Raw genomic sequence first — 57,671 nt, forward strand, 5'->3', positions numbered from 1 at the left:
TCGCACAACGCCGCCGCGTAGCTCCCGGACAGTCGAGATCGGACTCATAGCGCCATGCCACACGTAGTCACGCAGTCCTGTTGCAGCGACGCCTCGTGCGTCTACGCCTGCCCGGTCAACTGCATCCATCCGACGCCGGACGAGCCGGACTTCCTCACCGCCGAGATGCTGCACATCGATCCGCAGGCCTGCGTCGACTGCGGGGCATGTGTCTCGGCCTGCCCGGTCGACGCCATCGTCCCCGAATCGAAGCTGACCGACCCGCAGCGAGTCTTCCTGTCCATCAACGCGGATTTCTACAAGGAAGAGCGGCCCCGGCCGCTTCTCGCCAAGGTCATCCCGGCAGCTCACGTCGACAAGGGCCGACCGCCGTTGCGCGTTGCGATCGTCGGTTCCGGCCCGTCCGCAATGTATGCAGCGGACGAGTTGCTGACGCAGCCCGACGTGCAGGTCAACGTCTTCGATCGCCTCCCTGTGCCTTACGGCTTGGTTCGCGCCGGCGTTGCTCCGGACCATCAGAAGACCAAGCAGGTCACCCGCTTGTTCGACAAGATCGCCGCGCAAAAGGGTTTCGAGTTCTATCTCAACGTCGAGATCGGCAAGCACATCTCGCACAGCGAACTGCTCGAAAATCACCATGCGGTGCTCTACGCAGTCGGCGCTTCGTCCGACCGTGGTCTCGGCATTCCCGGTGCTGATCTGCCCGGCACGGCCTCGGCCACCGACTTCGTGGCCTGGTACAACGGCCACCCCGATCACGCCGACGACGTCTTCGACCTCTCGCATCGCCGCGCGGTCATTATCGGAAACGGAAACGTCGCCCTCGACGTCGCTCGTATCCTGACGGCCGATCCCGAGAAGTTGGCGGGTACCGACATCTCCGCTCACGCACTCGCCGCTCTGCGGAAGAGTCGCGTCGAAGAAGTTGTCATCGTGGGTCGACGCGGAATCGCGCAGTCCGCGTTCACAGTCCCCGAGTTCACCGGCCTGATGGCACTGCCGGACATCGAACTGTCCGTCGGACCCGACGACATGGTTCTCGACTCGGCCACCGAAGAACTGGCAAAACGCGGCGAGCTTCCGCATGCCGTCGAGCAGAAATTGCGTCTCCTCGAAGCCCTGAAGAACCGCGATCACGTCGACGTCGGCAACAAGCGCATCACGTTGCGCTACCTGCTCACGCCGACGTCGATCACCGGCGACGATCATGTCAGTGGAATCGAGTTCGCTCGCAACGCCCTTGTCGACGCCAACGGAATCGTGCAGATCGAGGCGACCGGCGATACCGAGACCATCGATGCCGGGCTCGTTCTCACCTCGATCGGCTACCGCGGAGTGCCCATCACCGGGGTCCCGTTCGACGAGCGTGCTTCGGTCATTCCGAACGAGCACGGCCGCGTCCTCGAGGCTCCGAACGGTGATCCCGCCACCGGCGTCTACGCGACCGGTTGGATCAAGCGCGGACCGAGTGGGTTCATCGGCACCAACAAGTCCTGCGCGCAGGAAACGATCAGGATGCTCGTCGACGACTTCAACGACGGACGCCTGACCAATCCGGTCGCCGACGACTCCGCAGTCGATCGTCTGGTCCGGGCGCGACAGTCCGACGTAGTCGACCGCGAGGGCTGGCACGCCATCGACAAGGCGGAACTGGAACGCGGCGCTGCGCACGACCGTGTCCGCGAAAAGGTTCTGGATCAGGTCGAGATCACCTCCATTCTCGACGCTGCGGCCCGGGTGAAACCGACGCGTCGATTCGGTCGACCCGTTCGCGCTCGCTGATCCGCTACCGGTAAACAGCTGCTTTCACGCACACAGCCCCGCCTGCAGACTCGTCTGCCCGGCGGGGCTGTCTGCGTTCCGGCAGCGTCCCACTCAGCGAAAATATATGCCCGTCAGCGGCCAAAATCGTGTAATACTGCAACCTGTTCCAGTAAGCGGCACAGCGAGCTCACGATCCCCCCGGATCAGGCTCGCCAACCAGATGAGGATTGCATGAGCGAGACTGCAACGCCGGCGCCGAACGGGAGTGTGACACCTGCAGTAGAGGGTTGGTTCACGACCGGCGACGAACCTGCTCTGATCGGCACGAAGTGCCAATCCTGCGGCACCATTTCTTTCCCTCGTGAGGCGACGTTCTGCAAGAACCCGAGCTGCTTCAGCGAGGAGTTCGACGACGTGGAACTCTCCCGCCGCGGCACTGTCTGGTCGTACACCGACGCGCAGTACCAGCCCCCGCCGCCGTACATCCCGCGCTCGGATCCGTACGAGCCTTTTGCTCTCGCCGCAGTCGAACTGCCCGAGGGCATCGTCATCCTCGGCCAGGTGGCCGACGGATTCGGCGTCGACGATCTCAAGGTCGGCAATACCGTCGAATTGGTTGTCGAGCCGCTGTACACGGACGAAACCGGAGTACGTACGACGTGGCGCTGGAAGCCTGTCGCCGCCGATCAGGAGTCGCAGTCATGAGCAAAGACGTCGCAGTACTCGGTGTGGGCATGCATCCGTGGGGCAAGTGGGGACAGTCGTTCGTGAAGTACGGCGTTGCCGCCGCTCGCGCCGCGCTCGCCGATTCGGGCGTTGACTGGCAAGACGTCGACTTCATCGTCGGCGGTGAGACCGTCCGCAATGGTTACGGCGGATACGTCGCCGGAGCCACCTTCGCGCAGGGACTCGGCTGGAACGGCGCTCGCGTCGCCACGTCGTACGCCGCGTGTGCGACTGGAGCCCAGGCACTCGATACCGCACGCGCCCGAATCCTGTCCGGCCTCAGTGAGGTTGCGCTGGTTGTCGGTGCCGACACCACGCCCAAGGGCTTCCTCGCTCCCGTTGCCGGTGAGCGTTGGGACGACCCGGACTGGCTGCGCTTCCGCCTCATGGGTATGACCAACCCGGCATACTTCGCGCTCAACGCGCGACGTCGCATCGACCTCTACGGCGCCACCGCGGAGGACTTCGCCAACGTGAAGGTCAAGAACGCCAAGCACGGGCTCAATAATCCGAATGCGCGCTACCGCAAGGAAGTCACCGTCGAGAACGTGTTGGCCTCCCCCGTGGTGTCCAATCCTTTGCATTTGCTCGACATCTGCGCGACGTCCGACGGCGGCGCCGCAATCTTGCTGACGTCGATGGAATACGCCCGCAAGATGGGCATCGCGGAACCTGTTCGCATCAAGGCTATTTCGACGGTCACGCCGACGTTCCCGCAGACGATCATGGATATGCCGAACTTCTCCACCGATTCCAGCTCCGCCGTCCCGGCTCCGGAGCGCACGTTCAAGGAATCCATCGGCTACGCCGCGTACGAGGAAGCCGGGATCTCTCCCGAGGACGTCGACGTCGCCGAGGTCTACGACCTCGCTACCTCGGTGGAACTGGACTGGATCGAAGACCTTGCCCTGTGCAAGCGGGGAGAGGCCGAGCACCTTCTGCGTGCGGGTGACACCAGTATCGGTGGCCGCATCCCGGTCAATCCGTCCGGCGGTCTCGCGTGCTTCGGCGAAGCCGTTCCCGCACAGGCACTTGCGCAGGTGTGCGAGCTCACCTGGCAGCTTCGTGGACAGGCCGAAGGCCGCCAGGTCGAAGGTGCTCGCATCGGAATCACCGCCAACCAGGGCCTGTTCGGCCACGGCTCCTCGGTGATCGTTTCCGCCTGACCCTGTTCTTCTCTCGTGGCGGTCGCTCACTCAACCGTGAGCGGCCGCCACGATCACGTCTGCCACTGCCCCTGGCTGTGAAACCAGCGATGCATGTGACGTCGGTAGTTCGCTCGTGTTCGCTCCCATCCGGTTTGCCATGAACCGCTGCGCCGTCGCGGGGATCACTCGGTCCTCACCGGCGACCAGATACCAGCTCGGTGTGTTCGCCCACGACGGAGGCCCGCCGAGCTCGAGGTTCGCCCACAAAGCCGCAGACTTCTGATGCGCCAACATCGTTGCCGCTGTCTCGTCGGCAACGTCCGGAGCGAAGACGGAATGGAAATACTCGTCCGTGACTTAGCCGTCGACATTCTTACCGCCGATCGCGTGAGGATCGTCCACGATCTTCAATCCCAGAGCCGGCGGCAGCAATTGGCTGCCCGGGAATCGGATCGGATCGATCGTGATCTGTACCGGTTCTCCCTGAACCGGAGCAAACGCCGCGATGTACGAGTGGCCTACGAGCACGACGGGTCCGTCGATGTCCGCAACCGTCTTCTCGATCACGGACGCATCGTAAGCTGGCCCACGCAGAGGATTGTCCGGCACCACGACTCGATAGCCGCGCGAGCGTAAGTCGGCGGCGACGCCGTCCCCACTGGTCGCGTCGGCAAAGGCGCCGTGAACCAGAACGACAGTTGGCTTGCCACCGCGGCGCCAGAGCCGAAGATCAGTCCGGCCGCGACTGTCACGAGCATTGCCAGAACTGCTGTGAATACACGTGAGATCTTCATGCGTTTCCTTCCCTCTCGTCGAAAAGCGAGAAACTGCGGTAAGCCTGGACATGCCCGTTTCGATCCTGGAAACACCGGGTGCGACGGACATGAGTGTCCGCCACTTCAGCCGACGCTTTCGGCAGGCCTACGGAGTCAGCCCGACTCGTTGGCGTCAGCTCCGCGATTGAAGCAGCGCCACAACGTCTGCCTGACCACGACTTTCGGCATTGTCCAACGCGGTCTTTCCCGACGCATCCCGGATCGAGGGATCTGCCCCAGCGTCGAGGAGCTGGGTGATCACATCGACATAGCGCGCGGATCCGTCACCGTACACAACAGCTTCGAGTAGGGCAGTCCACCCTGGATCATTGACGTGATTGACCGGGACCCCGGCAGCGATCAGCATCCGGACCGTCTCGACATGCGCGTGTTCACTCGCGGGAATCAGAGCCGTACCGCCGTAACGGTTCACGCTGTCGACGTCCGCGCCGTGGGTGAGCGTGAGCGCCAGAATCTCGTTCAATCCCTCGGCTCCGGAATACAGGAAGGCCGAATCCTGCATGGAGTCCTTCGCATTCACGTCTGCCCCGGCAAGAATCAACGTCGCCGCCGCGGCGACGGTGTTGTTCTTGGTGGCCTCGACGAGCGGAGTGCGTTCGCCTCCGCCGCGAGCTTCGATGTTCGCGCCGGCATCCAGGGCAGCGGTGATCGCTGCCGGGTCATTGCGGTCCACAGCGTCGAAGAGGGCGCGTTCTGATTCCGGCGTCGATGGTGACAAGGCACTCGTAAGCGGTGCGGCTGCCGTGGTAGTCAGAGACGACGCGGTAGTCGGTGCCACCGAGGTGTCGGACGAACTGCAACCCGCCAACGCTCCGGCCACTGATACCGCGAAGATTGCGTAGGCGAGGACAGACCTACGCGGCCGCACCGTCACAGCGGATCACTTTCTTGGACAAGAGTTTCAAGCGTCATCCTGACGGCGTCCAGATGTTCGGCCATCACCCTGGAGGCGTGGTCGTAACTCCCGGATGCGATTCCTTCGACTATTCGTTCGTGTTCCTTGTTCGACTTTTCCTGGCGACCGGCAACAAGATTGAGTGTCTCGGATTGCCTTGTCAACGCTTCACGGATATCGACGATTACCGACTCGAAGACCCGATTTCTACTGGCTTTTGCAATCAGTCCGTGAAATTGCGCATCGAGTGCAACCCATACGAGCGGATCATCTTCCTCACGCATCTGCTGAACCAGTCCGCGGAGGGCCGCCAGTTCCTCCGCTGTGTGTCGTTGGGCAGCCCATCCTGCGGCCGGAATTTCGACATGAGGCCGCGCTTCGACCAATTCGTTGGCCGCATAACTGCCGAAGTCGAGGTCTCGCGCTATCGAGTCGCTGACGACGAAGGTGCCGAGCCCGGATTTTGTCTCAGTGAGCCCGAGAGCATGGCACGAGCGCAGGGCTTCACGGATTACCGATCGACTGACCCCGTGTCTTTCGGCCAGGGACGCCTCGGACGGGAGCCGCTCTCCGACTGCCAGTTCTCCGGAGGTTATTGCGGCACGGAGGTCTGCGAGAACTGCCTCGGCAGCACTCACCCGCGCGGCGACGGGTCGCCTGGTGGCCCAGCTGTCTGACAGGTTCATGCCGTCATTGTCGCGACTGCCGAAGTCCCGCGTCAAACATCGCACCTGGTGAAGGGTTGACGTGCCTGAGTGAGCGAGGTAACAATGACACCTGTCAGACAGCCTGATAGCCCGATAGCTGGGCGGGTCTACTACATGTCCGTCAGCGCTGCGATCCCGAAATACACCCACCGCGCAGAGTGATGCTTGCGCGAAGAGACACGAGGAATTGATCAAGTGCTCGAAACGCGAACAGAACACGATCTGCTCGGCGATCGCGAAGTTCCAGCCGATTCGTACTGGGGTATCCACACCTTGCGCGCAATGGAGAACTTCCCGATCACTGGTCGAACAATCGCCACGAACCCGCATCTGATCCGCGGCATCGCTTACGTCAAGTGGGCCGCAGCCAGCGCAAACGAGAAGCTGGGCATCCTCGACCGCCCGCGCGCCGAGGCCATCTCACAGGCATGCAAGGAAATCGTGGACGGTCGGTGGCACGAACAGTTCGTGGTGGACGTCATCCAAGGTGGCGCCGGAACGTCGACGAACATGAATGCCAACGAGGTCATCGCCAATCGCGCGTTGGAAATCCTCGGCCACCAGCGCGGCGACTACGAACGACTTCACCCCAATGAGCACGTGAACCTGAGCCAATCGACCAACGACGTCTACCCCACGGCCGTAAATATCTCCACGATCTTCGCGATCGAGGACCTGCTGGATGCACTTCATGTACTTCAGAATGCGTTCACGACCAAATCTCTCCAGTTCGCCGACACAGTGAAGATGGGACGCACCCAACTGCAGGACGCCGTGCCGATGACTCTGGGTCAGGAGTTCGGCACCTATGCGGTCATGATCGAGGAGGACCGGGCGCGTCTGGCTGAGGCCGCTCTACTCGTTCACGAGATCAACCTCGGCGCCACTGCTATCGGCACTGGCCTCAACGCACCTGCCGGCTACGCCGAGGTGGCTTGTTCCGACCTGGGCGCGTTGACCGGACTGCCGCTGGTGTTGGCAACTGATCTGGTCGAAGCGACCCAAGACGTGGGCCAGTTCGTCCACCTCTCCGGCGTACTCAAGCGGGTCGCTGTGAAGTTGTCCAAGGTGTGCAACGATCTTCGGCTCCTTTCCTCTGGTCCTCGAGCCGGATTGAACGAGATCAATCTTCCACCGGTGCAGGCAGGTTCGTCGATCATGCCGGGCAAGGTCAATCCGGTCATTCCCGAAGTCCTCAATCAGGTCGCGTACGAAGTCATCGGCAACGACGTGACGATCACGATGGCTGCGGAATCCGGGCAGCTCCAACTCAACGCCTTCGAGCCGATCATCGTGCACTCACTGTCCGAAGGAATGCGACACCTCGGCGCGGCTTGCCGCATTCTGGCGGACCGGTGCGTACTCGGCATCACGGCCAACACCGAACTGCTGCGCGCGCGAGTCGAAGACTCCATCGGCCTCGTCACCGCGCTCAACCCCTACATCGGATATACCGCGTCCACTCGGATCGCCCAGGAGGCGTTGATTTCCGGGCGTCGCGTCGCCGATCTCGTAATCGAAGCCGGCCTGCTCGACCGCGAGGAACTCGATCGGTTGCTCAGCCCCGAACATCTCGCCAATCTCCGCGTTTCGGGCGAGAAGTCTCATGCTACCGCCGTTGCGGAGGAGGTTTGATGACCGTCGAACGAGAAGAGGCACCTCACGCCGTAGTTGCCACTGAAGAGGATCTCGGATATCAGAAGGCGCTCGGCCCCAGACAGATTCAGATGATAGCGATCGGTGGTGCGATCGGAACCGGCCTTTTCATGGGTGCAGGAGGGCGACTACAACAGGCGGGCCCGGCCTTGGTTCTCGTGTACGCGCTGTGCGGGTTCTTCGCGTTCCTGATCCTGAGGGCACTCGGCGAACTGGTGATGCACCGACCGACTTCCGGATCCTTCGTTTCCTACGCACGTGAATTCTTCGGCGAAAAGATGGCTTTCGCTGCGGGTTGGCTGTACTGGATGAACTGGGCAATGACTGCCGTGGTCGATGTCACGGCTGTGGCGTTGTACATGAACTTCTTCAAAAAGTACTGGGCGCCACTGGGGCACATCGATCAGTGGATGTTCGCTCTGATCGCGGTGGTACTGGTTCTCGGACTGAATCTGGTGTCCGTGAAAGTCTTCGGAGAGCTGGAGTTCTGGTTCGCGTTGATCAAGGTCGTGGCGTTGACCGCGTTCCTCGGGTTCGGTGTCTATTTCGTACTCTTCGGCACGCCCATCGAAGGGCATTCCTCCGGATTCAGCCTGATCGCCGACAACGGTGGGCTGTTCCCCAACGGAATACTGCCGGCAGTCGTCGTGATTCAGGGCGTCGTGTTCGCTTACGCTTCAATTGAACTCGTGGGAACCACGGCAGGAGAGACCGAAAATCCCCGGAAGGTGATACCCAAGGCGATCAACACAGTGATCATTCGGATCCTCGTCTTCTACGTGGGATCGGTTCTACTGCTCTCGCTGTTGCTCCCGTACACGGAGTACCACGCCGGTGAAAGTCCATTCGTCACATTCTTCGGTTCGATCAACATCCAAGGCGCGGATGCGATCATGAATCTGGTCGTTCTCACGGCAGCCTTGTCTTCCCTCAACGCCGGATTGTATTCGACCGGACGAATACTCCATTCGATGGCAATGGCAGGCTCGGCGCCTGCCTTCGCTGCCAAAATGAACAAAGCCGGAGTGCCGTACGGGGGAATCGCACTCACCGGCGTGGTCATCCTGTTCGGCGTCGGGCTCAATGCTGTTGTCCCAGCGCAAGCCTTCGAAATAGTCCTCAATCTTGCGGCCCTCGGCATCATCAGTGCGTGGGCGGTAATAGTGTTGTGCCAGTTGAAGCTCTGGCAACTTGCGAAACAAGGCAAAGTCACGCGCCCTCCATTCCGCATATTCGGCGCACCGTACACAGGGATCGCGACACTGATCTTTCTTGCGGTCGTTATCGTGTTGATGGCATTCGACAACCCTGTTGGAACGTGGACCGTCGGATCCATCGCGATCATCGCACCGCTGTTGATGATTGGTTGGTACGGCGCCAGGAATCGTGTAAGCGCGTTGGCCATCGACCCCCGCAGCATGACGTGAAAGGACCACAGTGTCGAAAGTCGCAGTTGTGACTACCGGAGGCACCATCGCCAGCACCCGGGATGCGCAGGGAATCAGCCGGCCCGCAATCACCGGTGCAGATCTGCTCGGCAATGAGCAGACCGACATCGAGCTTCGGGTCGTGGACGTGATGTCGAAGGACAGCTCGAGCATGACCTTCGCGGATATGGATCGTGTTCGCGATGCCGTAGCCGATGAATTGAAGGATCCCGGACTCGACTCGGTGGTCGTGCTTCACGGCACCGACACGATGGAGGAAACTGCGTTCTTGTTGGACCTCCACCACGACGACCGACGTCCGGTGGTCTTCACCGGGGCCCAGCGCACTTTCGACCATCCCGAGTCCGACGCTCGTTCGAATCTGGCCGCGGCGATCTCAGCCGGGCTGGACATCTCGTCACACGGGCGTGGTGTCCTCATCGCATTCGGCGGTTCGGTCCATCCGGCCGCAGGTACGCGAAAGGCCGACACGACGGCACTCGATGCCTTCCGCTCCTTGCGGATCGATCCGGCCCTGCTGCGCACTCCCGAACCATTGCCGTGGCATCCGATTTCGGACACCCGCGTCGACATCATCGCCGTGTATCCCGGGGCAGACCGCGTACAGATCGACGCTTGCGTGAGCGCCGGAGCAAATGGACTTGTTCTCGACGGACTCGGTTCGGGAAATGCCAATCCGACGATCGTCGAGGCCGTTCGAGACTGCGTAGACGCTCACATTCCGGTAGCCGTGACAACTCGGGTGCCCTCGGGGCCAATCTCCCCGGTTTACGGCGGCGGCGGTGGCGGCCACGACTTGATCGCCGCAGGCGCTGTATTTTCCACCGATCTTCGGGCCGGGCAGGCACGTGTACTTCTGGCAGCCTTGTTGTCAGATCCGGATCTCGTGGGCCTGGAAAAGGTATTCGACCGATATTCGAGGTTTGCTCGCACCCCGCCGTCCGGGCGGTAGAACTGGCAACGCCGTTCGTAGTTCGAAACTCACTCCACTAAATCAGGGACTTTGGTCCGAATTTCTTACTTGGGCGCTTATTAGGTGTCTGAATTGGGTAGTTCTGCATCATCTAACTCGTTCAAAATTTCGATCCAGCGGTCGCGTCCAGTGGAGCCAGTCGAACAGGAGTCGGATGAGCAGCCCATTTCGTGATGCCGCTGCAGTGACACTCGACGCGTCTCAGCGCGGTGAGCGTGCGCGCGTGCCCGGCGCTCCGATCAACGGTCGCTTTCACCCGCCGTCGGCCGTCAAAGGACTGGTCCCGCGTCCGCGCCTGCACCGCAAACTCACCGCGTCCACCGCTGCCGATGGCGTCGGCCCTGGACCCGTGGGATTGCTGTCCGCCCCTGCCGGTGCCGGGAAGACCTTGCTGCTGGCCGATTGGGCGCGCGAGTATTCTCGAGCTTCCCCCGATGCGGACCTGGCGTGGTTGACTCTCGCCGAGCGCGACAACAACGTGTCGGTGCTGTGTGAATCCCTGGCCGAAGCAATCGCCACGCCTATCGATCCGACCGACCGGGGGCTTCCCGCGCAAACGGGATCCAGGCGACCGGTGGAGCAATGGCTCGCGCACTTCGCCGAAACTCTCGAAACACACGGTCGTCGAACGACGCTGATCCTCGACGACGTTCACACACTTCACGATCCGCTGTCGATCAGTCTTCTCGATCGGATACTCACACACACCCCAGGCAATCTGTCGATCATCGTCGCCGCACGATACGAACCACCCCTCACGTGGCATCGTTTGGCTCTGGACGGTCGACTCACTCGCTTCGCATCCACCGATCTCGCGTTCGACCGCTCCGAGATCACTACGATGTTCAGTGAATACGACATCATGTTGGGCGAAGACGAGATGGCAATCGTCGAAGACTTCACCAAGGGGTGGGGCGCTGTTGTTCGCCTCACCGCAGCGTTTCTGGCTGGCCGCAGTGACATCGCCGACGCGCTGGACGAATTCACGCACACACCACGGCCGATCGCCGATTTCCTGGTCGACGAGGTGCTGACGTCCTTACCCGAACCCATCACCTCGTTCATGCTGCGGACATCGATAGTCGATTCGTTCTCCGCCGAACTGGCTGAAACTCTGACCGACTCGAACGCACGATCCGAGATCGACTCTCTGATTCAGTTCAACTTCCCGGTGACCCGTACCGATTCGGCCGACCACACAACGTGGTTCAGCTATCACCCGCTGTTGCGCGAACATCTTCGGGCAGAGTTCCGTCGCGTCGATCACGACGAGAGAAATCGCGCACACGTGCGCGCAGCAACCTGGTACGAAAGCCATCATCTCGAACTCGAGGCGCTCGAACTCGAGGTATCGATCGGCGACCCGTGCCGTATTCTCGCGTTTCTCGAACGCTGCGGGCTGGGACTCGTACTCGACGGTCACAGCGGTGACGTCGTGCGAGTCCTCGAATCCGCGCCGACGCAGGTCTCGGAATCCCCGATCACTCGACTGATTCTGGCAGCGGCCGCCCTCCATTCCGGTGACGTGACCTCCGCGATGACATGTCTCGACCTTCTCGAGGCAACTCATCCCCCCATTGCAGACGATCCGTTGTTCCTGGCGATGAGCCTGGAAATCTCCTGCGTTTCGGCAACTTCCGATAACGAACCATTGGTGTCACGCCTGCAGCGACGCCCGAACAGCACCCACTCCGACGTCGAGGCCTATGTGCACCTCGAATTGGCGACGGCGCACTTGCTCCGGCGCGAGTTCGAAAGGGCGACTGTCGAGTGCACCCAGGCCGCCGCCCTCGGGGCACTACGAGTCCGGTCGCGATTCGTCCTGAAGTCACTGACCGGATTGGGGTATGTCGCTTCCCTCAGCGGCGACATCGTGGCGATGAGGGCGCATTCCACCTACGCTCTCGACTACGCGATCGAACACCGAATCACGACGACAGCGGAGTACGAGTTGTCAGCGTCGGTGGTCGCCTTCGCGGCGTACCTGTGCGCCACGGGTGATCTTCCGTACCGCATCCCCACCATCGGAAACTATCGGAGCACAGACGTTCTCGGCGCCAGCGCGCCAGTGTTCGGCTGGCATACCGTCGTGACCTTCGGGCTTCACAGCCTCGACGACGCGGCCGACCGACGGTCGACTGCCGCCGACATTCGCGACGCCATGCTCAGTGCGATCGGACTACGCACCTTCGCGTTGGCGACCCTCGCTCTCCTACCGCCCGTCGTCAACGCTTGTTTGTCGGTCGGCGAAGTGGAATGGGCCGGCCGACTCGTACGCGATGCGGCCGATCGGTTCGGCGAGACCTCCGAGATACACCTCGCACGAGGTGCCGTCGCGTTCTCTGCCAACAAGTTCGCAGAAGCCCTCGCCGAAGTCTCCGAAGCTCTCGCATCCTCCGCAGAGCCGCTGCTTGCGCATCACATCTACGCATGGACGCTCGAGGCCGGGATCCACGCCGCAACAGGTCACGAACGCAAGTCTTTTCGCTCTCTTCACAAAGCTCTCCACGCCGCAGAAACCGGTGGCCTCCTGCGCCCCTTCCTCGACCACGGCACAGCCCTGCGGCCGGTATTCGACGATTTCAGTGGACATTTCGGAGATCAGGAAGTTTTTGCCGAACAGGTACGCAATCGAATACGCCCACAAGAGCTGGTGAGTGCGCCGATCCTCACCCCGGGCGAGCACACCGTGCTACGCGAACTGGCTTCGGGAGACACCACGGAGTCCATCGCCGACACGCTGTTCCTCTCCGTCAACACGATCAAGACGCACCTTCGCGGGATCTATCGCAAGTTGGAGGTGAGCAACCGACGCGACGCGCTCAAGGCTGCGCGACGCGGCGGCCTCATCTGAGCAAGACTGCTTCCATGCTCCCGAAGCTGCACTCCGATTCGCGCGATCGCTTGATGGTGTGGGCCAGACGCACACCGAGCAGGCGCCTGGCGACCGATGCAACCGTCGACGTTTTCGAAGTCGGCCTCGTCGACAGCGCCATGACTCTGGCAGCCCAAGCCTTCACGTCCTTGCTCCCGGTCATGATCGCGGCGTCCACCCTGGAGAAACTGAAGCCATTGGCCGCCGCCGCCAAGGACGACCTAGGAGTCCAACTACCCGACGCCCAAATCACCAACACCTCCACTGCGGCCGCGTTCGGAATCGTCGGTTTGCTCATGCTGCTGATCAGTTCCACGTCCTACGCTCGCGCTCTCGGCCGGATGTACGGGCGCATCTGGAGTGTGCCGACTGCGACGCTTCGTCAGGCGTGGCGTTGGATAGCGGTCGTGTTCGTAGTAGCTACATCGGTGGTCGGGGCGGCCCTGTGCCGAGAACTGAATGGTGTGCCGGGGGTGGGCAGACTCCTGGAATTTGTTGCTGTCTACGTGGTGTGGGCGCTCGTCTGGACTGCCGTGCCGATGCTGTTGACGGCCAATCGCATGACCACTCGTATGTGTGTCGGGTCCGGGTTGCTCACCGCGACGGGTCTGAGCGGACTGCACGTGGCAGGCACCCTTTTCCTGCCCCGTATGACCAAGACCTCTCAGGACGAGTTCGGCCTCCTGGGCGTGATGTTCACCGTCATCGGCTGGCTGTTCGTCTTCTCGGCCATCGTGGTTGTCGCGTCGTCGATCGTCGGATCGGTGGCCAAAGATTCCGGCCCACTGGGAATCTGGCTGCGAACCTCACGCTGAGGCGCTGCCTCCACCTGCAAGCGCCTGCAACACGGTCGGATAGACGTCGATGCCCAGTAGCACGACGAGGAGCGAACCCGGTACGAGCGGAAGCCATCGCTTGACGCCCAGGACCATTGCCAGGCTGAGCAATCCGATGATCACCGTCGGTCCGTCGACCTCACCCAGTTCCTTCACCAATGATGATCGTGAGCGCCAGACCCACGATAAAGCCCTTCAGAACCGGCTCGAAGATGAAGGAGGCGATGAAGCCGAGGCGCATGAATCCCGCCAGCAGAGTCGCGCCGAGAACGAGATGGAGGATGGGCACCCACAGTGGAGGGTGTGCGCTGGTGAACCTGGAGTGCCGTCAAAATGGTGTATGCGCCGGCCAGCGCGACTATTCCGAGATACCACCCGACCGGGTACGCGATGCTGTTGATCCGCGCTCGTTCGGAAAGGAGCACGCAACAACGGCAACCACCGCCAGTGGGCTCATGATGATCCCGAGCGCCAGCGGGATCTGTTGCAGTAGCAACGATCCCATAACTACCTCCAGTTGTCAGAGACCGCCGATGCCCTTACCGATGAGAACAACACCGATAACCAGGATCAACACACTCATCACTGTGGCGTTGTTGTCCTGCAACCACACCTTCAGCTTGGCCAGCGGACCGCGCAGTCGCTCCGCGGCAACGAGGTAACCGATCACGGGGACGCACACTGTCGAGGCCGCGATGATCGTGAAAACCAGAATGGCGACAACAACTTCTCCGGATCCAAGCGAGGCGGATCCGATCGAGATTCCGGCCGCGATACACATCATCAGATTCTTCGGATTGATCGCAGCCAGAGCGAAGCCCAAGCCGAGGCCTTTGGGAGCGGTCATGTCGTCGATGGCTTGCATCCACTTCGGGGTTTCGTGCTCGCCTCCGCGTCCGCGCCATTGCTTCGCTCCGAACGCAAGAAGCAACACACCCAACGCCAGCTTGATCCACGAAACCGTCGCTGACGGATCACCTTCGGAGTCGCCGAGCTTGCTGGACAAGAGCACGAAGATCACAGTGGCGACAACGATTCCGAGTATCCAGCCCAGAGCGAACCCGACGCTCGTGCTGCCGGCTCGCTTGGACAACAACATCAAGATTGCGGCGATGATCGGGATCGGCGATACCGCGACGCCGACCGCGAGGGGTAACAGATCCCCGATGACAGATCCCATGCCGACCTCTTCTCTCTCCCGGTCGACACTAGGGGCGGGGGCCCTGCGCAGCCTCACACGAAAAGGATGAACAGAACCGTGGCGACATTCACCCGTAGGGGATGAAGCCCGAGGAGCGTGCGCGAGTAAGACTGGATCCCACGGATGCGGAGTCCTGGATCGAGCAGCGACGCCGATTGCACTTGACGACACCTGATTTCGAGACTCGGCGCGGGGCGGGTCCGAACCTCATGGCCCTACGAAATGGAGCGGACCCTGATGAATGCTCCCACTCGGTATCAATTCCTCATCGACGGCGAAGTGTCGGACCGCGTCAAGGCCGCGTTTCCCGAACTCAGTGTTGCGAGTGCGGCCGGCGGATTCACCAGTTTGTACGGACCCGTCGCGGACCACACGGCCATGCGAAGCATCATGGCCCGCCTCGATTCCCTGGGATTGACGGTCGCCGAACTGCGAAGGCTCCCGGACTGATCCGAGACGTCGGACTGCCCCGCGCACGAGCGATGGTCCCGACCGAGTCGATTCGGTCGGGACCAACAGCTCTCGCAGTTATTCGGTGCCTAGACTCTGTCCCTGTCCCAGGTCGCGACGGCCCAAATCACTACGACATCGAGCGCGATGACAAGGATCGACCACACTGGATAGTACGGCATCCACAAGAAGTTGGCGATGATCGAGAGCGACGCAATGACGATTGCCGCCGCCCTGGCCCACACTGCACCGGTGAAGAGGCCGAGGGCCACCAAAATTCCGATGATGCCCAAGATGATGTGGATCCAACCCCACGTCGAGATGTCGAACTTGTACGTGTAGTTGATACCCACGACAAACAGATTGTTGTCAGCGACGGCCGCGATGCCCTGAAGCAGAGCGACAATGCCTGCGGTGAGCAACAGAATTGCTGCTGCAAACGTCGTACCGACCGCGAAACCCTGCCGGACAGGGTGATTCGCGGGTTCCCGCGGTGGAGCAGTCATCAGCGTTCCTTTCGACAGAATGCACTTCCCTTACTCAGTCTCGAGGGGCTGGAAAGCGAAAACATCACCCGTCGCGGATGAACCGCAGGTCATCGACCCGTACCCGCTTGCCGGCGTCGCAAACCAACATTGGCAGACTGGCACCGTGCAGCACACCGTAGTCGTGATCACCGATATCTATGCTCCACCTGCGGTGATCTTCGATCTCGAACTCGACATGGACGAACACTCCGCGCTCGGCACTTCGGGCGGAGATTCTCGATGACAAGCCGGATCACGCAGTACAACCGTCCCTACTCATTCACAGACGAGCAGGTCCGCGGCCCCTTTGCCGCAATGCAGCACGAGCATATCTTCGACAGTCAGCCGGGCGGCTGGACGCGAATGCATGACCGCTTCACGGTTACGGCCCCGTTCGGCATGCTCGGACACCTGATACTGAGGTTGGCTGTCGCCCGCTGTCTGCGGCGTCTTCTCGAGCAACGGGCCGCGCACATCAAGAGCCGTGCAGAAGCCGGCACCCCTTTCACCGACTGAGTACCCTCTCTGACGCGCCGCAGAGAGTGCTCACTCGACAAAACCAGTGCCCACTCAGCAGCAGTCGCACTCGTGCCCGCTCTTGGGCGCAGCCACGACCGGGCAGCACGGATCACCCTTCCACGCGTTGATGCCTTCTTTCACCGCGATGACGGCGATGACCAGTGCCGCAATCGGATCCGCCCACGACCAGCCGAGCAGCGAGTTGAGCAGCAAACCGACAAGCAACACCGCAGAGAGGTAAGTGCAGAGCAGCGTCTGCTTCGAGTCCGCGACCGCCGAGAGCGAACCCAACTCCCTACCCGCTCGGCGCTGCGCATACGACAGGGCCGGCATGATCGCCAAACTCACTGCAGCCAACACTATTCCGACTGTAGTGTGCCGCGCTTCACCCAGACCGAACAGTGACCGAATCGCGTCGAAAGACACGTACGCGGCAAGCCCGAAGAACGAGAAGGCAATCACTCGCAGTGCCGTCTTCTCACGACTCGCCGGATCCGGAGCCGCAAACTGCCAGGCGACCGCGGCCGCCGAGGACACTTCGATCACCGAATCAAGACCGAACCCGAACAGTGCCGCGGAAGACACTCGCGTCCCCTCCGTCAGCGCGATGATCGCCTCGACGACGTTGTAGCTGATCGTGATCGCCACGAAGATGCGAATTCTTCTCGACAAGAGCGCTCGTCGGGCAGTCGACTGGCCGACGTGATCGAGCGGCGCAACCATCAGCAGCACCCCTCTGATTCGCTGTCCGGGCAGTACGACGGATCAACCGCGAGAACGACCCCGAGCAGGTCGTCGAGAGCCTGACCGATATGTGCGTCGGCGAGTTCGTATCTGGTCCGGCGCCCTTCCGGGACCGCCACCACCAAGCCGCAGCCACGCAGACAGGCCAGATGGTTGGACAGCTTTTGCCTGGTCACAGCCAATGTTTCAGCGAGGTCGGACGGATACCGGGGCGCGGTCTTCAGCTCGAGCAGTATCCGTGTTCGAGTCTCGTCGGAGAGAGCATGACCAAACCTCGCAAGCACCGCCACGTTGGTCACCACATTCATGCCGTCGATATCCATGGGCACGACAGTACATCGAAATCTGTATTCAGAAAACAGTGAACTCGAATGGTTCAAGATCCGGCCATCGGGTACCGCAAGCCTGGAACGCCCGACCAGACTTCGACCAGCGGGAGCCCGCATCAGATGAACCGCACAAAAATCGACGATCGCATAGCGATGCCAGAACTTCCGAAAACCGGCAGCATCTTTCATGCCTCCTGGCCCGTGCGAACAGGGGACATTCACACCGACAAAAGCCTGCGCCTCGACGCGATCGCGCGATACCTCCAAGACGCGGGCTTCGACAATCTTGTCGACCGCGGCGCCATGGAGACCCATCCACTGTGGATGGTGCGGAGGACGGTGATCGACGTACTCGAACCCGTCGTCTGGCCGGATCGAGTTCACCTGCAGCGCTGGTGTTCCGGACTGTCCAGCAGGTGGTGTTCGATGCGGGTTCGCATCAGGTCCGAAGCCGGCGGGTTGATCGAAACCGAGGCGTTCTGGATCAACATCGACCCGAAGACGGGAATGCCCGCAACCATCAGTGAAAAGTTCACCGCCGCGCTTGCGTCGACCGCAATCGACCAGCATCTTCACTGGCGGCGGTGGATCGACCCGGCCCCGGACGCGACGCCGTCAGCGGATACGCCATTCCCATTGCGCTCGAGCGATTTCGACCCCTTCGATCACGTGAACAACGCGATCTACTGGCAGCCTGTGGAAGACGCGCTGACCGATGACCTGAGGCGCGGACCCTTTCGGGCGATCCTCGAGTACACGCAGCCCATCAAGAGAGGTGAGCAGGTGACTGCGCGAGGGGGCGCGAACACCCTGCACATCGACGCCGGCGGCGAAGCACGTGCGTCGGCGCGCTGGTTCGCCTTGACTCCGAAGAGCAGCGATCAGGGGTGAAGCTTTCCGAATCCCACGACGGCAGAGTCGGATTGCCAGTCCAGATCGTGCACCCGCACCTTGCCGAACTCGTTGCCGCCAACCGTGATCGCTGTATCGCCGTCCACTGCCACCACGATGTTGGTGTGTTGACCGACCCATCTCGAACTGTCGTAGATCACCACATCACCCACGTTAGGGGTGTACCCGCTGCCACTCTCGGCGTACGCGCCGATCCCCTGGTAGTACTCCTGCAAGGTGTACACCCCCGGGATGCGCCAACTTCCGGAGTTCGGGTTGGACAACGGTCGACCCGCTTCCCTCATGATCCAGCTGACAAAATCGGCGCACCACTCTTCGTCGATACCGTCGGAATAGAAGGTGCCCGGACGATCCTGTTCGTGCTCGGATCGGAGTAGTTCGAGCACACGAGCCTGGTCCGAAGTCACCGAACTGGCATCGACCGTCGGAAACTCGGCGGTATCCCAGGGCAGATACCGCGATGGTGCGAGCGCGACGGCCACCGCACCAACCACGATGACTACACCGAGCACCCCCGCAATCCAGAGCAAGATGCGGCGTCGGCGGTTCGATTCGGCAGGACTCACCCTCACGAGTGTGCCAGCCTGCCGCGAACCGAATCGCCGGCCACCCCGATGACCTGGTAATTCTCATCAAACCCACACGAATGTGCCATCGAGCTATTGCTATGGCACCAAAGTGATGCCATAGTGATGCCATGGATTTGACACCGTACGTCGACAACCTTCGCCACGAACTCGCGGTGGCGGCCGAAGCAGGCGGAGAAGACGCAAAGGCACTCGCCGATCGTTTGACCGCACCGTTGGAATCAGCAGTGCGACTCACCCTGCTCGACGCATTGTCTGCGGCAGCTGCCGAGATCACCCGGGACCTCGCCCCCGGCTCGGTGGACCTGCGCCTGCGGGGACGCGAACCCGAATTCGTGGTGGCACCGGCCATCAGCGAACCGGCTCCGGCTCCCGTCGAAGAAGAACCGACTCCGGCTCCGCGCTCCGTCACGGAGTCCGACGACGCCTCGATGACTCGAATCAACCTGCGTCTGGGGCAAGACCTCAAAGACCGGATCGAGGCAGCGGCCCGGGAAGCCGGGATCTCCGTCAACGCGTGGCTGGTTCGCTCGGCTGCAACCGCTCTGGAAGGCGGCATGAACAGAAGCATTCCGAGACAGCGCACGTCCCAAGGTTCCGATAGCTTCACCGGCTGGGTGCACTGACACCGGCCTACTTTTTCGCACCACCCTCTTTCATTAACCGAGACAACCTCATCGGGAGTATCACCATGCCCACATTCAGCACACCTGACCCCATCACCTTGAGCTTCGACGTGGCAGTCGGGCACATCAGGATCACGGCGAGCGACCGCAACGACACTGTCGTGGAAGTGCTGCCCAGCAACTCGTCTCGCGAGGTCGACGTTCGAGTCGCCGAACAAACGCGCGTCGAATTCGCGGGTGGCCGGCTGCAGATCAAGACTCCGAAACAGCGCGGCCTCGGCATTTTCGGGAAGACAGGATCTGTGGACATCTCCGTTCAACTTCCCTCCGCTTCGGAACTCGAAGGCACTGCCGCAGTTGCCAGCCTCCGCGCCGACGGCACTCTCGGACGATCACGCGTGAAGGTCTCGGCCGGCGATTGCACACTGAACACCACGGGACCGCTCAATGTCAGCACCGGGGCCGGCGCGATCACCGTCGAGCATGTGGCCGGTGACATCGACACGAGCACCGGGTCCGGAAGCATCCGCATCGGCCGCGTCGACGGCAACGCGGAGGTCAAGAATTCCAACGGCGACATCAACATCGGCACGATCACCGGCGCGCTGAAGGCAAAGACCGCCAACGGCAGTGTCGCTGTGGAGCACGCCGAGTCCGACGCAACGGCCGCAACCGCCAACGGCGACATACGTTTCGAGATCATCGAGAGCGGAGTCGTATCTGCAAAGACGGCTGCCGGGCGAATCCATATCGGTGTTCGATCCGGAACCGCCGCGCGATTCGACGCTCATACATCCTTCGGTCGCGTCGACAACCAGATGAATGCCACGCACGGACCGGCTTCGACCGAACGCCGGGTAGACGTCCGGGCGCACACCAGCTACGGCGACATCGTCATTCGACGTTCGGAGCCTCGAGAAGAATCCAACAAGAAGATCTAGCGAAAGGAACGCTGATGTCCCGTAAACCAGCCATCACCGCGACGGGCCTGAAGAAGGCCTACGACGACAAGACGGTACTGGACGGAATCGACATCTCCGTCGACCGCGGAACCGTCTTTGCGCTCCTCGGCCCCAACGGCGCCGGCAAGACCACCGTCGTGGAAATCCTCTCGACCCTCGTTCCTGCCGACGGCGGCGACATTCGCATCGCCGGGTACAACCCTTCCGACGATCCCGACGCGGTGCGTTCGCGTATCGGCGTCACCGGGCAGTTCTCGGCGGTCGACGACTATCTGTCCGGTGAGGAGAACCTTCTCCTCATGGCGGACCTCCATCATCTCGGTAGAGACGAACGTCGAACTCGCACTGACGAACTCCTGAAGAAGTTCGATCTGGTCGACTCCGCAGACAAGCTGGCCTCGACCTACTCGGGCGGCATGCGCCGACGGCTAGACCTGGCAATGACGTTGATCGGGCGGCCGGAGATCATCTTCCTGGACGAACCCACCACCGGTCTCGACCCCCGGAGTCGACGCACGATGTGGCAGATCATCCGGGAGTTGGTCAGCGACGGTGTCACCATCTTCCTCACGACGCAGTATCTCGAGGAAGCCGATCAGCTGGCAGACCACATCGCCGTCCTCGACCAGGGACGGATAGTCGCCCAAGGCACTGCCGCGGAACTCAAACGACGCGTCCCGGGCGGCCACATTCGTCTTCACTTCTTCGATCGAGACCAACTCGATTCTGCTGCTGCTGTTTTCGACGAATCATCGCGTGATGACGCCGCCTATGTCCTCCAGGTCCCCAGCGACGGGGGTGTCCGCTCGCTGCGTTCTCTCCTCGATCAACTCGACGCTCACGCGATCGACGTCAAGGAACTCTCCGTACACACACCGGACCTGGACGACGTGTTCCTGACTCTGACGGCCACCGAAAGGACCGACGCGCGATGACCACCATGACGCTTGCCTATCAGGACTCGAAAACCATGCTGCGTCGCAGCATTCGACACCTCCTTCGATATCCGTCGATGACTGTGATGCTTGTCGGGATGCCAGTCGTCTTCCTGCTGCTGTTCGTCTACGTGCTCGGTGGGACGCTCGGGAACGGCCTCGGCCCCGGCGGTGGTGGCCGAGCCGAATACGTCAATTACGTTGCACCGGCGATCATTCTGATGACCGTGGCATCAGCGGCACAAGGTACTGCCATCTCCGTCGCAACCGATATGACCGCGGGGATCATTGCACGATTCCGCACGATGGCGATCACGCGCACGTCCGTCCTGACCGGTCACGTTCTCGGCAGTCTCCTTCAGACGATCGTGAGCCTCGTTGTTGTCATCGCCGTGGCGATAGCCGTCGGCTTCCGGCCGACTGCAGGCTTCGTGGAATGGGCCGCGACGTTTGCACTTCTCATCCTGGTCTCCATCGCCATGATCTGGTTGTCGGTTGCCTTCGGCCTCGTCAGCAAGAGCGTCGAGACGGCCAGCAATCTCCCGATGGTGTTGATCCTCTTACCTTTCCTGGGAAGCGGATTTGTCCCCACCGACTCGATGCCGACCGTGTTGAGATGGTTCGCCGAGTATCAGCCGTTCACTCCGATCATCGAGACTCTTCGAGGACTTCTTCTCGGCGAAGCTATCGGGAACAACGCGATACTCGCGATCGGATGGTGCGTCGCCATCACCTTCCTCTCCTACCTCTGGGCGCGGAGTTTGTTCAACCGACGCCCGGTGCGCTGACCGCGAAACACACGATCTTCGAGAACAGGTACGGTGTCGCTGTCGTCGAGTTCCGAGGCGATGGCGACGTCGTGTGGAAACCCCATGACGATCAACTCGCGTCCTGAGGCACAGTCCCGCAGGCGGTCCTCGTACGAATCCGACACCGCCGCCCAGGCATCCGTCGCCATCCGCGCCTCGGGCGATACGTGGCCGTCCCAGCCGGCCGCGGTCAGTGCGGCCACGACAGCACCAGCGCCCCACAGATCTTCCACCGCAGGACGCAACTCTCCACCGGGCCACTTCTCCCCGGAAGCGACAATTGCCACTCGGGATCGCGGACCATGCTCGTGCACAATCCAATCGGCGACGGCGGAAGCGTTCCTCAATGAAGCGCCGACACACACCGCAACCTGGGACGCCAACGCAAACGCGATAGTCGACCCGTTCGGCGAAGGCAGTACCAGCCGACTCGGCACCTCGGCCTCGCGAATCGTCCGGGGAGACAGACTGATCTGCCCCTCCCTGGCCACACTTCGTCGTACTGCCAGGGCCGCATCGGCATCACGTGCGTAGTCGACCGCACTCTCGTCGTTCCAGGAATAGGGAAAAACGTCGATTCCCGCGTCAGCGGCGACGCTCAACGTCGTCGTGAACGAGAGGACGTCGACCACGACGGCGGTATCGACTCCCGCAGCGATCGCCTCGGCGCCGCGCAGGCCCCAGTCGAATCGAAGTCCGTACTCGAGTTGGCGATGCTCCGGATTCATCGCACCAGCATCTCAGAAACGAATCAGGTTGTCCGGCACGCACAAATCCTCGTGCTCGTACAGTGCTCGCACGGCAACTGGATCGTCGCCGGCGCACACCTCGGCGATATCGTCGAGCAGTAGGTCGTAGTCGGCGCCGGTCTTTCCGTCGTAGGCGTCCGTCATACGACCCCACTCGTCCCACGGCAGGGTTTCGACCTTGTTCATCGCGGCAAGATCCTTCACTGCGTTGCCGCGGATCTCGGCAGGCCCCCAGTTCTGGGTGCCGTACACCCCGAACTGGGACCCGTCGATCTCGCCGCGTCGATACGCCAGCCACGCCTCGCCGCCACTGAGGAATTCTCCCGGCTGCAGATCGTGGGCGTGAGAAAGCACGTTCTGTCCGAGGATCTCCGAGTCGATGCGGATCCACCGCTTGCCGGCGTTGTCCCAGTACTCGGTAATCCAATGGTCGACGCCCTGTCCCGGTTGAAAGTAGGTGGCAAACCCACAGCGGACCCGCGCAGCAAAACCGCGATAGCGCAGAAACGCACAACTCAAAACGGCAAAGTGCCGACAGGTTCCGACGAGCCGCTTGTCGAGTTCTCGGGCGGTGGTCACCGGTGCGGGATCGAGCGAGAGCAGCCTTTCGAGCAGAACACTTGCCGGCCGGATCTGGTTTTCCTCCAGCCGGTCGGTGGTCAGATTCAACGACTGCGCATCGGCGGGTTGAACGACCAGGTGCGGAACCACCCGGCAAATGTCCACGGGATCGGCGGAGAGCGGCTCGATGGCGAGCAGATCAACCCCGTCGACGCGGGTGAACGGTCCTGCTGATGTGTAGTCGAGAACCGCCGTCATGAGCGGAGACTAACAAACACTGCGGACAAGACCGGCGGCCTGATCAGCTTGGACCCCATCGTCAGTGACGCGGTGTCCATGCCGAAGCTGCGGCGCTGACGCCGGTGGCCAGCGGAACCAGGAACGACACCGAAATGAGCTCGAGCCCGAAGGTGATCGCGCGTCGATGTCCGATGCGGTGCGCGACCGCGACCGTCGGCCCCTGCCCGACGATCACCAAGGCCGCTGCACCCACGCAAAACCACCCCAGCGCCGACTGTGAACCTACGCCGCGCTCGAGCTGTTCCGGAAGCATCAGGCACAGTTGGCTGTAAGCGACCAGTTGAGAACTGCAGAGTGTCGCGAAGAGTAGAAAGTTGTTGTTGGTCAGCATGCTTCGCCAGACGTCACGCAGCGTATCAGTCGAGACCTGACCCTCGTGTTCATCGCCGGGCCGGGGGAACCAGATGAAGAACCCGGCCCACATGATCGCGAAGAGCAACGCCGCGCTCGACGCCGTCCACGAGAACGGAAACATCAGTGGTGCGGCACCCAGCGCCAGACCGATCACGGTTCCCAGTCGGCTGCACATCTGTTCCACCGCAAACAAATCGGTACGACGCATAACTCCGGCGGACCCGAGTTCGCGTCCGTATTCCGCGTTGGCCGACTCCACCGCGGGCGCGAAGAGCGCGGCAGCAAAGCCGACCAGAAGCACGCCGACGATGACGGCGGACATACTCTCGGCCAGTCCGAGCATCAGGAAACCGACCACCCGAACGGCTATGCCCGGCAGAATGATCGGGCGCTTGCCGAACCTGTCGGCGAGGCTTCCACCGATGAAGAACATGCCCTGTTGGCTGAACATCCGGAGCCCGAGGACCAGGCCGACAACCCAGGCCGCGAATCCGAGGTCCTCCGAAAAATGCACCATGAGAAAGGGGACAACCAGGTAGAACCCGATCTTGAACAGCACCATCGAGAGCAGGAGCAGTTTCACCACCGGCGGCAGGACACGAACCTTCGCAAAGGTCTTGTTACCGGAGAAACACTCACTGAGTACCACGATCAGAAGACTATTGCCCGCACGGCGTTCTGTGGAGATCTGCCATTTTGCAATTGGTTAACTGTCCGTTTAGGTAGCGATGGTAATCATCTTCCAGGGGTTCGAACACACGACAACGAGAGCCGGGATTTGATGAATGGATTGACGCGCCGCCAGATGGTCAAGGCGATGGCGGTAGCCGCGGGCACAGTCACCGCGAGCGCATTTACATTGGGTGCCAATACTTCCGTCGCGGGGGCGAACCCCGCGCAGGAAATCAAAGTGCTCTCCCTCAATACCTGGCACGGCGGAACCAAGATCAACGGCGGCTTGCAGCTGATCGCCGACATGATCATCTCGACCCAGGCGTCGATAGTTCTCCTGTCGGAAGCCGGCACTGCGACAACTGTATTGGCCGACATGCTGACCAAATCAGGAACCACCTTCTACGGAGCAGCGTCCTCCGACGTCGGGATTCTCTCCAAGTTTCCGATCGAGGAGACAGCCGACCTGAACTCGATGATCAAGGCAGTCGTGACGGTCGACGGCAAACAAATCGCTGCTTACTCGGCACATCTGGCCTACACGTCCTACGCGACCTATCTACCGCGCGGATACGGCGCGGGTGTTCCCAAGCCTGGAGAGTTCTCCGAGTTCGGCTGGAACAAGATGCCGTCCGGTCCGGTCACGGACCCCGAGACGGTTCAGCGTGTGAACGTCAATTCGGGACGACCCCTGGCAATTTCGACGTTCATCGACGATGCGGCCGCAGAACGGGCGAAGGGCAGGTCCGTCATCCTCGGCGGCGATTTCAACGAACCGTCGGCCCTGGACTGGACCGACGGCACGCGAAATCTGTTCGACCACAACGGTGTCGTCATTCCGTGGGAATCCACCCGTCTGCTCGACCAAGCCGGATTTGTCGATGCATACCGCAGCAAGTACCCGAACCCGGCTACACACCCGGGCTTCACCTGGCCGTCCGACAATCCCGACGTCGACACCTCACAGCTCACCTGGGCACCCGAGGCAGATGAACGCGATCGGATCGACTACATCTTCGCCGACCGCGCTTCCGACCTGAAGTTGGGATCTGTAGGAATCATCGGACCCCGAAAGACGATCGTGCACAACAAAAGAGTGGAGGAGAACTCCCAGGACAACTTCATCGCTTCACCGACGCCGTGGCCGACCGATCACAAGGCCGTTCTTGCGACGTATCGTTTTGCCGGCTTCGGCGGCGGATCATCTACCGGTTCGTGGAACGGTTCCTGACAGGGCATCTCGTAGCCAGTCGATCATCATCGGCGTCAATTCGGGCAGCTTGGTCACTGCGCAGTGCCCCGCATCCGGGATGACGTGTACCTGCGTGTTCGGGCGCTCTTCGAAGAGTGTTGTGTCCGAGAGCGGGATGTGAACGTCGTCGGCCCCGTTGACCACAAGCATCGGGGTCCGGCCGTCGTCGGCGGTCATCAAGACACTGCGATCGAACGCACGGAGACCCTGTACCAGCGCCTCTTTGGTTGCCGGGGCATCGAAACCCAATGCGTTTCCGACGATGTCGCCCATGCCGTAGACCAGGCGCTCGGCGTTCGCGGTCTCGAACGCACCCTTGACCGGGGCACCGATGTTGATCACCGCATCGACGGCGCCGGTCAACCCCGAGCGCACGGCGAAGTTGCCGCCGAAGGAGACTCCCAGGTGCGCCACCTGCCCGTTGCCGAGAGCGCGAGCCGTCGATACGAGCCCGTCGATCACCTCGTCGCCGAAAGCATCGAGAGGAACGGGTGATTCACCAGTTCCCGGCTGATCGAAAGCAACAACCGTCAGCCCGGCGTTCTTCGCGAACGCGCTGGCCAACGGATGCATGTCCATCTTCCAGCCGTCGACGCCGCCGCTGAGCAACAGGACGGGTGCGTCTTCGTACCGTCCGTCCGCCGAGAGGATGTGTACCGGTAGCTCGATCTCGCCGTTTCGGTTGGGCAGGGACAGGATTCGACGCTCGAACTCGAGCCCGAATCCTGGTGCTGCCTTGACGTATTCGTCCACCTGATTGCGCAGAGCCCGTCGACGGGATTCGTTGGCCAGCACCGGGAACTTGGCGATTCCGTAGATCATCGCTGCCAGGGAATGATTGCCGGCGGCGGAGTACTCCGCCGCCAGCGCCGACCACTCGTACGACCAACCACCCGGCGCGTCGGCCCAGGTCGAGTTGATGGACGCGCGCAGTTCCTCGAGATCCGAGACGGGGAGCCCGAAGCTCAGAAACTGTCCTGTGCGCTCTTCGAAGAGGCCTCGGTGATCGACAGGAAATTCGTATGACATGGGAAAACACCCCTCAATTCATCCCTAATGCAACGATCAGTTGCATTAGCTCAGTGAACCACGCGTCTCCAGCTAACACAACACCTTGTTGCGATAAGGTTGACCCATGACCTCGACACCACAACGGCCCGGAGGGCGTAGCGCCAGGGTGCGCGAGGCCGTCCTGGCAGCCACCGCGGCCGAACTGTCCGAACGCGGATTTGCAGCGATGACCATTGAGGACATAGCCGCCCGTTCCGGAGTCCACAAGACCACGATCTACCGGCGGTGGAGCACACTGTCCCAGTTGGTGGCCGACGCGGCCGTCGAAATATCGGCAACCACCGTTCCCATCCCGGACACCGGTTCCATCGAATCCGACCTGCGCGAGATGGCCAGATCGATAGTCGCACTGGTGACCAGCGAGTCGGGCGGCGCATTGGTGGCAGCACTGTTCTCGGACGCGGTCCGCACACCCGAGGTGGCGAGACTCAAGCGCGAGTTCTACTCCGCACGTTACGAACTGGCTGACATCGTGGTCCGCCGAGCAGTCGAACGCGGGGAAATCTCCGAGAAAGTCTCAGCCGCTGATCTTCTGGCGGCCGTAGCCGCGCCCATCTACTATCGACTGCTGGTCGCCGATCTACCCGTCGACCGGTCGGTTGCCGATCGTGCTGCTGCCGGCGCGCTCGCCGCGGCCCACGCCGGGGCACTCGATCAGACCGAATAAGCCAGTGAATTCAGCGCTTCCACGATTGCCTCGTTGAATCCACCGCCGCCATGCCCGGCGCCGTCGAGTACCACCAATTCACTGCCCGGCCACCGCTGGTGGATCGCCCAGGCAGTGTCTAGTGGCCCGGAAATGTCATACCGTCCGTGCACGAGAATCGCGGGAATCTCGGCAAGACGGTCCATGCCGTCCAGGATCTGATTCGGCGCCAGGAAACAATCGTTGGCCCAGTAGTGCGTGACCAGCCTGGTCATCACTCGACGGAAGTCGGGATTCTGGTATCGAACACTCGGAGTCCACCCCGGCATCAGCGACACATGCGCGTCTTCCCAGCGGCACCACTGCAACGCAGCATTCTCCCGCACAACAGGATCCGGATCGGCGAGCAGTCGCGCGTATGCCGCGGGAAGGTTTCCGTCACGCTCTTCCTCCGGCAACGGCGCGACGAACTCTTCCCACTCGCGCGGAAACACTCTGCCCATGGCGCGGGTGATCCACTCGATTTCGACCCTCGTCCCGCCGGTGATCGCGCCCAAGGCCATCGCGATCACCCGCTCGGGAAACGCCTGGGCGTACACCAGTCCCAAACTCACGCCCCAGGAAAGTCCCGTGACGATCCATCGCTCGATACCGAGATGCTCACGAAGACGCTCGATATCGTCGAGGATGTGCGCCGTGGTGTTCACGGTCAGATCGACGTCCGGACTGCTCGCAAGCGGAAGACTGCGCCCACAGCCCCGCTGATCGAACAGAACTGCGCGAAAGGCTTCGGGATCGAAGAAGCGCCTGGCACCGACAGTGCATCCCGCACCGGGACCGCCATGGAGATAGAGAACAGGAATACCCGTCGGATTCCCGACGGTCTCCCAGTAGAGACTCTGACCATCCGCCACTTCCAACAGACCGGACTCATACGGTTCGACGGGCGGGTACAGGACAGCAGTCATAGGCGGTGATTCTTCCATCAAGCCGGCTACTCGAGTAGGCAGCACGCGGCCGAGCAATGGCCTAGCGTGGACAGGACACCACTGCGACGGGAGTACACCAGATGCGTGATGGGTTCAGGTTGCCGGGGTACGGCGGCGCAGCGGTCTTCCTTCGCAGTCATGCGGTCCCCGCCACTGTCTTCGAATCCGACGTGCCCACACTTGTTTTCGACGTCGGGCTGCTCAGCCCCGATCGGTTCAATCAGTACCTCAGCCGACACACGGATGAGGGGTTTGTCGAGCGGCTGGCGGCGTTCTTCTTTCACGCGGCCGCAGACTTCCATCCCGAAAAGTCGCTCCCGCCGTTCACCGACGAACGACTCGGGCTGATGATCTCGGTCTGTTCCAGCACCGATCGAGAGGTGGAACTCGACTTCTCACTGGCCGAGGATCCCGAATCGGAGGACACCGAACGCGACGAGATGACCTTCGAGACAAGCCGAGTCGTCCTCGCGACCTCGGCGCAGACGGTGTCTCGACTGACCGGTGGAGTAGCCACCCACTTCGACGGGGAGTTGTAGAGACATGGGTTTTCTCTTCGAGGTTCTCGATTTTCCCGAAGGCAGTCGGATGACCGATCTGTGGAACAACACGTGGGCCGAGCCGGCAACCGGAGAGGAGATCGCGTCCGGCCACTTCATTCACCTCGGAGACGATCAGCACGTTGACGTGGAGACAGATTTTCTCAGTAGTCACCTGCCCTTCAACGTGGCAGGCTTCGGCGGAGTCTTTCCCGACGGCAAACCCTGGATGTTCGTCATGCAGAAGGCACCGGCCGACCTCGCGACCAGGCTGCGCGGTGAGGACGATCCACACTCGCTTCTGCGCGGATCACTCGACCGCGCCATGTCTTTCAATCCCGATGCACTGGTGGCCGAGGAATTGTCCTGGAGGCATGACGATCTGGTGAAGGTGTACGAGGAAGAGGGGATCCCAGCAGCATCCATCGCCGGCTGGTCGGCCGCGGACCTCCTGCGCGGCCTTTTGGCGCAGTGTTGCAATGCCGAACTTGCCGCCGTCGTCGCCGGATACCCCGAATGTGCCTACCCCGAATCGGCGCATGCGTGCGAAGCAGACGTGTTCGCCGACGTGTTCGCCGGTTGGGTCAGCGGAATGCGGTGATGTGACGGAGGAGACCCCATCCTCTCGATATTTCGGAGTAGACTCATTTATGAGCGTGATCCGAAATGAAGCGAGGTGAGCGGGATGACGAAATCGGACCAAGAGTTGGGTCGTCGTGAACGCAACAAACTCGAGAAGCAGACACGCATCTTCGACGCCGCGGCCGAACTGTTCGCGGAAAAGGGCTACAGCGCAGTCACAACTCAAGAAATTGCCGATCGCGCCGATGTAGCCGGTGGCACCCTCTTTCGTTACGCCGCAAGCAAAGCCGAGCTACTGCTCATGGTGTACAACGCGGAGTACCGCAAGCAGATCGAACTGGGAGAAGAGCGTGAGGCCAAATCGACGGGCACAGAAGATCGTGTGCTCGAGCTTGTTTCACCCCTGCTGATCGCGAGTCGCCGAAACGACGAGAACACTGGTATCTACCAACGCGAAGTGTTGTTCGGCGAGCCCAGCGAATGTTTCCGGGCCGAAGGTCTGGAACTCTCGCAGCGCCTGCAAACGCGGATTGCGCAAATCTTGCTCGAGGGGCACCCCAAACACACCACTCGAACCATCACTGCAGCGCGAACGATTTCCAACGTGCTGCACTTCGAAATAGCCCGCGCGGCATTGGACCGGATCACGGCTGACGAACTCACGAACATCGTTGCCGCACAAGTTCGATTGACGCTTGTCGGACTACCCACCGAAAAGGATTGAGGATCGAAAATGACTGAACTGAAGCAGATCACCGTTCTGGGTACCGGAGTTCTCGGCTCGCAGATCGCCTATCAGACCGCCTATCACGGATTCGACGTCGTCGCGTACGACATCAACGCCGAGGTCATCGAGAAGGCCAAGGCTCGGTTCGACTCGTTGGCCGCGGCCTACAAGGCCGAAAACGTCGAGGGCGCCAAGGAAGGCAAGGCCGACGAAGCGCTACAACGTATTACGTACTCGCACGACCTCGCCGAAGCCGTGACCAAGGCCGATCTTGTCATCGAGGCAATTCCCGAGGACATCGCCATCAAGCGCGACACCTACGAGAAGCTCGCCGCAGTAGCTCCTGAGCACACGGTGTTCGCAACCAACTCCTCGACGCTTCTGCCGAGCGACCTCAAGGAGTTCACCGGCCGCCCCGAGAAGTTCCTCGCACTGCACTTCGCAAATCACGTGTGGGTCAACAACACTGCCGAGGTCATGGGCACCGAGTCCACCGACCCCGCCGTGTACCGCGAGGTCGTCGAATTCGCGAAGAACATCGGCATGGTGCCGATCGAACTCAAGAAGGAGAAGGCGGGCTACGTACTCAACTCGCTCCTGGTCCCGCTCCTCAATGCAGCATCCGACCTGCTGATCGACGGCATCGCTGATCCCGACATGGTCGACAAGACGTGGCGTATCGGCACCGGAGCCCCGTTCGGCCCCTTCCAGATCATGGATGTCGTCGGGTTGACCACCGTCTACAACATCTCCTCCCAGGGCGGCGAGAAGCAGCGCGCGTTCGCCGACTACATCAAGAAGAACTACATCGACGAAGGCAAGCTCGGCGTCGCTGTCGGCGAGGGCTTCTACAACTACAAGGGCTGACCGACTTACCGGCTCACCGCGCGGTGGCTACGACGTGAATTCACGTGGTAGCCACCGCGCGGACGTCTGTTGTCAGCAAGTCCGAAACCACCCTGAGCGATTGTGACGCAAGCTTCTTCACGTGCGAACCCATCCTCAGGAGAGATCCCCACATGCGTCGTTCCGCCATCTCGGCACTCACAACACTGGTACTGCTCGGCGCCGGAACACTGGTCAGCACACCCGCTGTCGCTGCTCCGCTCGCGTGTGGCGGCATCTCCACCGGTTCGTTCTCAGGCTCCGTCGGCGGCTCGGAGTACCTGTGCGCCAAAGAAGGTGACCTTCTGGACGTGCGCATCGGCGACGTTCATGCGACGCAGCCTTCCCTCGGCTACGACGAGGTGTACTACAAGCTCGGGCGATACACGCTCGGAAAAGATGCGATCAACAAGAAGTTCGACGACTGGTGCGAGGCGAACGGCCAGATCCAGGCTGCGACCGCTACTCCCGCCTCGACGCTGAAGGACCCGTCGTCCTTCACCTGCCAGATACCAGTGGGTCAGGAAACCGCCGAGAGCATCGCGCCCATGAAGACCGTGGTCGTCGGACCCCGCGGCGATCTCTACCTGACCGACGGTCACCACACCCTCACGTCCTTCATCGAGACGGCCGACGGAGGCCCCGACCTGCACGTGCGACTGCGGGTTCTCGGCAACCTCAGCGGCCTGAGTGAAGGCGCCTTCTGGACCGAGATGGAAAAGAACAAGTGGGTCTGGTCGCGTGACGTGGACGGAAACCAGGTACCGGTCCAGTCCCTGCCGAAGAGCGTCGGCCTGGCGAACTTCGCCGACGACAAGTACCGCAGCTTGATGTACTTCTCCCGCGACATCGGATTTGCCGCTGGCTCGATCCCGTTCCAGGAGTTCTACTGGGGTGCGTGGGTCCGCGACACCGCGCCCGTCGACCTCACCAACTGGAATCGCGACGACCTCTCCAGCTACCTGGAGACCGTGAAGTCGGTGACTAATGCACAGACCGCGTTGGCGGGCGATGCCGTCGTCGACAGCGGATTCACTGCCACCGATCTTGGTGTCCTGCCAGCCTGGAACGACGGCAAAGCCGAGTCCAAGGGAGAGTTCGCAAAGCTGTCGAAGCCGTACACCGACGACAAGCCGGGCAAGATCGCTTACGCCCTTGCCTACAAAGCAACACTCTGACCTGCTCGGATCCAAGTCACACCCAACAGACTTGACTAAGGTAAGCCTCTACTCAGTAGTCTGATCCCATTCGGGTGCCGCTTCATCGAAGCAGCGACGCCCTGCCCTGACGGAATACATGCCGTCGTATCTGCCCGGTCGAACAATCTCCGGGCAACCAGGACAGGGAGAAGGTTGCTGCAGTGAGCACGTCCATCGTCGGTTTGTACGACCCCGCAGATGACAAGAGCAGTTGCGGGGTCGGGTTCATCACGCGCAAGGACGGTGTGCAGACCCACGATGTCCTGATCAAGGGCAGCGAAGCTCTCTGCTCGGTTCCGCACCGCGGCGGTATGTCCTCCGAGGGCGTCGGCGACGGCGGCGGCGTCTCGGTGGACCTCTCCCTCCGGTTCTTCCGCAAGGTCACCGGGCGCTCCGACCTACGTGCCGGACGCTTCTGCGTCGGCAACTTCTTCCTTCCCGACGACGACGCTCAGCATGCTCGCGCAGCCGCACTGGTGGAACGCGAACTACTCGACCGAGGATTCACCACTCTCGCAGTGCGCGACGTTCCGGTCGACAACTCGGCGATTCGGCCAGCCGCGATCGCACATCAGCTTCCGATCAGGCAGTGGATCTTCGAGGTCCCCACTCCGCGTCCCGAACCTGCGGTCGTCGATCGCCTCGTGCACGAAGCTCTGCTCGCCATCGAAGCCATCGCGTACAACACGCCTGCGCTGCGCGGGTTGTACCCACTGTCGCTCAGCGCGAGAACTCAGGTTCTCAAGGGCCGCTTGAACTCCGACGAAGTGATCGCGTACTTCCGCGACCTGGTCGACCCCGATCACGCTGTGCACACGATGTACTTCCACACGCGATTCTCGACCAACACGGACCCGCATCCCACGATGGCGCAGCCGTTCCGCTTCATGGCCCACAACGGAGAACTGAACACCGACAAGAAGAATCGGCTCTCCGAAGCTGCAGTCGCCAGCGCAAAACGACGTGCGATCGTCCGTCCGCCCGGCCAGTCCGACAGTTGCCGACTCGATCAGACTCTGGAAGCTCGCGTCATCGAGGACAGCGTCGACCTGGTGACGGCTGTGGTCTCGATGATGCCGCCGGCCTGGGAGAACGACACCACCCTCTCCCCCGCAGTGCGGGCGATGTTCGAGTACTTCTCGCTGTACGAGGAGAAGAACGACGGACCGGCAGCGCTGGTGTTCGGCGACGGCACCATCATCGGCGCCCGCCTGGACCGCCTCGGCCTGCGTCCACTTCGCACGATCGAGACACACGACTACGTGTGCGCATTCTCCGAGGCCGGACAGATCGCATTCCCACCCGAGACGGTGATTCACCGTGGCCGCGTCGAAGCCGGCGGAATGCTGTACTTCGATCATCGAGATCGCCACACCTACACCGCCCGTGAAGCTGTGGAAAAGATCGCCGCACAACGCGACTACCGGTCTTTGCTGGAGCAATCGCGAATCCTGATCGAAGACATTCCCGCCGTGCCTGCGGAGAAGGTCAGCTCACCGACGCGCTACAACGGAACGTTCGAGGTTCATCAGCGCTACATGGCGTACTCCCTGGATCAGGAGAGCTTCAAATTCCTGATGGATCCGATGCTCACGCACGGAGCCGAGAAGGTATCGGCCATGGGTTACGGCAACGCCATCAACGCGTTTTCCGATCGTGAAGGCGGTGTGGCACGCTACTTCTCGCAGCGATTCGCCCAGGTCACCAACCCTCCGCTGGACAGCATCCGGGAAGCGGACGGCATGACCCTCCGGGTTGCATTGGGCGCGAAGATGACCGTCGGACAGGGCAAGCAGATCGTCATCTCGTCGCCGATCCTCGGGCATCTGGACATGCTCAAGATCCGCGAACAGAAGCACACCCCGCATCGCCGATTCGAAATGCTCTACCCCGCCGCGGGTGACGCGCAGGCGATGGTTGACGCGATGACCGCACTCGGCGACGCCGTTGTCGCTTTCGCAGCAGAACAGGGCGGGATCGCAGTCCTGACCGACCGGCACGTATCTCATGAGCGCGCAACACTTCCCGCGATCATGGTCGTCGGAGCACTGAACCAACGCCTCATCGACGCAGGCCTGCGATTGCGCGTCTCTCTCATCGTCGAGAGCGGCCAGATCGAGTCCTCGCACCACGTTGCCGCTGCGCTCGGATTCGGCGCTTCTGCAGTCTACCCACTCTCCGTTCAGTTGCGAGCTGAGGAGAAGTTCGCCGCCGACCCGGATGCCGCCTTCCGACGTTTCGCGAAGGCCGCCGAGAAATCCCTCATGAAGACGATGGGACGCGTCGGCCTGTGCACCGTCGAGAGCTACATCGGCGGAGAATTCTTCGAATCCAACTTCCTCGATACGTCCGACCCTGTTCTGCGCCAGTGGTTCCCCAACATGAAGTCACCGGTGGGTGGCGTCGGTTTCGAGACGGTTGCGGTGACCTCGAAGCAGTGGCACGAGCGTGCAAGTGCAGTCGAGGGTGAAAAGGACCTGCCACTGCTCGGCCTGTTCAAGGAGCGCGCAGACGGCGCAGGGCATTCGTTCGGTACCACCGCAGTCCGCAAGTACGTCGAACTCACCGAGGAGAAGATCGCGTTCGACAGTCCCTCCGGCACCGAACAATTCGATGCGCTACGCCTGCTTCCGCTCGGGCGACTCGACGACGCCTTCCGCCTCGACGCCGGGGCCTACCGGGCAACGAGCTTCGACCGGTTGACCACCGAACAGATCGACGACTTCGACATCACTGCCGGGTACCGTGATTTTTCGACTGTGATGGCTGCGGAACGATCGCGTCGGCCCGCAGCGTTGCGCGACGTCATCTCTGTTCCCGCCGACGTCACGTTTGCGGTCACGACAGCCGAGTTCGCCGAGCAGATCAGCCGATTCTCGATGCTCGGCAACACAACGATCGTGATGCGCGGAGTCCAGTGTGAATCCGCCGCAGACGACCGGTACACGCTTCGCCTGGACGGTCCACTAGCCGGTGACAGCGCGCGAGCAAAAGCACTCGGCGACGCCCTCTGCGCCACCTTTGCCGCCGATATCACCATTGAAGCCATCACACCGGATCTTGCGCTGAGGGCAACCGGCATTGGGGCAGAGTTCCTGTCCAAGCTGAGGGTCGCACCGGCAGGTGTTCCTCTCTCCGAGGTACAGAGCGCCAGCGACATCACCCCGAAGTTGGCGTCGGGTGCCATGAGTCATGGCGCGCTGAACGCTCCGGCGCACGAAGCCGTCGCACACGGCACGAACATGGTCGGCGCGATGTCCAACAGCGGCGAAGGCGGCGAACACCTTTCGCGCTACAACACGATTCGTGCGTCGCGCATCAAGCAGTTTGCATCCGGACGCTTCGGAATCTGGGCGGGATACCTCGCCGACCCGATGCTCGAAGAGATCGAGATCAAACTCGGCCAGGGCGCAAAACCCGGTGAGGGCGGGCAGCTTCCGGCTGCCAAGGTCACCGTCGACATTGCTGCCGCCCGCGGCGGAACGCCCGGCGTCGAACTGGTATCGCCGCCGCCGCACCACGACACCTACTCCATCGAGGACCTCGCTCAGCTCATCCACGACTGCAAGGCGGCGCGCATCCGGGTGATCGTGAAGTTGGTGTCCTCGGAAGGAATCGGCACCATCGCCGTCGGTGTCGCCAAGGCCGCCGCCGACGTCATCAACGTCGCCGGAAACACCGGTGGCACCGGCGCCGCTTCGGTGACCAGCCTCAAGTACGCGGGCCGTGCGGCCGAGGTCGGTATCGCAGAGGTCCATCAAGCTTTGTGTGCCAACGGCCTTCGCCAGAAAGTCGTTCTGCGATGCTCGGGCGCGCATCAGACCGGCAGCGACATCATTACTTCCGCACTACTGGGCGCAGACAGCTTCGAGTTCGGTACGTCTGCGCTGATGATGATGGGCTGCGTCATGGCCAAGAACTGCAACATCAAGTGCCCCGCCGGTCTGACCACTAACCCGGAACTGTTCGACGGCGATCCCCGCGCCATGGCGCAGTACCTTCTCAACATCGCTCACGAAACTCGGGAACTGTTGGCAAATCTGGGAATGCGATCCCTTCAGGAAGCGCGAGGCCGAACCGACCTCCTGCATCTGATCGATCACCCTTCGATCGTCGGAAATCTGAACCTGGACGCGATGTTCGCGTCGGCGCCGGACATCACTATCGCCAATCCCGTGTACCTCGAGCGTGAGTACGCGCTCGACGAGAAGATCATGGACGAGGTTCGCGCGGTGCTCTTCGACCGCGGCGAGGCCTCGGTCACCGTGTCCGGACCCGAATTCGCCGAAGGTGCACTGCACCTAAGTAACCGGAACAAGAGTGTCGGCGGGCAGTTAGCGGTCGACCTCGAACGCGAACTCAACTACGGAGCGGCCGGCCTTCTCGCTCCGGGGGTACTGACTGACGAGCGTGGGCGACGATATCTGGCTCCGGGCAGCGTGCGCGTCCTGACGACCGGATCTGCGGGCCTGTCGTTCGGCGGATTCTGCAACGACGGCATGCACCTGGAACACACCGGGACATGTAACGACGGTGTCGGAAAGAGCATGAGCGGCGGCGTGATCGCCGTGCGCAGCCCAGGCGGCGGCTCCAGCGACGCCGGCGGAAACGTGTTGATCGGCAACTTCGCGCTCTTCGGCGCCACCGGCGGACGAGTGTTCGTCGAAGGCGAAGCAGGCGATCGCTTTGCAGTTCGCAACTCCGGCGCCAGTGCTGTCGTCGAAGGTGTCGGCGACTTCGCCGGCGAGTACATGACAAACGGTGCTGTCGTGAACCTCGGCGAGTTCGGCAAGGGTGTCGGCAACGGCATGAGCGGCGGGTTCTTCTACCAGTACGACCCTCGCGGCGAACTGGCGCTGCGAGCAAGTACCGATTCCGTACTGCTGGGTTCGATCACCGCTGCGACCGATCCTCTGGCCGCCGTCCACAACCACGCGGTACAACTCCTGCTCGAACTGCATGTGGAAGCAACGGGATCCGCGCTCGGAACCCGACTGCTCGAGAACTGGGAAGTCGAACAGCACTCGTTCGTCTACGCCATGCCCAAGGCGTTGATGCTCTACCAGGACAGCGATGCGATCCTGGCTGCGAAGTCGCACAAAGAGCTTCTCGAAGAATTGGCGTCCGCCATCGCAGCACGTCAGGTCCGCACGTTCAAACTCGCAGTGCGCGATGGGCGCCCCGCACTGAACGGAGCAGTCCCTGCCTACGGCGAGACCGATACCGCGACGATGTATGCGCTGCTCAGTGCGTACACCGTGCTTCACTTCGCGCAACAACTCGCCGCCGCCCGCACGCCGGGTGCGTCCGGACCCGACGATCCAGCAGTGCAGAAGGCGGCCCGAAACCTGGTACTGACCGAGGACTTCGCCCTCGTCCAGCACCTGGTGAAGTACTCGAAAGAGACTCTGGCCGGCTACGACGACGAACAGTTGGCTGCGCTGATTGCAGCCAAGCGTGTCGACGACTACAAGCAGGCGCTGAGCCTGCGCAACGTGTTGGCGATGGACAGCCCGGCGACGTACGGGTGGATTCTGTTTCAAGACAACAAGAATCGGGACAAGCTCGGATCGCTGCCGAACTTCGACGAACTGTTCGCTTCGCGCACGATCCCCGACCTGGTGTCCTGACCTCCTCCCCCGAACGTAGGTGAGCTTCAAAATGGAAATCCCGTACATCCCCGAATACGCACCGTTCAACGGCGACCAACGCGCGTGGCTTTCCGGATTCCTGGCCGGTCTACACTCACGAACTGTCATGCCCGGTCAAACCGGTGCTGCAACAGCAACAGTGGAGAGAACTTCCGGTGCAGCAGTGCACATCCTCTACGGAAGCCAGACCGGCAACGCGGAGTCCGTGGCCGAAGACGCGGCCGCAGCTGCTCGTGCCCACGGTCTCGAACCACTTGTCACGGGTCTGGACACCGTGGATATCAATGCACTTTCCGCCATGCGCCGAGTGCTCGTCATTACCTCCACCTACGGCGAGGGCGAGATGCCTGACAACGCGCAGCTGTTCTGGGATGCAGTCGAATCCGAGAGTGCGCCCCGGCTGGAGGGTCTCTACTTCGGAGTACTCGCACTCGGTGACACCAGCTACGACGGGTACTGCCAGTCAGGAAAGAACATCGACGCCCGCTTCGAAGTGCTCGGCGGGACCCGGGTTGTCGACCGCACCGATTGCGACGTCGACTACGAGGATCCGGCGGCCGAATGGATCGTTCGTGCCGTCGCTGCGGTGGCCGGTGTCGACGGTGATGCGGGGACCGCTGCCGCGCCGGTTACGTCCGCTCCGACGAAGACCAGGTCCCAGTGGACTCGCAAGAACCCTTATCCTGCAACCGTCCTCGCCAACCGACTGTTGTCCGGCGAGGACTCCGCCAAGGAAGTCCGACACTTCACCTTTGCGCTCGGCGAGGACGGTCTGGACTACGAGGCCGGAGATGGATTGGGCATCCGCCCGATCAACGACCCCGCTCTCGTCGAGGCGATCATCCATCAACTCGGTGCGAGCAGTGACTACGTCGTCACCGCGAAGGACGGCTCGCCCGCACCGTTGGACCAGGTGTTGACCAGCGACTACGAGATCTCGATTCCCTCGCGCGATTTGATCGAAGACATCGCCCGACGCAGCGGCGACGCCGAACTGCAGCACATTCTCGACACGGAAGATCGGGAAGCGCTCGATGCATGGCTCTGGGGCAAGGACGTACTCGATCTCCTGCAGTTGGACAACAGCATTCGATTGAATCCCGAAGATCTGCTTGCACTTCTGCGCCCGCTGCAACATCGGGTCTATTCGATCTCCTCCAGCCCGCTGGCCCACGACGGCACCGTGCATCTGACGGTAGCGAGTGTGCGCCACCGCTCGGGCGAGCGGGACCGCGGCGGCGTCTGCTCGACGTACCTGGCGGACCGCGTCGGCGAGGGGGATCGGGTCGGAGTTTTTGTCTCCAAGAATAATTCGTTCCGTCTACCCGCCGATGACGCTGCTCCCGTCGTGATGATCGGCCCCGGCACCGGTATCGCGCCCTTCCGTGCTTTCCTGCACGAGCGTCGGGCACGCAACGCGTCGGGGCAGAATTGGCTTTTCTTCGGCGATCAGCATCAGTCGAGTGACTTCATCTACGAGGACGAGTTGAATGGTCTGACCCGTGACGGTGTCCTGACGCGTCTCGATCTGGCATTCTCGCGTGATCAGTCCGAGAAGGTCTACGTCCAGACTCGTATGCGCGAGCATGGCCGAGACTTGTTCGACTGGCTCGAAAACGGTGCGCACGTGTACGTCTGCGGCGACGCGACCCGGATGGCAAAGGACGTCGACGACGCGCTGCACGAGGTGGTCTCCGAGCACGGTGGGTTGGGTGCGGACGCCGCCGAGGATTACGTCAACAACCTCAAACGATCGAAGCGGTATCTACGGGATGTCTACTGAGATGTGCCCGCACCGTGGCGAATGCCGTTGCGCAGCTTTGGCGCGCATGTCGGACCTGGACGCACTACTTGCGCGTCCAGGGTTCCGCGGTGGACTGATCGACACCGCACCTGAGGTAGTCGGCAAAATGCTGCCACTCTTGGACGACGCCGTAGCGATCACCGTTGCAGGTCCGGTGGCTGTCAACGACTCGGGCAAGTACGCCGTTCCAACAGTTCCCGGCGATCCGCTGGTCTGCACGCCCGGACTCGTCTCCCTACGTTTGAAGCCTTCCGCCCTCGGTTCGGTGGTGACCACTGACGCAGAACAGCACCTGCCCCCGACGCTTCGGATGTTCGGTACCCACGGATCAAGTTCACACACTACGTATTTGACCCCGACCTCGGATCGTCTCGCCTTCGAAGCGATGCGAACTGCACCGAGCACTGCGAGGGAAACAAGCCCTCCCGTCCAGACATCGAATACTCCCGCCTTTTGGGCCGAGGCCGATCAGCTGACACAGCTCGACTTCATCCTCGCGGACAGCGGCACCGAACGTCGTAGCGGCTTCGTCGCTTTGGGTGCCCTCGGCTACCGGCGAGTCGATCCTCACCTCATGGCTGCCGGGATGGAGCACCTGTCCTACCACCAACTGCCCGTCACGAGTGTCGTCGCCGGCAACGGCTGCCTGCAGATTCATCGCGGTGACCTCGACGCCGCAGCCATGTTCGGCGGGACATTGACTCTAGCCTCGGACACCTGCCGAACGATGATCGATCTGAACGGCGTCTCGGAGTGCTGGCTGACCCGCACCCACGGAGTGCACGGTTTGACGACGTCTGTCGAGGTGTACGACTTCCGCCGCAAGTGCGTAGCCGTGTTCACTCAGACTGGCCCAACCGAATCCGCGGTCATGAGCGTATGGGAAGACGTCATGAGCAGCATTTCTGCAGCATCCTGAAAATTGCAGTGCGTTCCATTCAGGTGTAAGAAATCGGCGCATCGCGATAACTGGACAGGACGACCGAAGCCTAGCCTTGGGTTTCGGTCATTTGTCGTGTCTGCACCCGGACGCTGATTCAAGGAGTTATCCATGCCCCGCCCTCTCGTCGAACCGTCGCTGGTCCCGGCTTTGCGCCCGGCGCTGCCTGCATTGGCCGCCGGGGTGGTCGCGGCGGCAGCGTCGGGGGTCGCGATGCTCGGTGCGCTCTGGAGCGTCGTGCAACTCGTCGGTGAACCGTCGATGAGCCGGGCCGGGTGGGCATGTGGGCTGTGGCTCACCGGGGTAACGCTCGCGGCCACGTCGTCATGGCTCTCGCATCACGGCGAGTCGCTCTTCGAGGCCAGGCTTCGACGCCAGCTCGCAGCTCATCTCGTTCGACTGCCCGCAAGTACGCTGTCCCGCTACAGCGGAGACGCACTGAGGAGGCTCGTTTCGGACGACATCTCAGCGCTGCACCATATGACTGCGCACCTACCGGCCGAGTTCGCGACACTGATCGTGGTCCCGGCGGTCACGATCGCGGCGCTGGTCGCCTCAGCCGGCCCCGTGGCGCTTCTCGCTCTGGCTCCTGGCATCGTGGCAGCACTGTTCTACTTGTTCGTGATCCCCAGAATGGCCGCTCGGCACAGCGCCGAAAGTGCGGATGTCATGGGCGACATCGTGACCGCTGTGGACGACTATGCCCGCGGTATCCGCGTCTGCCGGATCTACGGCGCGCAGACCGGCGCTGCCGCCGACTATGCAGAATCGACAGCACGGTTCACCCGGGGAATGCAGGAGCGCGTTCGACTCGTGGCTACCCCTGCGGCCGTCGCGGTTGCCCTTATGCAGGCGACGGCGACGTTCGCGATCGCCTATCCCGTCGGATATCGCTGGGATGCAACGACGTTGGCCGCCACTATTCTCTTCAGCCTCGCAATCGTGACACCGGCCCTGCGGCTCGGGCACGGCCTCGACTACGTCGCGGCTGGACGCGCTGCTGCAGTCCGGCTCGCCGCTGCCCTGGACGAACCCACCCTTCCTGCCGGTGAAGCACTCACCGTTCCGGCGTCGAGTCCCTCCGACTGCCTGGAGATCGTTGACCTGACTGTCATGATCGCGGACCGCAGAGTCGTCGACGGCGTCACGCATACATTCCGCCCAGCCGCGATCACTGCGATCACGGGACCGAGTGGAGCGGGCAAGTCGACGCTCCTGAAAGCACTGGCCGGCTTCGAGATCCCGGAACTGGGTACCGTCCGCTACGCGGATCAGAGCGTCGTCACGATCGACGAGAACCTGCGGCCACAGTCCATTCTGCTCACACCCCAGGGCGCAGACGTGCTGCCGGCCACGGTGCGCGAGAACATCGCGCTGGCCGCCCCCGATGCAACGGACGCGGAATACACCGCCGCACTACGCCGGGCACAGATCGACATCAGCCTCGATACCGATGCCACTTCACTCTCCGGCGGAGAACGTCAGCGAGTCGGGCTCGCTCGGGTATTCCTCTCGCCCGCAACAGTACTGCTGCTTGACGAGCCGACAAGTGCGCTCGACGATCGGACAGCGGCCGAACTGCTGAAGGAACTGCGCCACTTCGCGCACGACGAAGGAAAGACGATCGTGATCGTCACCCACGACCCTGCTCTTGCAGACGACGCCGACGATCGACTCGACCTCGTCAGTCCCAACTCGCACAACGCCGCCTCGCGCAATGCCGCCCTGACTGGAGCCGAATAATGAACAGCGCCAATGCAGCCTGCCGCCGCTTGATCACCATCGGACTCGGTTGGGTGTCCGTTGCTGTCCTCGAGGCGATCGCGTACACCACCCTCGCCCTCTCGATCGCTGATCACCGGTCGCCGGTTCTCGTTCTGGCCACGGCCGCAATCGCTCTCTTCGTGACCGTCCTGGTCTCTCGGGGCGGTTACTTCACCGGGGCTCGACTCGTCGGCGATCTCTACGACGCACTCGGCGACGCCTTCGCCCGTGCAAAGCTGTCGTGGTTCACCGACGCCAACCGGGCACTGCTCACCACCGTCGCCGGCCGCGGAATCCCGTCACTGATGAGCGTTCCCGCGCACCAACTTCAGACCTTCCTCGTTGCACCACTGATCCCGCTGCTCCTGCTTCCCGGAATCGCGGTCGTTGCGGGACCCGGCGTCATGCTGATCGTCGGCGGACTGCTCGCCGTTTCGCTCGCCGCTCAGACGCTGGCCCAACGCGCGCTCAGCCGAGCAGACGAGCGCCGACACGAGGCAGAGCTCGCAGCAACGCAGTCGACGCTTGAACTCACCGACCATCTCGAATTACTGCGTACGGCAGCCGGTCCCATGCGCTCCGTCGATCGTATCGAGCGAAGCTGGCGGGACCAGGAGACCGCGCTTGCACGGACAAATCTCGCCGCGGCACCAGCGACATTCATCTCGGCGATCGCCACCATTGTGCCGTTGGCAGGCGCAGTGATTTTCCTCGCTGCCACCGGATTCGACGATCCCGCAGCCGCTCTCGCCCTCGTCATCCTCACCGCTCGCGCCGCTGCGCCGCTCGACGAACTCGCCCTGGCGGGAATCGGAGTCAACGAACTGCGCGCAACGGTTCGCGACTACCGTGCCGCGACTTCGGCTCCCGCGCTGCCTGAACCCGCACCCCAGGACGCCGCGCGCCCTGTTGGAACGGATATCAAGGTCGTCGGGGTGGACCACGCTCCGGTTCTGCATGGCATCAACGCGGAGATCCCCGCTGGTGAGCGTGTTCTCGTCGCAGGGCGCTCCGGTACGGGGAAGAGCACACTTCTCGGGCTGCTCATGCGCTTCGACGATCCGGACCAAGGAAGCGTCTCGCTAGGCGGAGTTTCATTGCGCGACTTGCCCTACGACGACCTGGCGGCGCACATCGGCTACGTGCCGCAGGATCCACTCGTGTTCTCCGGCACGCTCGGCGAGAACATCGGTCTCGGAAGACCAGGCGCTTCCGAGACCGAGATCGAGGACGCCGCCAGGCGTGCTGCCCTCAGTGCCGTTCTCGACCGCTCGACGCTCGGCCTTCATCAGGACATCGGGCACCAGGGTGCCGCTCTCTCCGGTGGCGAACGTCAGCGGGTGGCGATCGCTCGTGCCTTCCTCAAAGACGCTCCCGTCCTGGTGCTCGACGAGGCAACCTCGGCTCTTGACGAGGGCACCGAACGCCGCATCGCCGGCGCTGTGCGGGAATTGGCGGCTACCGTCGTCGTCGTCACCCACCGCGACCCCGCCATCTGGGAGCCCACCCGCACGATCACCCTCTGACATAACTTGCCCTACAGCCAGGCCTACATCGATGCGGCCTGGCAGACTCAGCGAAAGCCTTTGCCCCGTAAAGCGAACGGTTCTTCAGATCAGCTTCCTGTGAGGACCAGCGCTGGGAGCATTGATGAGCCGACGGCGGCCGACCCAATGCCTAGAGGAATCAGCGCCGACATCATGTTTCGGTAGTCAACGGCCTCGATGGGCGGAAGCCCGGGGATGGGATTGGGAACGGGAGCGTGACGTTCCCAAGCCCCACATCGATTCGAAGTGAAGCTAGTGTCGCCCCACATGATTTCTACTGTTTCCGGCCCACCGCCGAAGTTGTTGTCGATGATGTCCCGGCCATAACCTGTCCGTTCCCAGTAACAAGACCGGCCGCCGGAGGTACTCCAGAGACCAGGCAGCATCTGGCCCTCGCCACTGCCAACTCGGTAGGTGCCATCGGTACCGGCCGGAATATACGTACCTGCGTTTGCGACACCGCCACCCACAAAGATCAAACCGGCAGATGCTGTGGCACACAACAGTGCCCCGACTAACTTTTTCTTCACTGACTCTCCTAAAACTCGCAAACTCGACCAGCGAACCTTAGGCGACCGACCGGTCGGATCGCGCACACCTGTCCGAATTGTGAAGTATTTCACCCCGGAGTGAACGAAGCCCTCGCCGATCAGGTCCAGCGTCGACCCCGTGTTATCACTGCGACACGAACGACCCGCCGCCACACAATCCTGTGGCGACGGGTGAGTGCTTTCCGTTCTGCAGTTGTGTGTCTACAGCTTCGCGCTGATGAGCGGCACGATATGTTCAGCCGCCCATATTGTTCCGATCGGACCACCACTCGTGATCGCCCACAGAACATCCCCGCCGTCGGCGGTGCGAGGAGGCAGGCCAACCCAATGACCGGAGGACACAGCTCCCAGCGCTTGGAAAAGCTTCCCGCCGGTCAGCTTGTCGAAATCCTCCTCGCTGCCGGCGGCACTGCGGCCGATCAGGAGGAAGTCCGCATCGATGTTCTCGAGAAGTTCCTCGCCGACAGTACTCTGGGTGACGAACTCTTTTGCGTGCGGGTTCTCGGCGAAACCGAGCTCACCCAAGAATGTTGCCGGAGCCGAACCGAGCGCCGAAAGATACTGCAGCCCATTGCCGGTGCCGTAGAAGATCGCCCAGGTTGCAGTCAGACCCGCGAGTTGCGGGTTCTCCTGGCGCACGTTCGCAAAATACTGGTCATGGTCGGCCACGATCTTTTCGGCCGCCTTCGAGAGGTCGAGCGTCTCGCCGAGTACGCGGATCGACTCCTTCCACGGCACGAGCATCCGCGACTTCGTGTCGGGGCTCGTCACAACCGGTGCGATGGAGGACAAATGCTCGTAGTAATCGCCCAGGGACAAACCACCCAGGCCGTCAGCCCAGCCGACGGCGACGATGAGGTCCGGTTCGCTCGCGGCGATCGCTTCGACGGGAAGTGTTCCACCCATCGCGAACTCGAAGGTATCGAGATTCTCTGCGTCGTAAGGCAACAAGTACGACTGGGAAGCCGATTCCTTCACCATCGACGAGGAGAGGACGGGTTTGACGCCGAGCGCGAGGAGCATTTCCGTGTCGACGGCGTTGGGCACGATGGCGGCGATCCGCTCCGGTCGCTTCTCGAGAATACTTGTACCGTATGGCGATTCCAGGGTCAGCGGGTAGGTAGTCGTTCCTTCCGCAGCCGGAAGGGCGTTCCCCTCCGAACCGGGAGAGGATGCCGTTTTCGAGTCTTCGGCCGAGGCCGAGCACCCGGTCACGAGTAGCGCTGCGGCGAGCGCGGCCCCGATCAGTCCGGTGATCCGTGATCGTCTGGTGCGCAGGACTGTCATTTCTGCCTTTCGGTGTTATCGAACACTTTCGGTGTTGCTGAGGTGAAGGTGTTGGGTGAGCGATGGAGCCAGGTCAGGAATCTGCACGCACGGCCCCGCCTCGTTTCCAGTAGCCGGTGAAATCGATGTCCGTCCTCGCAATTCCTCGATCACGAATCAAATGACGACGAAGCGAGCGAACCGTCGCCTGTTCGCCTGCAAGCCAGCCGAATACGCGCCCGTCAGGCCATTCGACAGCACTGACCGCGTCGAGCAACAAAGTAGTAGCGCCGGACTCGGCCCCCTCGCGTGGCAACCACGTGACACTCACCCCGGACAACTCGCGCACCGATTGGATGTGAGCCGAGTCCGCAATTTCGACGAACACATGCCCCCTGGCATCGGCGGGCAATTCCTCGAGAAGACGTGCGATCGCCGGCAACGCGGTCTCGTCACCGACGGCCAGCAGATACTCGTAATCTTCCGGGAGTCCCTGCGATACAGAGGGGCCCGCGATGTGCATTCGGTCGCCCGGACTGGCGTCCCGCGCCCAGGTGGTAGCCACTCCCTCGCCGTGAACGACGAAATCGACGTCGAGTTCCCTTGTTCGCGGATCGTAGCGGCGCACGGTGTATGCGCGGGCAAGCGGACGGCGCCCCGCAGCGAAAGTCACACTGCCGTCGACCATTACCGGCAGCACCGGGTCGGATTCGCCGGGGTAGGTGAACAGCAACCGGATGTCGTCGTCGAAGCCCGTACTCGCGAAGGCGGGTTCGGCAATTCCGTCGGCGTTGGTGAAGGTGTCGAGTTGGGCTCCGGTGAGCGTCACTCTCCGCATGCCCGGCGTCACCTCTGTCACCCGATGTACCTCGAGTTCGCGCAAGGTAACGGGGTACGCCCTTGTCGGACGGGTGTTTCGGGGCACGGAAAGTCTCCTCGGAAGCGCACGGACGGGGGTCCGGCCCACGTTCGATCACGGCGGGAGGGCCAATAAATAAAGCTAGCCTGCCCTAATCAGTTATGGTTATCCGTGCGTGCCGACTTCTTACACTCATCGGTCGGCTGGAAGAGAATGCATCGACGTCGGGAGGGCATCGTGGGACCACGGTTGGTGTTCCCCGCAGGCGAAGTCCCCGAGATCCCCGCGGCTCGGCTCGCCTCGATCGCGAATGAACGCGAGCCACTGCTGTTCTGGGTACATACCGGGCGCGCAGAACTGCAGATCGGCGGCCGTACCCGCAGTGTGACTGCGGGGGCGGCAATCTGGGTACCGGCGGGAATCGCGTACAGCATCCGGGTCGATCCGGGCGCGGTCGCATTTCCCATCCCACTGCCCGCGGCCGACCTGCCGCCCGCGTTGAACCGGGTCATCGACTTCGAGATCCCAGCAGACTGGCAGGACTGGCTCGTCCACCAATTCGCGCACAACTTGGGATTTCTTCGGGGCGAGACGGCAGCGGGAGCCGGACTGATCGAGCTTGTCGCGGGAGCCCACGCCAATGAGGTCAGCGCTTCGGTGCCGCACTCCCCGCCGAGTTTGCCTCGCTCGGCCGAAGCCCTCGAGATCGCTCGCACGCTTCTACGGACCCCAGCCGATGACACGGAACTTTCCCAGTTCGCCCGGCAACTCAAGATCGGTGTCCGCACCCTGCAGCGCCGATTCACCGAGGAGACGGGGTTGCCGTTCGTGCGCTGGCGCACCTCGGCCCGGATCGCGGCAGCAACCGCTTACCTGGACACCGGCCGTGAAATCGGTTGGACGGGTACGCAGGTCGGATTCGCAACTCCCGCGGGATTCACCCGCGCCTTCCGTGAACACACCGGCATGACACCCAGCGCCTACGCACGTGCACACCGAGGTTCGGCGCCGATCCAGGAGAACGAAACGTTGGCACAGAGCGTCGCACTGTTGTCCGAGGAAGGCGCCCCGCCAGGCTCGGCACCGATACCGCCGACGATCCCCGCAAGCGGAACATGGGCTAGGGTCAACGACTTTCACGTCGTCGTCTGGATCTATCGAGGCTCCGCCCGGGTTACTTTCGGCGACCGAACGTGGAATCTGAGGCGGGGCGACGCAATGTGGCTTCCAGCGGGGGTGCGCAACAGTGTCGAGATCGCGGAAGGCTCTCTGCTACTTCCCCTCGGGTCCCAGCCGGGCGCCTCTCCGGTCGCCGCACCGCCGCCACGTGTGCTGCACTTCGCTCGCGAAGCGGAGACGTATCTGTTGCACACGGTGGTCGCGAATTACACTCACCTACGCCCCGAGATCCACGACCCGGCGCGAATCTCGAGGCTGGTCCGCAGCTCTGCAGCGGCTCGTCCACACGGCAGCCGTCAGAGCGATCCAGTCGAGACGATCCTTGCCGCACTACGGGCCGACCCCACCGATTCCCGCACGCTGTCGGAGTGGAGCGCTCGACTCGGCGTCGACGAGAACTTGCTCCAGAAAGGCTTCACTGCGGCCACCGGCCAGAGCTACCCACGCTGGCGAGCCCAGTTACGCATGACCCTCGCGCGTGCCCATCTCGAGGAGGGTCTCTCGGCCGGAGAGACTGCCCGCCGACTCGGCTACGCGCACGCCTCCGGCTTCACCAAGGTCTTCATCGCTGCCCACGGCATGTCGCCGCGGGATTACCAGCGCCGCGGGTGGCGAGGCGCGACCGAAGGACTCATCGACCCGTGAACCTCCGTCGGATTCACACCTACCGCTCGGCGGCGCCCTTCGATTCCGGCGACAGAGCCGGGAACCAGATATCTGTCAGAACCTCGGCCGCCTGAACCCGCGTCACATCGATCGTCCCCTGCACGGCCCAGCGTGTGAAGAATCGCTCCAGCTGACTCACGAGCAGTTCGACGCGCAACCTCGCCTCGTCGTGCTGTTCCACCGGCCACCGGCCCAGATATTTGGGCATGGCGTTCGGTAGTTCGGTCATACCGTCTCGCGCTGTCTCGCGGAACTCCGGTTCGAGTGCCACGGCCTCGTCCCAGGCCGGCAGCAGGCGCTTGTTCTCGTCGAACCAGTCGAAGGCACGTTCCAGCCATGCGGTGAATTCCACGCGAGAGTTCGTGTCGAGGACTCGATCGAGATCGATGTAGAAAGCGAACGCACTCGCCGCCATCCCGGCCGCGCCGATCGTCTTGAGCATCTCCACCTTGCTGGCGAAATGCACGTAGAACGTGGCTCTACTGCATCCGACGACCGAGGCGATGTCGTCGACCGTGACTGCCGCATATCCCCGCTCTTCGAACAGGGTGCGTGCGGCGTCCACGAGTTTGGCCCGCGTCGCGCGTTTCTGCTCGTCGCGAAGGGTTCCCCGCCTGTTCTTCGGGCCATCGGTAGTCGTGCTCACGTCGCCCACCTTGCTCGCATTTCGACCTTCTGGCAAATCACCGACTTACCGTCATCGAAAAACATTGCGTCATTCATTGACACATCGTCAGCGAATGGCGCACTATGACTCAAGTCACTTCTCGGGCATCGATTCTTTTTCTCGCACGCCCGAGACAGAACAGAAAGCGATGGCGAATGAGCCCCTCCCCCTTGCCGAGCGTGTGCATCATCGGCGCCGGGCCCACCGGAATCACGACGGCCAAGCGAATGAAGGAATTCGGAATACCCTTCGACTGCTACGAAGCGTCCGACGAGGTCGGCGGAAACTGGTACTACAAGAATCCCAACGGGATGTCAGCCTGCTACCAGAGCCTGCACATCGACACATCGAAGTGGCGCTTGGCATTCGAGGACTTCCCGGTCTCCGCTGACCTTCCCGACTTCCCTCACCACTCCGAACTCTTCCAGTACTTCAAGGACTACGTCGAGCACTTCGGCCTGCGTGAGTCGATCATCTTCAACACCAGTGTTGTTGCAGCAGAACGTGATGCAGACGGACTGTGGACCATCACGCGCTCTGACGGCGAAGTTCGCACCTACGACGTCCTGATGGTCTGCAACGGACATCACTGGGATCCCAACATCCCCGACTACCCGGGTGAGTTCGACGGCGTGCTGATGCACAGCCACAGCTACAACGACCCGTTCGATCCGATCGACATGCGCGGCAAGAAGGTAGTCGTGGTCGGAATGGGGAACTCCGGCTTGGACATTGCTTCCGAACTGGGGCAGAGATACCTAGCCGAGAAGCTCATCGTCTCAGCGCGCCGCGGAGTCTGGGTACTCCCGAAGTATCTGGGCGGCGTGCCGGGAGACAAACTGATCACCCCGCCCTGGATGCCCCGCGGTCTGCGTCTGTTCCTGAGTCGTCGATTCCTCGGCAAGAACCTGGGAACCATGGAGGGCTACGGACTACCCAAGCCAGACCACCGTCCGTTCGAGGCCCACCCGTCGGCCAGCGGCGAGTTCCTGGGACGCGCCGGGTCGGGCGACATAACCTTCAAGCCTGCCATCACCAAACTCGACGGAAAGCAGGTTCACTTCGCGGACGGCACCGCCTCGGACGTCGACGTGGTCATCTGCGCCACCGGCTACAACATCAGCTTCCCCTTCTTCAGTGATCCGAATCTGCTTCCGGACAAGGACAACCGATTCCCACTCTTCAAGCGAATGATGAAGCCCGGAATCGACAACCTCTTCTTCATGGGACTGGCGCAGCCCATGCCGACGCTCGTCAACTTCGCTGAGCAGCAGAGCAAGCTCGTCGCGGCCTACCTCACCGGCAAATACCAACTGCCGTCCGCCAGTGAGATGCAGGAGATCACCAAGGCCGACGAGGCGTACTTCCTCGCCCCCTATTACAAGTCACCGCGCCACACGATTCAGCTCGAGTTCGATCCCTACGTTCGCAACATGAACAAGGAAATCGCCAAGGGCACCAAGCGTGCAGCGGCCTCCGGAAACAAGCTACCTGTTGCGGCCCGTGCAGCAGCACACGAACTCGAGAAGGCGGATCGCGCATGAGCACGGTGAACGGTCACTGCAACAACGAGTTCGACGCCGTCCGCACCGCCTTCGAGGCTCATCTCGAATCCGGCGAAGAACTCGGCGGCTCCATCGCCATCACCGTCGACGGAGAAGCCGTAGTAGACATCTGGGGCGGGTACGCCGACGAATCCCGCACCACTCCTTGGGGTCCGGACACTATCGTCAACACCTTCTCCATCACCAAGACCATGACAGCCCTGTGTGCGCTCCTGCTGGTCGAACGCGGCCAACTGGACGTGTACCAGAAGGTCGCTCATTACTGGCCCGAATTTGCGGTAAACGGCAAGGAAGACATCGAAGTTCGCCACCTCCTCTCGCATACGTCCGGGGTCTCCGGCTGGGAGCGTCCGATCGAACTGAAGGACATCTACGACCTCGAGACGTCCACCGCTCGCCTCGCTACCCAGAAGCCTTGGTGGACCCCAGGTACGGCGTCGGGCTATCACGCGATCAACTACGGCCATCTCGTCGGTGAAGTCATTCGTCGCATCGACGGTCGGACCCTCGGCAGGTTCTTTGCCGAAGAGCTTGCCGGTCCACTGGGCGCCGACTTCCACATCGGTACGTCCACAGAGCATTTCGGTCGAATAGCCACCATGGTTCCGCCGCCCGCGTTGGAGTTCGACCTGTCCACGCTCGACCAGGACAGCATCTTCATCAAGACCCTGACCTGCCCACTGCTCGACTACCCAGAGGTCAACACCGCGCCCTGGAGGGAGGCCGAGATCGGCGCAGTCAACGGCCACGGCAACGCACGTTCTATCGCTCGGGTCCAATCCGTGATCTCGAACGGTGGTGTGCTCGACGGCCAGAAGCTGCTCTCGCAGAGCACCATCGACCTGATCTTCGAGATCCAAGCCGACGGTATCGACCTCGGGATCATGACTCCGCTCAAGTTCGGCATCGGATACGGACTGCCGCACCCGGATACCGCACCCCTGGTTCCAGGTGGACGCGCTTGCTGGTGGGCCGGTATCGGCGGCTCGATGCTGGTCAACGATCTGGACCGTCGGATGACTTTCGCCTACGTCATGAACAAGATGGCGCCGGGGCTGATCGGATCCGACCGCAGCAACTCCTACCTGAGCGCCGCATACAACTCCGAGGTCAGCGAGGTCAGTTCATGAAGGCAGCTCAGCTCATGGGGCCCGGACTCCTGGAAATCAACGATGTGCCGGTCCCGGAGATCGGTCCGTCCGAACTACTGATTCGGGTTGGCGCCGCGGGAATCTGCCACTCCGATCTGCACCTCCTGCACTTTCCGTACAAGATGCGCGAAGAACCGCTGACCATCGGCCACGAGATCGCCGGCACCATCGAAGCCGTCGGGGCCGGCGTGGACGGTCGGTCCGTCGGGGAACGCGGTGTCGTCTACCTCTGTTGGTCGTGCGGACAGTGCCGAGAATGCATGAGCGGCAACGAGAACATGTGCCTCGCCGCCGGACGCACCGCGATGCCGCCCTGCCCCGGGCTCGGTCCCGAAGGCGGGATGGCCGAGTACGTCAAGATCCCGGCTCGCTCATTCGTACCCATCGGAGACCTCGACTTCCTGCAGGCCGCACCACTCGCCGATGCAGCACTGACGAGCTACCACGCCATTCGCGGCGCACGCGAACATCTCCAGCCTGGTGCCACCGCCGTCGTGATCGGCGTCGGCGGACTCGGTCACGTTGCAGTACAGATACTTCGGGCAATCAGTGCCGTGCGCATCATTGCCGTCGACGTCGGACAGGATCAACTCGATCTCGCCAAACGTTGCGGCGCCGACATCACGCTCGAATCGGGACCGGACACCGCGCAGCACATCCTCGACCTCACGTCGGCCAGAGGCACAGAAGTCATCTTCGACTTCGTCGGTGTCGATGCAACGGCTCAGATGTCGGTTCAAGCGGTTGCGCCGAACGGCGCGTATCGCATGGTAGGTCTCGGAGGCGGAAACCCCGGAATCACCGCCGAAGCGGCCGGCGGGCCAGGCTGGCCGTGGGGCGCATCGATCCGGAAGTCCTATGGCGGCACCAGAAACGACCTCGTCGATTCCATCGCCCTGGCACAGGCCGGTCTGGTAACCGTAGAAGTAGCCCGCTTCGACCTCGCTGATGCCCGCGACGCACTCGACCGTCTCGAACACGGCAAGGTCACCGGACGCGCAGTGCTCGTACCCTAATCTTCGAAAGGCACTTCACGTGACTACTTCCGCTGATACACAAGCATTCATCGCGTCGGTCATGGCTGGGCTGACCGGCCCCGGTGGTCCTTTCGAGATGCAAGTCGAGGATGTACTCGGCAGCTCGATGCCCGTCATGAAGAACCGTGACAAGGCACTCGGCGACGTGCTCGCCGCATCCTTCGATTACGGATCACGCGACTACCTGGTGACCAAGGAACGACGCTTCAGCTACCTCGAGCACGGCGAGGCCGTAGCAGCATTGGCCACCGCGCTGCGTGAGCGGTACGGCGTTCGCAAGGGCGATCGGGTGGGGATCCTCGCCGCCAATACGCCGGAATGGGTGATGACCTTCTGGGCGGCTCAGTCGCTTGGCGCCATCGCCGTCGGGTTCAACTCGTGGTGGGTGGCCCGTGAGGTGCAGTACGGCACCGATCACACCACGCCCACCGTGGTGATCGCCGACGCGAAACGCGCACAAGTTCTTTCCGAAGTGAACACCGGTGTTCCCGTGCTCACGATGGAAGAAGATCTACCGGCTCTGATGGAGAAGTATTCGGGTTCGGCACTGCCCCGCACGTCCGTCGACGAGGACGATCCGGCCGTCATTCTTTACACGAGCGGAACCAGCGGCCGCCCCAAGGGAGCTGTTCACACTCATCGAAACGTGTTGGCCGTCATCGACTACCACCGCTACAGCGATCGCCTCGCTGCGGCGTTCACCGGCCGCCCCAGCGACGGCCGGCCGAGTGACTTGCGGTATCTGCTGACCGCGCCGCTGTTTCACATTGCAAGCCTGCATAACCTGGCGATCCCACGACTCGCGACGGGCGGAGCCGTGGTCATCCACCAGGGCGCCTTCGACGTCGACGAAGTCCTTTCCCTCGTCGAACGCGAGAAGGTCACCAACTGGGCGGTGGTCCCCACTATGGCAACCCGTCTCCTCGAACATGGAAGTCTCGAGAAGTACGACCTGACCTCACTGAGCGCCTTTGCACTCGCGTCTGCGCCGTCATCTCCGGCCTTGCAGGACCGCCTGCGCGCACGACTGCCTTTTGCGCAGCACACCTTGGTCGACAGCTACGGGCTCACCGAATCTTCCACCGGCATTTCGGTTGCCACGCCACCAGAACTCGCCGCGTTCCCCGGAACTCTCGGACGGCCCATCATCGGTGTGAGTGTGGAGGTCCGTGATCCATTCGGTGTTGCGGTTCCCGACGGCGAGGAGGGCGAAATCTGCGCTCGCAGCCCGTATGTGATGTCGGGATACTGGAACGACGAGACTGCGACTGCTGCCGCCATCGGTCCCGACCGATGGCTCCGAACCGGCGACTTCGGAGTTCTCGAAGACGGCCGACTCCGCCTGACCGGCCGCCGGTCCGATCTGATCCTGCGCGGCGGCGAGAACGTCTACCCCCTCGAGATCGAGCAGACTATCGACGAGCATCCCTCGGTACTCGAATGCGCTGTGATCGGGATTGATTCGGCAGACCTCGGCCAAGAAGTGGCGGCCGTTGTCGTTCTTCGCAGCGAGGGAGCAGCGACCGAAGAAGAACTACGCGACTATGTCGCCGAAAGACTGGCCTACTTCAAGGTGCCAGTCAAGTGGAGACTGAGCACAACTCCTCTGCCTCGCAATGCAACCGGGAAGACCATCCGCGCAAAGGTGGCTATCTCATGACCTATGACGCCGTGATCAACAACGGTCTGTGGTTCGACGGCACCGGGGCGAAACCAGCTGTCCGCAATCTGGGTATCCGAGGCGGGCTGGTCACTGCCATCTCCCTCGATTCACTCGACGAAACCGACTGTCCCCGTGTCATCGACGCGCGGCGCAAGTGGGTGATCCCGGGCATCGTGGACATCCACACTCACTACGACGTCGAGATCCTCGAAGGCCCGGCGCTGAGCGAATCTCTCAGGCACGGGGTCACGTCGATCTTTGTCGGATCGTGTTCCCTGTCCACCATTCACGCCAGCCCGTCGGACGCAGGCGACCTTTTCGGCCGCGTCGAAGCTATCCCACGCAAGCACGTCGTCGAAGCACTCACGCGGGCCAAGACCTGGAACTCCGCGAGAGACTATGTTGCTGCACTCGAGGCGCTTCCGCTAGGTCCCAACGTTGCAGCCTTCATCGGACACTCCGACATGCGAGCCGCCGAGATGGGACTGGATCGTGCTACCAGGAAGGACGTGCACCCCACCGACACCGAACTCGCGTCGATGGAAGCACAGTTGACCGAAGCTCTCGACGCAGGATTCGTCGGGATGTCCAGTCAGCAATTGTTGTTCGACAAACTCGACGGTGAGACCTGCCGCTCACGCACGCTGCCGTCGACGTATGCAACCACGAAAGAACGACGCCGACTCAATGCGATCCTGCGCCGCCGAGGACGGGTATTTCAGGCCGGACCTGACCTCTCCAACCCGATGGGTACCGGAGCGATGGCGTTCTCCAGTGCGGGTATCTGGCGTAAGCGACTCAAGACGAGCATGCTCTCGGCGGCTGATATCAAGTCCAACAAGTTGGCCGTGGTAATCCTCGGCCCGCTGGCGCACCTGGTCAATCGACTCGGCGGCGACCTGCGCTGGCAGCACCTACCGGTTCCTTTCGAGGTATATGCCGACGGCATCGACCTGGTTGTCTTCGAGGAGTTCGGATCCGGCGCTGCAGCACTGCATCTGACCGACGAGATGGAACGCAACGTTCTGATGCAGAGTGAGGAGTACCGGCGACAGTTCCGCAAGGACTACGACCAAAAGTTCGGTGTCAAAGTTTGGCATCGGGATTTCTTCGACGCCGAAATCGTATCCTGCCCGGACGAATCCTTGGTCGGCAAGAGCTTCGGGCAGGTCGGCGTCGAACGAGGCGGCCTCCACCCTGTCGATGCCTTCCTGGATCTGGTCCTCGAACACGGCACGAAAGTGCGTTGGCGCACAACCATCTCCAATCACCGGCCGGAGATCCTGGACAAGTTCGCCCAGGACAACGGCGTCCAACTCGGGTTCTCCGACGCGGGAGCACATTTGCGCAACATGGCGTTTTACAACTTCGGCTTACGACTACTCCGACGTGTCTACGACGCCCAGAAGGTCGGGCGACCGTTCATGACCGTCGAGGCAGCGGTGCATCGCCTCACCGGCGAACTCGCCGAGTGGTACGACGTCGACGCCGGGCACCTTCGATTAGGTGACCGCGCCGACCTGGTTGTGATCGATCCCGCCCATCTCGACGATTCACTCGAGACGTACGCCGAAAGTCCGGTCGCGGAGTACGACAACCTCTCCCGCATGGTCAATCGCAACGATCAGACCGTCACCGCAGTGTTCGTCGGCGGCGAGTACGTCTTCGGCGACGGAGAAGCAGCACCCGTTCTCGGCAACCGCCGAACCGGAAAATTCTTGAAAGCAGGTGCCCATTAACACGTCCAGATTTGCCGGCAAAACCGCGGTTGTCACCGGCGCAGCATCAGGTATCGGTGCAGCCATTGCACTACGACTCATCGACGAAGGCGCACAGGTAGCCGGAATAGACATCGCTGCAGAGGGTTTGAAGGAGATTGCCTCCAAGCACGGCGCGTCTTTCCTCGCCGTTCCCGCTGACGTCACCAAGGAATCCGATGTTGCCGAGGCTATTGCCGCTGCGGCTGCGGAATTCGGCGGTATCGATCTGGCTTTCAACGTTGCCGGGGCGTCGAGGGTGGGGCAGATCGTCGACCTCGACGAGGCCGACTGGGACTTCACGATCAACCTGGTACAGAAGGGCGTCTTCCTCTGCACCAAACATGAAGCGCGGCATATCCGAGAGCACGGTCGCGGTGGCGCGATAGTCAACGTGTCCTCATTGAACGCGCACGTGCCGAGCCCCTACGGGAGCGCGTACGCGACAGGCAAAGCCGGGGTCGAGATGTTCAGCAAGAATGCCGCGATCGAACTCGCTGCGTCGGGGATCCGGGTCAATGCCGTTCTACCCGGCCTGGTCGACACGCCACTGGTCGCGCCGGTCATGAACTACGAACCCGCCCGCGACATGTTTCTGAGCCGAATTCCCATG

Annotated in this window: 51 protein-coding genes and 2 pseudogenes (1 of these 53 running past the window's edge); 35 read left to right on the top strand and 18 right to left on the bottom strand. The window is 62.1% G+C overall.

Going from position 1 to position 57,671, the window contains the following annotated elements; translation table 11 throughout:
• Positions 1 to 54 precede the first annotated feature (54 nt).
• The 3 genes from ACSW29_RS30855 (at position 55) to ACSW29_RS30865 (ending at position 3,656) form a co-directional block, all read left to right on the top strand.
• Positions 55 to 1,782 carry an FAD-dependent oxidoreductase gene (locus ACSW29_RS30855; protein WP_448278981.1) on the top strand — a complete coding sequence of 576 codons (1,728 nt, stop codon included), beginning with the start codon at positions 55 to 57 and terminating at the stop codon, positions 1,780 to 1,782.
• A 213-nt stretch (positions 1,783 to 1,995) separates the two neighbouring features.
• Positions 1,996 to 2,469 carry a Zn-ribbon domain-containing OB-fold protein gene (locus ACSW29_RS30860; protein WP_161120541.1) on the top strand — a complete coding sequence of 158 codons (474 nt, stop codon included), beginning with the start codon at positions 1,996 to 1,998 and terminating at the stop codon, positions 2,467 to 2,469.
• Positions 2,466 to 3,656, top strand: coding sequence for a lipid-transfer protein (locus tag ACSW29_RS30865; RefSeq protein WP_448278982.1), 1,191 nt, complete (start codon positions 2,466 to 2,468; stop codon positions 3,654 to 3,656). The genes ACSW29_RS30860 and ACSW29_RS30865 overlap by 4 nt, the downstream gene beginning before the upstream one ends.
• Before the next feature lie 30 nt (positions 3,657 to 3,686).
• Here ACSW29_RS30865 and ACSW29_RS30870 read toward each other — a convergent pair.
• A pseudogene (locus tag ACSW29_RS30870) lies at positions 3,687 to 4,432 on the bottom strand (alpha/beta hydrolase).
• A gap of 89 nt (positions 4,433 to 4,521) precedes the next feature.
• Between ACSW29_RS30870 and ACSW29_RS30875 the strand changes: the two are divergent.
• Positions 4,522 to 4,602, top strand: coding sequence for a helix-turn-helix transcriptional regulator (locus ACSW29_RS30875; RefSeq protein ID WP_317826144.1), 81 nt, complete (start codon positions 4,522 to 4,524; stop codon positions 4,600 to 4,602).
• On the opposite strand, the gene ACSW29_RS30880 is transcribed toward ACSW29_RS30875, so the two are convergent.
• Together ACSW29_RS30880 and ACSW29_RS30885 are read right to left on the bottom strand one after the other, a co-directional pair.
• Positions 4,587 to 5,348 (bottom strand): ankyrin repeat domain-containing protein, encoded by a 762-nt coding sequence (locus tag ACSW29_RS30880; protein WP_448278983.1) that lies wholly within the window; start codon positions 5,346 to 5,348, stop codon positions 4,587 to 4,589. The genes ACSW29_RS30875 and ACSW29_RS30880 overlap by 16 nt on opposite strands.
• Positions 5,345 to 6,055, bottom strand: a complete 711-nt coding sequence (locus ACSW29_RS30885) for a FadR/GntR family transcriptional regulator (RefSeq protein ID WP_448278984.1) — start codon at positions 6,053 to 6,055, stop codon at positions 5,345 to 5,347. The genes ACSW29_RS30880 and ACSW29_RS30885 overlap by 4 nt, the downstream gene beginning before the upstream one ends.
• 216 nt (positions 6,056 to 6,271) lie before the next feature.
• Here ACSW29_RS30885 and ACSW29_RS30890 point away from each other — a divergent pair, with 216 nt between their 5' ends.
• The 5 genes from ACSW29_RS30890 to ACSW29_RS30910 all read left to right on the top strand — a co-directional run bounded on the left by ACSW29_RS30890 (position 6,272) and on the right by ACSW29_RS30910 (position 13,843).
• The gene (locus ACSW29_RS30890; RefSeq protein WP_317826118.1) at positions 6,272 to 7,711 is read left to right on the top strand and encodes an aspartate ammonia-lyase; all 1,440 of its coding nucleotides are present in this window, start codon (positions 6,272 to 6,274) and stop codon (positions 7,709 to 7,711) included.
• Positions 7,711 to 9,159 carry an amino acid permease gene (locus ACSW29_RS30895; protein WP_448278985.1) on the top strand — a complete coding sequence of 483 codons (1,449 nt, stop codon included), beginning with the start codon at positions 7,711 to 7,713 and terminating at the stop codon, positions 9,157 to 9,159. Before ACSW29_RS30890 ends, ACSW29_RS30895 begins: the two co-directional genes overlap by 1 nt.
• Positions 9,160 to 9,169: 10 nt before the next feature.
• Positions 9,170 to 10,132: an asparaginase gene (locus tag ACSW29_RS30900; protein ID WP_448278986.1), complete on the top strand. Its 963-nt coding sequence runs from the start codon at positions 9,170 to 9,172 to the stop codon at positions 10,130 to 10,132.
• A 175-nt stretch (positions 10,133 to 10,307) separates the two neighbouring features.
• The gene (locus tag ACSW29_RS30905) at positions 10,308 to 13,007 is read left to right on the top strand and encodes a LuxR C-terminal-related transcriptional regulator (protein ID WP_448278987.1); all 2,700 of its coding nucleotides are present in this window, start codon (positions 10,308 to 10,310) and stop codon (positions 13,005 to 13,007) included.
• Between the two features lie 14 nt (positions 13,008 to 13,021).
• On the top strand, positions 13,022 to 13,843 hold the full coding sequence (locus ACSW29_RS30910) for a hypothetical protein (RefSeq protein WP_448278988.1): 822 nt from the start codon (positions 13,022 to 13,024) through the stop codon (positions 13,841 to 13,843).
• A 48-nt stretch (positions 13,844 to 13,891) separates the two neighbouring features.
• On the opposite strand, the pseudogene ACSW29_RS30915 reads toward ACSW29_RS30910, so the two are convergent.
• From ACSW29_RS30915 to ACSW29_RS30925, 3 genes and pseudogenes are all read right to left on the bottom strand, one after another.
• A pseudogene (locus ACSW29_RS30915) lies at positions 13,892 to 14,120 on the bottom strand (SulP family inorganic anion transporter); the annotation flags it as partial.
• A gap of 102 nt (positions 14,121 to 14,222) precedes the next feature.
• The gene (locus tag ACSW29_RS30920; RefSeq protein WP_317826818.1) at positions 14,223 to 14,369 is read right to left on the bottom strand and encodes a hypothetical protein; all 147 of its coding nucleotides are present in this window, start codon (positions 14,367 to 14,369) and stop codon (positions 14,223 to 14,225) included.
• A gap of 15 nt (positions 14,370 to 14,384) precedes the next feature.
• Complete coding sequence (locus ACSW29_RS30925) at positions 14,385 to 15,044, bottom strand: GAP family protein (protein WP_230815967.1); 660 nt, start codon at positions 15,042 to 15,044, stop codon at positions 14,385 to 14,387.
• Between the two features lie 258 nt (positions 15,045 to 15,302).
• Here ACSW29_RS30925 and ACSW29_RS30930 point away from each other — a divergent pair, with 258 nt between their 5' ends.
• The gene (locus ACSW29_RS30930; RefSeq protein ID WP_078377385.1) at positions 15,303 to 15,515 is read left to right on the top strand and encodes a hypothetical protein; all 213 of its coding nucleotides are present in this window, start codon (positions 15,303 to 15,305) and stop codon (positions 15,513 to 15,515) included.
• A gap of 89 nt (positions 15,516 to 15,604) precedes the next feature.
• Here the strand turns inward: ACSW29_RS30930 and ACSW29_RS30935 are convergent, their stop codons facing one another.
• Positions 15,605 to 16,021, bottom strand: coding sequence for a DUF7144 family membrane protein (locus ACSW29_RS30935; RefSeq protein WP_230815965.1), 417 nt, complete (start codon positions 16,019 to 16,021; stop codon positions 15,605 to 15,607).
• Positions 16,022 to 16,282: 261 nt separating this feature from the next.
• On the opposite strand from ACSW29_RS30935, the gene ACSW29_RS30940 reads away from it, so the two are divergent.
• The gene (locus ACSW29_RS30940; protein WP_448278989.1) at positions 16,283 to 16,558 is read left to right on the top strand and encodes an SRPBCC family protein; all 276 of its coding nucleotides are present in this window, start codon (positions 16,283 to 16,285) and stop codon (positions 16,556 to 16,558) included.
• A gap of 54 nt (positions 16,559 to 16,612) precedes the next feature.
• Here the strand turns inward: ACSW29_RS30940 and ACSW29_RS30945 are convergent, their stop codons facing one another.
• Entirely contained in the window at positions 16,613 to 17,284 is a 672-nt protein-coding gene (locus ACSW29_RS30945; protein ID WP_448278990.1) for a cation transporter, read from the bottom strand.
• Positions 17,284 to 17,628 (bottom strand): ArsR/SmtB family transcription factor, encoded by a 345-nt coding sequence (locus ACSW29_RS30950; protein ID WP_317826823.1) that lies wholly within the window; start codon positions 17,626 to 17,628, stop codon positions 17,284 to 17,286. The genes ACSW29_RS30945 and ACSW29_RS30950 overlap by 1 nt, the downstream gene beginning before the upstream one ends.
• Before the next feature lie 126 nt (positions 17,629 to 17,754).
• Between ACSW29_RS30950 and ACSW29_RS30955 the strand changes: the two genes are divergently transcribed.
• Positions 17,755 to 18,525: an acyl-[acyl-carrier-protein] thioesterase gene (locus tag ACSW29_RS30955; protein ID WP_347875051.1), complete on the top strand. Its 771-nt coding sequence runs from the start codon at positions 17,755 to 17,757 to the stop codon at positions 18,523 to 18,525.
• Here ACSW29_RS30955 and ACSW29_RS30960 read toward each other — a convergent pair.
• The gene (locus tag ACSW29_RS30960; protein WP_448278991.1) at positions 18,516 to 19,112 is read right to left on the bottom strand and encodes a CHAP domain-containing protein; all 597 of its coding nucleotides are present in this window, start codon (positions 19,110 to 19,112) and stop codon (positions 18,516 to 18,518) included. The two genes, ACSW29_RS30955 and ACSW29_RS30960, sit on opposite strands and share 10 nt — an antisense overlap.
• Before the next feature lie 131 nt (positions 19,113 to 19,243).
• Between ACSW29_RS30960 and ACSW29_RS30965 the strand changes: the two genes are divergently transcribed.
• From ACSW29_RS30965 to ACSW29_RS30980, 4 genes are all read left to right on the top strand, one after another.
• Positions 19,244 to 19,759, top strand: coding sequence for a toxin-antitoxin system HicB family antitoxin (locus ACSW29_RS30965; RefSeq protein ID WP_448278992.1), 516 nt, complete (start codon positions 19,244 to 19,246; stop codon positions 19,757 to 19,759).
• Positions 19,760 to 19,824: 65 nt separating this feature from the next.
• Complete coding sequence (locus ACSW29_RS30970; RefSeq protein WP_448278993.1) at positions 19,825 to 20,700, top strand: DUF4097 family beta strand repeat-containing protein; 876 nt, start codon at positions 19,825 to 19,827, stop codon at positions 20,698 to 20,700.
• 14 nt (positions 20,701 to 20,714) lie between these two features.
• Entirely contained in the window at positions 20,715 to 21,656 is a 942-nt protein-coding gene (locus ACSW29_RS30975) for an ATP-binding cassette domain-containing protein (RefSeq protein WP_448278994.1), read from the top strand.
• Entirely contained in the window at positions 21,653 to 22,444 is a 792-nt protein-coding gene (locus ACSW29_RS30980; protein ID WP_448278995.1) for an ABC transporter permease, read from the top strand. The genes ACSW29_RS30975 and ACSW29_RS30980 overlap by 4 nt, the downstream gene beginning before the upstream one ends.
• Here the strand turns inward: ACSW29_RS30980 and ACSW29_RS30985 are convergent.
• From ACSW29_RS30985 to ACSW29_RS30995, 3 genes are all read right to left on the bottom strand, one after another.
• Positions 22,399 to 23,193, bottom strand: a complete 795-nt coding sequence (locus tag ACSW29_RS30985; RefSeq protein WP_448278996.1) for a 2-phosphosulfolactate phosphatase — start codon at positions 23,191 to 23,193, stop codon at positions 22,399 to 22,401. The two genes, ACSW29_RS30980 and ACSW29_RS30985, sit on opposite strands and share 46 nt — an antisense overlap.
• Positions 23,194 to 23,205: 12 nt before the next feature.
• Positions 23,206 to 24,033, bottom strand: coding sequence for a transglutaminase domain-containing protein (locus ACSW29_RS30990; RefSeq protein WP_448278997.1), 828 nt, complete (start codon positions 24,031 to 24,033; stop codon positions 23,206 to 23,208).
• A 61-nt stretch (positions 24,034 to 24,094) separates the two neighbouring features.
• Positions 24,095 to 25,078, bottom strand: a complete 984-nt coding sequence (locus ACSW29_RS30995; protein WP_448278998.1) for an MFS transporter — start codon at positions 25,076 to 25,078, stop codon at positions 24,095 to 24,097.
• Between the two features lie 132 nt (positions 25,079 to 25,210).
• On the opposite strand from ACSW29_RS30995, the gene ACSW29_RS31000 reads away from it, so the two are divergent.
• A complete protein-coding gene (locus ACSW29_RS31000) occupies positions 25,211 to 26,332 on the top strand; it encodes an endonuclease/exonuclease/phosphatase family protein (RefSeq protein WP_448278999.1) in 1,122 nt (373 codons plus the stop codon).
• On the opposite strand, the gene ACSW29_RS31005 is transcribed toward ACSW29_RS31000, so the two are convergent.
• Positions 26,303 to 27,382 (bottom strand): alpha/beta fold hydrolase, encoded by a 1,080-nt coding sequence (locus tag ACSW29_RS31005; protein WP_448279000.1) that lies wholly within the window; start codon positions 27,380 to 27,382, stop codon positions 26,303 to 26,305. The genes ACSW29_RS31000 and ACSW29_RS31005 overlap by 30 nt on opposite strands.
• Positions 27,383 to 27,488: 106 nt before the next feature.
• On the opposite strand from ACSW29_RS31005, the gene ACSW29_RS31010 reads away from it, so the two are divergent.
• Positions 27,489 to 28,091, top strand: a complete 603-nt coding sequence (locus tag ACSW29_RS31010) for a TetR/AcrR family transcriptional regulator (RefSeq protein ID WP_206029122.1) — start codon at positions 27,489 to 27,491, stop codon at positions 28,089 to 28,091.
• Here the strand turns inward: ACSW29_RS31010 and pip are convergent.
• Entirely contained in the window at positions 28,079 to 29,038 is a 960-nt protein-coding gene (gene pip / locus ACSW29_RS31015; protein WP_448279001.1) for a prolyl aminopeptidase, read from the bottom strand. The two genes, ACSW29_RS31010 and pip, sit on opposite strands and share 13 nt — an antisense overlap.
• Before the next feature lie 101 nt (positions 29,039 to 29,139).
• Here pip and ACSW29_RS31020 point away from each other — a divergent pair, with 101 nt between their 5' ends.
• The 10 genes from ACSW29_RS31020 to ACSW29_RS31065 all read left to right on the top strand — a co-directional run bounded on the left by ACSW29_RS31020 (position 29,140) and on the right by ACSW29_RS31065 (position 44,676).
• On the top strand, positions 29,140 to 29,598 hold the full coding sequence (locus ACSW29_RS31020) for a hypothetical protein (RefSeq protein ID WP_230815949.1): 459 nt from the start codon (positions 29,140 to 29,142) through the stop codon (positions 29,596 to 29,598).
• Positions 29,599 to 29,602: 4 nt separating this feature from the next.
• Positions 29,603 to 30,199: a hypothetical protein gene (locus tag ACSW29_RS31025; protein ID WP_448279002.1), complete on the top strand. Its 597-nt coding sequence runs from the start codon at positions 29,603 to 29,605 to the stop codon at positions 30,197 to 30,199.
• A gap of 84 nt (positions 30,200 to 30,283) precedes the next feature.
• Positions 30,284 to 30,904, top strand: a complete 621-nt coding sequence (locus ACSW29_RS31030) for a TetR/AcrR family transcriptional regulator (RefSeq protein ID WP_448279003.1) — start codon at positions 30,284 to 30,286, stop codon at positions 30,902 to 30,904.
• Positions 30,905 to 30,913: 9 nt separating this feature from the next.
• Positions 30,914 to 31,774, top strand: coding sequence for a 3-hydroxyacyl-CoA dehydrogenase (locus tag ACSW29_RS31035; RefSeq protein WP_084326765.1), 861 nt, complete (start codon positions 30,914 to 30,916; stop codon positions 31,772 to 31,774).
• Between the two features lie 152 nt (positions 31,775 to 31,926).
• Positions 31,927 to 32,970, top strand: a complete 1,044-nt coding sequence (locus ACSW29_RS31040; RefSeq protein ID WP_448279004.1) for a ParB/Srx family N-terminal domain-containing protein — start codon at positions 31,927 to 31,929, stop codon at positions 32,968 to 32,970.
• A gap of 182 nt (positions 32,971 to 33,152) precedes the next feature.
• Positions 33,153 to 38,621: a glutamate synthase-related protein gene (locus ACSW29_RS31045; RefSeq protein ID WP_448279005.1), complete on the top strand. Its 5,469-nt coding sequence runs from the start codon at positions 33,153 to 33,155 to the stop codon at positions 38,619 to 38,621.
• A 31-nt stretch (positions 38,622 to 38,652) separates the two neighbouring features.
• Positions 38,653 to 40,425, top strand: a complete 1,773-nt coding sequence (locus ACSW29_RS31050) for a sulfite reductase subunit alpha (RefSeq protein ID WP_448279006.1) — start codon at positions 38,653 to 38,655, stop codon at positions 40,423 to 40,425.
• 46 nt (positions 40,426 to 40,471) lie between these two features.
• Positions 40,472 to 41,365: a hypothetical protein gene (locus ACSW29_RS31055; RefSeq protein WP_448279007.1), complete on the top strand. Its 894-nt coding sequence runs from the start codon at positions 40,472 to 40,474 to the stop codon at positions 41,363 to 41,365.
• Positions 41,366 to 41,497: 132 nt separating this feature from the next.
• A complete protein-coding gene (locus ACSW29_RS31060) occupies positions 41,498 to 43,129 on the top strand; it encodes an ATP-binding cassette domain-containing protein (protein WP_448279008.1) in 1,632 nt (543 codons plus the stop codon).
• Entirely contained in the window at positions 43,129 to 44,676 is a 1,548-nt protein-coding gene (locus tag ACSW29_RS31065) for an ABC transporter ATP-binding protein (RefSeq protein WP_448279009.1), read from the top strand. Before ACSW29_RS31060 ends, ACSW29_RS31065 begins: the two co-directional genes overlap by 1 nt.
• A gap of 773 nt (positions 44,677 to 45,449) precedes the next feature.
• On the opposite strand, the gene ACSW29_RS31070 is transcribed toward ACSW29_RS31065, so the two are convergent.
• Complete coding sequence (locus ACSW29_RS31070) at positions 45,450 to 46,535, bottom strand: ABC transporter substrate-binding protein (RefSeq protein ID WP_448279010.1); 1,086 nt, start codon at positions 46,533 to 46,535, stop codon at positions 45,450 to 45,452.
• Between the two features lie 73 nt (positions 46,536 to 46,608).
• Positions 46,609 to 47,439: a siderophore-interacting protein gene (locus tag ACSW29_RS31075; RefSeq protein ID WP_317826845.1), complete on the bottom strand. Its 831-nt coding sequence runs from the start codon at positions 47,437 to 47,439 to the stop codon at positions 46,609 to 46,611.
• 171 nt (positions 47,440 to 47,610) lie between these two features.
• Between ACSW29_RS31075 and ACSW29_RS31080 the strand changes: the two genes are divergently transcribed.
• Entirely contained in the window at positions 47,611 to 49,197 is a 1,587-nt protein-coding gene (locus tag ACSW29_RS31080) for a helix-turn-helix domain-containing protein (protein ID WP_448279011.1), read from the top strand.
• A gap of 19 nt (positions 49,198 to 49,216) precedes the next feature.
• Here ACSW29_RS31080 and ACSW29_RS31085 read toward each other — a convergent pair whose 3' ends face one another.
• Positions 49,217 to 49,873: a TetR/AcrR family transcriptional regulator gene (locus ACSW29_RS31085; protein ID WP_448279012.1), complete on the bottom strand. Its 657-nt coding sequence runs from the start codon at positions 49,871 to 49,873 to the stop codon at positions 49,217 to 49,219.
• A gap of 167 nt (positions 49,874 to 50,040) precedes the next feature.
• Between ACSW29_RS31085 and ACSW29_RS31090 the strand changes: the two genes are divergently transcribed.
• The 6 genes in view from ACSW29_RS31090 to ACSW29_RS31115 are tightly spaced (at most 19 nt apart) and all read left to right on the top strand, a layout consistent with a single transcriptional unit that may run on beyond the window.
• A complete protein-coding gene (locus tag ACSW29_RS31090; RefSeq protein WP_230815937.1) occupies positions 50,041 to 51,429 on the top strand; it encodes a flavin-containing monooxygenase in 1,389 nt (462 codons plus the stop codon).
• Positions 51,426 to 52,580 carry a serine hydrolase domain-containing protein gene (locus ACSW29_RS31095; RefSeq protein WP_448279013.1) on the top strand — a complete coding sequence of 385 codons (1,155 nt, stop codon included), beginning with the start codon at positions 51,426 to 51,428 and terminating at the stop codon, positions 52,578 to 52,580. Before ACSW29_RS31090 ends, ACSW29_RS31095 begins: the two co-directional genes overlap by 4 nt.
• Entirely contained in the window at positions 52,577 to 53,617 is a 1,041-nt protein-coding gene (locus tag ACSW29_RS31100) for an NAD(P)-dependent alcohol dehydrogenase (RefSeq protein ID WP_448279014.1), read from the top strand. The genes ACSW29_RS31095 and ACSW29_RS31100 overlap by 4 nt, the downstream gene beginning before the upstream one ends.
• 19 nt (positions 53,618 to 53,636) lie before the next feature.
• Entirely contained in the window at positions 53,637 to 55,298 is a 1,662-nt protein-coding gene (locus tag ACSW29_RS31105; RefSeq protein ID WP_448279015.1) for a class I adenylate-forming enzyme family protein, read from the top strand.
• Positions 55,295 to 57,040, top strand: a complete 1,746-nt coding sequence (locus ACSW29_RS31110; RefSeq protein ID WP_448279016.1) for an N-acyl-D-amino-acid deacylase family protein — start codon at positions 55,295 to 55,297, stop codon at positions 57,038 to 57,040. Before ACSW29_RS31105 ends, ACSW29_RS31110 begins: the two co-directional genes overlap by 4 nt.
• Positions 57,030 to 57,671, top strand: the 5' portion of a protein-coding gene (locus ACSW29_RS31115; protein WP_448279017.1) for an SDR family NAD(P)-dependent oxidoreductase. It continues 147 nt past the right edge of the window; the window shows 642 of its 789 coding nt (coding positions 1-642); its start codon is at positions 57,030 to 57,032; its stop codon lies off the right edge, out of view. Before ACSW29_RS31110 ends, ACSW29_RS31115 begins: the two co-directional genes overlap by 11 nt.

Source organism: Rhodococcus sp. GB-02 (assembly GCF_053470465.1).

Bases quoted from the DNA above. Each gene is read 5' to 3' on its own strand.
- ACSW29_RS30855 (WP_448278981.1), top strand. From the start codon at position 55: ATGCCACACGTAGTCACGCAGTCCTGTTGCAGCGACGCCTCGTGCGTC.
- ACSW29_RS30860 (WP_161120541.1), top strand. From the start codon at position 1,996: ATGAGCGAGACTGCAACGCCGGCGCCGAACGGGAGTGTGACACCTGCA.
- ACSW29_RS30865 (WP_448278982.1), top strand. From the start codon at position 2,466: ATGAGCAAAGACGTCGCAGTACTCGGTGTGGGCATGCATCCGTGGGGC.
- ACSW29_RS30875 (WP_317826144.1), top strand. From the start codon at position 4,522: ATGAGTGTCCGCCACTTCAGCCGACGCTTTCGGCAGGCCTACGGAGTC.
- ACSW29_RS30885 (WP_448278984.1), bottom strand. From the start codon at position 6,055: ATGAACCTGTCAGACAGCTGGGCCACCAGGCGACCCGTCGCCGCGCGG.
- ACSW29_RS30895 (WP_448278985.1), top strand. From the start codon at position 7,711: ATGACCGTCGAACGAGAAGAGGCACCTCACGCCGTAGTTGCCACTGAA.
- ACSW29_RS30905 (WP_448278987.1), top strand. From the start codon at position 10,308: ATGAGCAGCCCATTTCGTGATGCCGCTGCAGTGACACTCGACGCGTCT.
- ACSW29_RS30910 (WP_448278988.1), top strand. From the start codon at position 13,022: ATGCTCCCGAAGCTGCACTCCGATTCGCGCGATCGCTTGATGGTGTGG.
- ACSW29_RS30920 (WP_317826818.1), bottom strand. From the start codon at position 14,369: ATGGGATCGTTGCTACTGCAACAGATCCCGCTGGCGCTCGGGATCATC.
- ACSW29_RS30925 (WP_230815967.1), bottom strand. From the start codon at position 15,044: ATGGGATCTGTCATCGGGGATCTGTTACCCCTCGCGGTCGGCGTCGCG.
- ACSW29_RS30930 (WP_078377385.1), top strand. From the start codon at position 15,303: ATGAATGCTCCCACTCGGTATCAATTCCTCATCGACGGCGAAGTGTCG.
- ACSW29_RS30935 (WP_230815965.1), bottom strand. From the start codon at position 16,021: ATGACTGCTCCACCGCGGGAACCCGCGAATCACCCTGTCCGGCAGGGT.
- ACSW29_RS30940 (WP_448278989.1), top strand. From the start codon at position 16,283: ATGACAAGCCGGATCACGCAGTACAACCGTCCCTACTCATTCACAGAC.
- ACSW29_RS30945 (WP_448278990.1), bottom strand. From the start codon at position 17,284: ATGGTTGCGCCGCTCGATCACGTCGGCCAGTCGACTGCCCGACGAGCG.
- ACSW29_RS30950 (WP_317826823.1), bottom strand. From the start codon at position 17,628: ATGGATATCGACGGCATGAATGTGGTGACCAACGTGGCGGTGCTTGCG.
- ACSW29_RS30955 (WP_347875051.1), top strand. From the start codon at position 17,755: ATGAACCGCACAAAAATCGACGATCGCATAGCGATGCCAGAACTTCCG.
- ACSW29_RS30965 (WP_448278992.1), top strand. From the start codon at position 19,244: ATGGATTTGACACCGTACGTCGACAACCTTCGCCACGAACTCGCGGTG.
- ACSW29_RS30970 (WP_448278993.1), top strand. From the start codon at position 19,825: ATGCCCACATTCAGCACACCTGACCCCATCACCTTGAGCTTCGACGTG.
- ACSW29_RS30975 (WP_448278994.1), top strand. From the start codon at position 20,715: ATGTCCCGTAAACCAGCCATCACCGCGACGGGCCTGAAGAAGGCCTAC.
- ACSW29_RS30980 (WP_448278995.1), top strand. From the start codon at position 21,653: ATGACCACCATGACGCTTGCCTATCAGGACTCGAAAACCATGCTGCGT.
- ACSW29_RS30985 (WP_448278996.1), bottom strand. From the start codon at position 23,193: ATGAATCCGGAGCATCGCCAACTCGAGTACGGACTTCGATTCGACTGG.
- ACSW29_RS30990 (WP_448278997.1), bottom strand. From the start codon at position 24,033: ATGACGGCGGTTCTCGACTACACATCAGCAGGACCGTTCACCCGCGTC.
- ACSW29_RS31000 (WP_448278999.1), top strand. From the start codon at position 25,211: ATGAATGGATTGACGCGCCGCCAGATGGTCAAGGCGATGGCGGTAGCC.
- ACSW29_RS31005 (WP_448279000.1), bottom strand. From the start codon at position 27,382: ATGTCATACGAATTTCCTGTCGATCACCGAGGCCTCTTCGAAGAGCGC.
- ACSW29_RS31010 (WP_206029122.1), top strand. From the start codon at position 27,489: ATGACCTCGACACCACAACGGCCCGGAGGGCGTAGCGCCAGGGTGCGC.
- pip (WP_448279001.1), bottom strand. From the start codon at position 29,038: ATGACTGCTGTCCTGTACCCGCCCGTCGAACCGTATGAGTCCGGTCTG.
- ACSW29_RS31020 (WP_230815949.1), top strand. From the start codon at position 29,140: ATGCGTGATGGGTTCAGGTTGCCGGGGTACGGCGGCGCAGCGGTCTTC.
- ACSW29_RS31025 (WP_448279002.1), top strand. From the start codon at position 29,603: ATGGGTTTTCTCTTCGAGGTTCTCGATTTTCCCGAAGGCAGTCGGATG.
- ACSW29_RS31030 (WP_448279003.1), top strand. From the start codon at position 30,284: ATGACGAAATCGGACCAAGAGTTGGGTCGTCGTGAACGCAACAAACTC.
- ACSW29_RS31035 (WP_084326765.1), top strand. From the start codon at position 30,914: ATGACTGAACTGAAGCAGATCACCGTTCTGGGTACCGGAGTTCTCGGC.
- ACSW29_RS31040 (WP_448279004.1), top strand. From the start codon at position 31,927: ATGCGTCGTTCCGCCATCTCGGCACTCACAACACTGGTACTGCTCGGC.
- ACSW29_RS31050 (WP_448279006.1), top strand. From the start codon at position 38,653: ATGGAAATCCCGTACATCCCCGAATACGCACCGTTCAACGGCGACCAA.
- ACSW29_RS31055 (WP_448279007.1), top strand. From the start codon at position 40,472: ATGTCGGACCTGGACGCACTACTTGCGCGTCCAGGGTTCCGCGGTGGA.
- ACSW29_RS31060 (WP_448279008.1), top strand. From the start codon at position 41,498: ATGCCCCGCCCTCTCGTCGAACCGTCGCTGGTCCCGGCTTTGCGCCCG.
- ACSW29_RS31065 (WP_448279009.1), top strand. From the start codon at position 43,129: ATGAACAGCGCCAATGCAGCCTGCCGCCGCTTGATCACCATCGGACTC.
- ACSW29_RS31070 (WP_448279010.1), bottom strand. From the start codon at position 46,535: ATGACAGTCCTGCGCACCAGACGATCACGGATCACCGGACTGATCGGG.
- ACSW29_RS31090 (WP_230815937.1), top strand. From the start codon at position 50,041: ATGAGCCCCTCCCCCTTGCCGAGCGTGTGCATCATCGGCGCCGGGCCC.
- ACSW29_RS31095 (WP_448279013.1), top strand. From the start codon at position 51,426: ATGAGCACGGTGAACGGTCACTGCAACAACGAGTTCGACGCCGTCCGC.
- ACSW29_RS31100 (WP_448279014.1), top strand. From the start codon at position 52,577: ATGAAGGCAGCTCAGCTCATGGGGCCCGGACTCCTGGAAATCAACGAT.
- ACSW29_RS31110 (WP_448279016.1), top strand. From the start codon at position 55,295: ATGACCTATGACGCCGTGATCAACAACGGTCTGTGGTTCGACGGCACC.